We start from the raw sequence: 51,990 nt of genomic DNA, 5'->3' as shown, positions 1-51,990 counted from the left end.
CGTCACGCTCCGTGGCGACCGCATGTGGGAGTTCCTGGACCGCACCCTGTCGCTCGCGCTGCCGCGCATCCGCGACTTCCGTGGTCTGTCCCCCAAGCAGTTCGACGGCCGTGGCAACTACACCTTCGGTCTCACGGAGCAGGTCATGTTCCACGAGATCGACCAGGACAAGATCGACCGTACCCGGGGTATGGACATCACCGTGGTGACCACGGCGACCAACGACGCTGAGGGCCGCGCGCTCCTTCGTCACCTCGGCTTCCCGTTCAAGGAGGCGTGAGCGAGATGGCGAAGAAGGCTCTGATTGCCAAGGCTGCTCGCAAGCCCAAGTTCGGTGTGCGTGGCTACACCCGCTGCCAGCGCTGTGGCCGTCCGCACTCCGTGTACCGCAAGTTCGGCCTGTGCCGCGTCTGCCTTCGTGAGATGGCTCACCGTGGCGAGCTGCCGGGCGTGACCAAGAGCTCCTGGTAATCCCCGCATTTAGGGATTCCTGAAGCTCTCGGTAAGCATCTGGGTGGACAGATGCCCACCTCCGCATGGCTTAGGCTTGTGGGGTTGGGCGTCTGTCACGCCTTTACGACTTACTACGCCGTAGGTCCACCGCGCCGCACCCGCCCCGTCTCGGATCGGGGAGAGGGATGGCGCATCGGGAAACCCCGGCGAGAGAGGCCGAAGGCCAATTCATGACCATGACTGATCCGATCGCAGACATGCTCACGCGTCTGCGGAACGCGAACTCGGCGTACCACGACACCGTGGCGATGCCGCACTCGAAGATCAAGTCTCACATCGCGGAGATCCTCCAGCAGGAGGGCTTCATCACGGGCTGGAAGGTCGAGGACGCCGAGGTCGGCAAGTCCCTCGTCCTGGAGCTGAAGTTCGGCCCCAACCGTGAGCGCTCCATCGCGGGCATCAAGCGGATCTCCAAGCCCGGTCTCCGGGTTTACGCGAAGTCCACCAACCTGCCCAAGGTCCTCGGTGGCCTCGGCGTGGCGATCATCTCCACGTCGCACGGTCTCCTGACCGACAAGCAGGCCGGCAAGAAGGGCGTGGGTGGGGAAGTCCTCGCCTACGTCTGGTAGCGGAAGGGAACGGAGGAAACAGCTATGTCGCGTATTGGCAAGCTCCCCATCACGGTTCCCGCCGGCGTGGACGTCACCATCGACGGCCGTACGGTTTCGGTCAAGGGCCCCAAGGGCTCGCTGACCCACACCGTTGCCGCGCCGATCGACATCGCCAAGGGTGAGGACGGCGTTCTGAACGTCACCCGCCCCAACGACGAGCGTCAGAACAAGGCCCTGCACGGCCTGTCCCGCACGCTGGTGGCGAACATGATCACCGGCGTGACCCAGGGTTACGTGAAGAAGCTCGAGATCAGCGGTGTCGGTTACCGAGTGACCGCCAAGGGTTCGAACCTCGAGTTCGCACTCGGCTACAGCCACCCGATCGTCGTCGAGGCCCCCGAGGGCATCACCTTCAAGGTCGAGGCGCCCACGCGTTTCTCGGTCGAGGGCATCGACAAGCAGAAGGTCGGCGAGGTTGCGGCCAACATCCGCAAGCTGCGCAAGCCCGACCCGTACAAGGCCAAGGGCGTCAAGTACGAGGGCGAAGTCATCCGCCGCAAGGTCGGAAAGGCGGGTAAGTAAGCCATGGCATACGGACAGAAGATCCTGAAGGGCGACGCCTACAAGCGCGCCGCGATCAAGCGCCGTCACATCCGGATCCGCAAGCGGATCGCCGGTACGGCGGAGCGTCCCCGTCTGGTCGTTACCCGCTCGAACCGCCACATCGTGGCCCAGGTGATCGACGACATCAAGGGTCACACCCTGGCGTCGGCGTCCACCCTGGACACCTCGGTGCGTGGTGGCGAGGGCGACAAGTCCTCGCAGGCCAAGCAGGTCGGCGCCCTGGTCGCCGAGCGTGCCAAGGCCGCTGGTGTCGAGGCCGTCGTGTTCGACCGTGGTGGCAACCAGTACGCCGGGCGCATTGCCGCCCTGGCGGACGCCGCCCGCGAAGCCGGCTTGAAGTTCTGAGCCGTTCGTAGCTAGCGGAAAAGAGAGAGGTAAATCCAATGGCTGGACCCCAGCGCCGCGGTGGCGGTGCCGGTGGCGGCGAGCGGCGGGACCGGAAGGGCCGTGACGGCGGCGCAGCTGCCGCCGAGAAGACCGCGTACGTTGAGCGCGTTGTCGCGATCAACCGCGTCGCCAAGGTTGTGAAGGGTGGTCGTCGCTTCAGCTTCACCGCGCTGGTCGTGGTGGGCGACGGTGACGGCACCGTGGGTGTCGGTTACGGCAAGGCCAAGGAGGTGCCGGCCGCCATCGCCAAGGGTGTTGAGGAGGCCAAGAAGCACTTCTTCAAGGTCCCCCGTATCCAGGGCACCATCCCCCACCCCATCCAGGGTGAGAAGGCTGCCGGCGTCGTCCTGCTCAAGCCCGCGTCCCCCGGTACCGGCGTTATCGCCGGTGGCCCGGTGCGTGCCGTGCTCGAGTGCGCCGGTATCCACGACGTGCTGTCGAAGTCGCTCGGCTCCGACAACGCGATCAACATCGTGCACGCGACCGTGGAGGCCCTGAAGGGTCTGCAGCGTCCCGAGGAGATCGCGGCCCGCCGTGGTCTGCCGCTCGAGGACGTCGCCCCCGCGGCTCTTCTCCGTGCGCGTGCCGGGGCGGGTGCGTAATCATGGCGCAGCTCAAGATTACGCAGGTCAAGTCCTACATCGGCAGCAAGCAGAACCACCGTGACACCCTGCGTTCCCTTGGTCTCAAGGGCATCAACACGCAGGTCGTCAAGGAGGACCGCCCCGAGTTCCGCGGCATGGTGCACACCGTCCGCCACCTCGTGACGGTCGAGGAGGTCGACTGATCATGGCGGAGCAGAACCCGCTCAAGATCCACAACCTCCGTCCCGCCCCCGGCGCCAAGACCGCGAAGACCCGTGTCGGTCGTGGTGAGGCGTCGAAGGGTAAGACGGCCGGTCGTGGCACCAAGGGCACCAAGGCCCGTTACCAGGTTCCGGAGCGCTTCGAGGGTGGCCAGATGCCCCTCCACATGCGTCTCCCGAAGCTCAAGGGCTTCAAGAACCCGTTCAAGACCGAGTTCCAGGTCGTGAACCTCGACAAGCTGGCCGCGCTCTACCCCGAGGGTGGCGAGGTCACCGTCGAGGGTCTGGTGGCCAAGGGTGCCGTTCGCAAGAACAGCCTCGTCAAGGTCCTCGGCCAGGGCGAGATCACCGTGGCGCTGCAGGTGACGGTGGACGCCGTCTCCGGCTCCGCCAAGGAGAAGATCACCGCCGCCGGCGGTACCGTCACCGAGCTCGTCTGAACACATCAGGCGTCTCGATGACTTGAGCGATCCCGACCGGGGATACCCCACAAATGGGGTATCCCCGGTTGGTCGTTCCTAGGGTGGCAGTCTCGCGGGTAAGGTGGCCTGCACTGCCAACTTTTAACGTGTGCCTCACATGGGGCACTCGGAGCGGCAGTTGACCGTTACTTAATCGTCGAACCTCAAGACCGTCACCCTTGACGCAGTAGCGCGGGGGTCGCAGGAGGCACCGTGCTCACCGCGTTCGCCCGGGCGTTCAAGACGCCCGACCTGCGCAAGAAGCTGCTCTTCACGCTCGGCATCATCGTGGTCTACCGGGTCGGTACCCACGTACCGATCCCGGGCGTCGACTACACGTCCGTCCAGCAGTGCGTGGACGAGGCGTCCGGCAACCAGGGCCTCTTCGGTCTGGTCAACATGTTCAGCGGCGGCGCGCTGCTGCAGATCACGGTCTTCGCGCTGGGCATCATGCCGTACATCACGGCGAGCATCATTCTGCAGCTGCTGACCGTGGTGATCCCGCGTCTGGAGGCCCTCAAGAAGGAGGGTCAGTCCGGCACGGCGAAGATCACGCAGTACACCCGTTACCTGACGGTGGCGCTCGCCATCCTGCAGGGCACCGGCCTCGTCGCCACCGCCCGCAGCGGCGCCCTGTTCTCGGGCTGCACGGTCGCCGGACAGATCGTCCCGGACCGCTCGATCTTCGTGACCATCACCATGGTCATCACCATGACCGCCGGTACGGCCGTCGTCATGTGGCTCGGTGAGCTGATCACCGACCGCGGTGTCGGCAACGGCATGTCGATCCTGATGTTCATCTCGATCGCCGCGACCTTCCCGTCCGCGCTGTGGGCCATCAAGACGCAGGGCACCCTGGCCGACGGCTGGATCGAGTTCGGCACCGTGATGCTGGTCGGATTCGTCATGGTCGGCCTGGTGGTCTTCGTCGAGCAGGCCCAGCGCCGTATTCCGGTGCAGTACGCGAAGCGGATGATCGGTCGGCGTTCCTACGGCGGAACGTCCACTTACATCCCGTTGAAGGTGAACCAGGCAGGTGTGATTCCTGTCATCTTCGCCTCGTCGCTGCTCTACATCCCGGCTCTGATCGCGCAGTTCTCGAGCGGTAATTCCGGCTGGAAGTCCTGGATCGAGGCCAACCTCGTCAAGGGTGACCACCCGATTTACATCTCTATGTACTTCTTGCTCATCGTTTTCTTCGCGTTCTTCTACGTGGCGATCACCTTCAACCCCGAAGAAGTCGCCGACAACATGAAGAAGTATGGTGGCTTCATCCCGGGCATCCGGGCTGGCCGACCGACCGCTGAGTACCTGAGCTACGTGCTCAACCGGATCACCTGGCCGGGTTCGCTGTATCTGGGTCTGATCGCTCTCGTCCCGACGATCGCGTTGGCCGGTTTCGGCGCCAACCAGAACTTCCCGTTCGGTGGCACCAGCATCCTGATCATCGTGGGTGTCGGACTCGAGACCGTGAAGCAGATCGAGAGCCAGCTCCAGCAGCGCAATTACGAAGGGTTCCTCCGCTGATGCGAATCGTCCTCGTCGGGCCGCCTGGCGCCGGTAAGGGAACGCAAGCCACGCGCCTTGCCGAGAAGCTGAACATTCCGCACATCTCCACGGGCGACCTGTTCCGCGCCAACATCAGCCGGCAGACGGAGCTGGGCAAACTCGCGAAGTCCTACATGGACGCGGGCAACCTGGTTCCCGACGAGGTCACCATCGCCATGGCGAAGGACCGCATGGAGCAGCCCGACGCCGAGGGCGGCTTCCTGCTGGACGGCTTCCCGCGCAACGTCTCGCAGGCCGAGGCCCTGGACGAACTGCTGAAGACCGAGGCCATCAAGCTGGACGCGGTGCTGGACCTGGAGGCCCCGGAGGAGGAGGTCGTCAAGCGGATCGCCGGTCGGCGCATCTGCCGCAACGACTCCGCGCACGTCTTCCACGTCACGTACAAGAAGCCGGCCAAGGAAGGCGTCTGCGACGTCTGCGGCGGCGAGCTGTACCAGCGCGGTGACGACTCCGAGGACACCGTCCGTACGCGGCTGGAGGTCTACCACACGCAGACCGAGCCGATCATCGACTACTACAAGGCCCAGGGTCTGGTCGTCACGATCGAGGCCATGGGTCCGGTGGACGAGGTCACCACTCGTGCGCTGGCCGCGCTGAAGCGCGAGGGCGACGAGAAGTAGGTCCCGGTACGTCGCGGTAGCCGCGGTTCCTCTCCTGGAGCCGCGGCTGCTGTGTGCCGTGGGTCCGTCCCGACGGCACGACCACCCGCAGGCCGCGCACGTATGGTTGTGACGTAGCCCTTACCCCGGTCCCAGAAAGGCCCCCTCCGTCATGGTGCAGATCAAGAGCCCCGAGCAGATCGCCAAGATGCGCGAGGCGGGGCTGGTCGTCGCGGCCGTTCATGCGGCGACCCGGGAGGCCGCCGTACCGGGGGCCACCACCAAGGATCTGGACGAGGTCGCCCGCAAGGTGATCGCCGAGCACGGCGCGAAGTCGAACTTCCTGGGGTACGGCGGGTTCCCGGCCACCATCTGCACCTCCGTGAACGAGGTCGTCGTCCACGGCATCCCCTCCGACGAGGTCGTCCTCAAGGACGGGGACATCATCTCCATCGACGCCGGCGCGATCGTGGACGGCTGGCACGGCGACGCCGCCTTCACGGCCTTCGTGGGCTCCGGTCACGCACCGGAGCTGATCGAGCTCTCCCGGGTGACCGAGGAGTCGATGTGGGCCGGTATCGCGGCCATGAAGCCGGGCAACCGGCTCGTCGACGTCTCCCGCGCGATCGAGACGTACATCCGCCGCCAGCCCAAGGCCGGCGGCGGCCGCTACGGGATCATCGAGGACTACGGCGGCCACGGCATCGGCACCGAGATGCACATGGACCCGCACCTGCTGAACTACGTGGAGCGCCGCCGGGGCAAGGGCCCCAAGCTGGTGCCCGGGTTCTGCCTCGCCATCGAGCCGATGGTCTCGCTGGGCACCCCGAGGACCGAGGTCCTCCAGGACGACTGGACGGTCATCACCACCGACGGCACCTGGTCCTCGCACTGGGAGCACTCGGTCGCGCTGACCGAGCAGGGGCCGCTGGTGCTGACCGCGCCCGACGGCGGCAAGGCGAAGCTGGCCGAGCTGGGTGTCGTTGCCGCGCCCGACCCGCTTGCGTAATGATCTTCCGAGTGGGGCAGACTTCCCCGATTCGTCTTTCCGGGTGCGCTGACGTAGACTGACTCGTCGGCTCTTGTGTACCCGCATGTCTGCATGCGCTCACACTGAGTCGATCAAGGTAGTCGATTCGAAGGGCGAAGCGTGGCCAAGAAGCAAGGTGCCATCGAGATCGAGGGCACTGTCGTCGAGTCTCTGCCGAACGCCATGTTCAAGGTCGAGCTCCAGAACGGCCACCAGGTCCTGGCACACATCAGCGGCAAGATGCGTATGCACTACATCCGCATCCTCCCTGACGACCGGGTCGTGGTGGAGCTGTCTCCTTACGACCTGACGCGTGGCCGGATCGTCTACCGGTACAAGTAGATCTTGCCCGAGCCCCGGCACCGTCGGGGCTATGGCACTGACCCGGAGAACCTCAATCAATGAAGGTCAAGCCGAGCGTCAAGAAGATCTGCGACAAGTGCAGGGTGATCCGCCGTCACGGTCGGGTCATGGTCATTTGCGAGAACCCGCGCCACAAGCAGCGCCAGGGCTGACGCACGACCAATCCCTCTGCATCTCCATCGCAGAGTCTTCGCGCGACGCGAGCTGAGTTTGTTCATACGCAGGACCCAGACGCCCAGGCGTCTGACACCCCCGGTTCGGAGGCCGGGGACCCAGGCCGTACCAAGTCTTCGCAACAGAAGGCGCCGGCGGCTGGGAACCGGTTCTGCGGAAGACCTCCGAAGATCACCAGGAGCCATTGAATGGCACGCGTTTCCGGTGTTGACATCCCGCGCGACAAGCGCGTGGAGGTCGCCCTCACCTACGTGTTCGGCATTGGCCGGACCCTTTCGCAGGAGACGCTGGCTGCGACCGGCGTCGACCCGAACACCCGCGTTCGCGACCTCTCCGAGGAGCAGCTCGTCGCGATCCGCGAGTACGTGGACGCCAACATCAAGACCGAGGGTGACCTCCGTCGCGAGATCCAGGCCGACATCCGCCGCAAGGTCGAGATCGGCTGCTACCAGGGTCTCCGTCACCGTCGTGGTCTGCCCGTCCGCGGTCAGCGCACCAGCACGAACGCTCGTACCCGCAAGGGCCCGCGTCGCGCCATCGCCGGCAAGAAGAAGCCGGGCAAGAAGTAGTCCACAGCGGACTTCGCCGTCCAGCGGTCTTCGCTGTAGGACCGACCACCTCCCGTAGGAGTACAGATGCCCCCCAAGGGTCGTCAGGGCGCTGCCAAGAAGGTGCGCCGCAAGGAAAAGAAGAACGTCGCTCACGGCCACGCGCACATCAAGAGCACGTTCAACAACACGATCGTCTCCATCACGGACCCGTCCGGCAACGTGATCTCCTGGGCCTCCGCCGGCCACGTCGGCTTCAAGGGCTCCCGGAAGTCCACGCCGTTCGCCGCGCAGATGGCCGCCGAGTCGGCTGCCCGCCGCGCCCAGGAGCACGGCATGCGCAAGGTCGACGTGTTCGTGAAGGGTCCGGGTTCGGGTCGTGAGACCGCGATCCGTTCGCTCCAGGCCACGGGCCTCGAGGTCGGCTCCATCCAGGACGTCACCCCGACCCCGCACAACGGCTGCCGTCCGCCGAAGCGTCGTCGCGTCTGACCTCGCTTCGCAGGGCTTCTCGGGCGGTACGGCTCCTTCGGGGCGTACCGCCCGTACCCTTGTAGTACTCAAGGGCATCAAATAGTGGGTGCCCATGACTGAAGGATTCACTTCATGCTGATCGCTCAGCGTCCCTCGTTGACCGAAGAGGTCGTCGACGAGTTCCGCTCCCGGTTCGTGATCGAGCCGCTGGAGCCGGGCTTCGGCTACACCCTCGGCAACTCCCTGCGCCGTACGCTCCTGTCGTCGATCCCCGGCGCTGCTGTCACCAGCATCCGCATCGACGGCGTCCTGCACGAGTTCACCACCGTGCCGGGCGTCAAGGAGGACGTCACCGACCTGATCCTCAACATCAAGCAGCTGGTCGTCTCCTCGGAGCACGACGAGCCGGTCGTGATGTACCTGCGCAAGCAGGGTCCGGGTCTGGTCACCGCCGCCGACATCGCGCCCCCGGCCGGTGTCGAGGTGCACAACCCCGACCTGGTCCTCGCCACGCTCAACGGCAAGGGCAAGCTGGAGATGGAGCTGACCGTCGAGCGCGGTCGCGGCTACGTCTCCGCCGTGCAGAACAAGCAGGTGGGCCAGGAGATCGGCCGTATCCCGGTCGACTCCATCTACAGCCCCGTGCTGAAGGTCACGTACAAGGTCGAGGCGACCCGTGTCGAGCAGCGCACCGACTTCGACAAGCTGATCGTCGACGTCGAGACCAAGCAGGCGATGCGTCCGCGTGACGCCATGGCCTCCGCCGGCAAGACCCTGGTCGAGCTGTTCGGTCTCGCCCGCGAGCTGAACATCGACGCCGAGGGCATCGACATGGGCCCGTCCCCCACGGACGCCGCCCTTGCCGCGGATCTAGCGCTGCCGATCGAGGAGCTGGAGCTCACGGTCCGCTCCTACAACTGCCTCAAGCGCGAGGGCATCCACTCCGTGGGTGAGCTCGTGGCTCGTTCCGAGGCGGACCTGCTCGACATCCGCAACTTCGGTGCGAAGTCGATCGACGAGGTCAAGGCGAAGCTGGCCGGTATGGGCCTCGCGCTCAAGGACTCGCCTCCCGGGTTCGACCCGACCGCCGCGGCCGATGCCTTTGGCGCGGACGACGACGCGGACGCGGGCTTTGTGGAGACCGAGCAGTACTAAGAGCTCGGGCCTTCGGGTCCGTACTCGGGTGCGGGTGCGCTGTGGCTTGTCGCGCAGTTCCCCGCGCCCCCTCCGGGAGCGTCCCTTCGGGACTGCTCCCGGATCTCCGACAGGTAGCCGCCTGCTCGGATACTGACTTCGGTACCTCATACGGCCGGGGCAGACACACAGGAGATTGACATGCCGAAGCCCACCAAGGGTGCCCGTCTGGGCGGCAGCGCCGCGCACGAGAAGCTGCTCCTCGCCAACCTGGCGAAGAGCCTCTTCGAGCACGGCAAGATCACGACGACCGAGGCCAAGGCCCGTCGTCTGCGCCCGTACGCGGAGCGTCTGGTCACCAAGGCGAAGAAGGGCGACCTTCACAACCGCCGTCAGGTGCTCCAGGTGATCACGGACAAGAGCATCGTCCACACGCTCTTCACCGAGATCGGCCCGCGCTACGAGAACCGTCCGGGTGGCTACACCCGGATCACCAAGATCGGTAACCGCCGTGGCGACAACGCGCCCATGGCTGTCATCGAGCTGGTCGAGGCGCTGACGGTTGCGCAGGAGGCCACGGGTGAGGCCGAGGCCGCCACCAAGCGTGCCGCCAAGGACGCCGAGGTTGCCGAGACCAAGGTCGACACGGCCAAGGCCGACGACGCGGTTGAGGCCGACGAGGCTGCGGCCGAGGAGTCCAAGGACGCGTAAGCGTTCTGCCGGGGGCTGTTCGTCGGCGGGTGCGGCTTCGTCGTTGCTTGTCGCGCAGTTCCCCGCGCCCCTCAAGGGCGTTGCGGGTCCGTTCCTTTCGAGGGGCGGGCCCGCTTTTTTGTTGCTGAGAGGATCTACGGGTGAGTGACGAAGTGGAGCCCGGGTTCGTACGGGTACGGCTCGACCTGTCCTACGACGGGAGTGAGTTCTCCGGGTGGGCCAAGCAGGCCGGGGGGCGGCGGACCGTGCAGGGGGAGGTCGAGGAGGCGTTGCGGACCGTGACGCGGTCGGGGGCGACGACGTACGACCTGACCGTGGCCGGGCGGACCGACGCGGGTGTGCACGCGCGGGGGCAGGTGGCGCATGTGGATCTGCCCGCCGGGCTCTGGGAGGAGCACCGCGAGAAGCTGCTGAAGCGGCTCGCCGGCCGGTTGCCCAAGGACGTGCGGGTGTGGGCGATCGGTGAGGCGCCGGAGGGGTTCAACGCGCGGTTCGCCGCGCTGTGGCGGCGCTACATCTACCGGGTCGGTGACCGGCCGGGCGGGGTCGATCCGCTGTTGCGCAGTCATGTGCACTGGCACGACTGGGAGTTGGACGTCGCGGTGATGGACGCTGCCGCCAAGTCCCTCGTCGGGGAGCATGACTTCGCCGCCTACGCGAAGAAGCGCGAGGGGGCGTCCACGGTCCGGGAGATCTTCGACTTCGACGTGCGCCGCACGGCCGACGGGGTCGTCGAGATCGAGGTCCGCGCCGACGCCTTCTGCCACAACCAAGTGCGGTCCATGGTGGGCGCGTTGCTGTTCGTCGGGGACGGGCACCGCGGGGTGGAGTGGCCGCGCGCGGTACTCGACGCGGGGGTGCGCGACAGCGCCGTCCATGTCGTACGGCCGCACGGGCTGACGCTGGAGGAGGTCGCCTACCCGGCCGACGACCAGCTCGCGGAGCGGCAGCGGCAGGCCCGGCGGGTGCGCGGGCAGGTGCACTGAGCGCAGGTGCGCCGGGAGGGGTTCCGGAGTGCGGAGCCCCCTCTTCCAGGCCCTAGCCCGCCTGGGCCGCCGCGGACGCCTGGGCCTGGCCCCGGCGCTGGATCTGGCGGAAGGTGAACTCCTGGAGGTCGTCGCCGGTCGTGAAGACCTTGGTGTCCTTGGTCGTGACGTCCTTGCCGTCGGTGAAGCCGGCCACCGTGAAGTAGGCGTAGCGGCCGTAGGCGTTCCGGGTGGAGCGGCAGACGGCGGCGTTGCAGAAGGGCTTCACGCCCTTGCCGGACAGCGCCTTGACGATGCTCTTGTCGTCGGACTGGCCCTTGGCCTTGGTGGCCTGTGCCGCGGTGTCGAAGACGGCCACGCCGACCGTGACCGCGACGCCGTCCTTGACGTAGGTGACCCGCATCAGACGGGTGCAGCCGTTGGCGTCGAGGATCTTCGGCAGGGTCTTCAGGACGGCCGAGGAGCAGTCCTTGGTGTCGGCCGTCGGACCCTTCTTGTAGACGGTCTCGCCCATGGTCAGCTGGGTGCCCGGGAAGAGGGTCTCGGGGCCGAGCGGGGCGGTGTCCTTCTTCGCGCTGGCGACGAAGTCGTCCGGGTCCAGCGGGGGCGGCGCGCTCGTCGGCTCGAACGAGGGGGCCGGGCCGGTGGACCCGCTCGGTATGTCCGCGGTGGCGGGGAGCTGGGCGGTCGGCTTGTTGGACGCCTCGTTCCCGCTGTTCGCGGACACGACGGCCACGGCGACCGCGGCCGCCACGCCGACGGTGGCCAGCGCGCCGCCGCCGATGAACAGCAGCCTGCGCCGCTTGTTACGGGACTCGGACGCCTCGGCGAGCGCGGCCCAGTCCGGGGTCATGCCGTCGCTGCCGCTGGTCCACGGCTGCTGGGATTGAGGTTTCCAGGGGTCCCACTGAGGTTGGGATCCCCCCTGCTGCCCGAAGCTCATGGGGCGCATCTTAGACGGGGGCCGGGAGTGCCGTTCCGTGCCAAGAGGCCCTGGGGCGCCTGACGTTGCCCCGTCCGGTGAGCGCAAAAGCGACATCTCCGGGTGGTTGGTGCGAGCCGCCTTCCGGGCGCTCGCGGATCGCGTGTGCCAGTGGCATGAGCCTGACCAGGGGTCGTCACGCCGGGTGTGCCGGAGGTCACGGTCTTGGCGCTCTGTCGGGCGGGGGAGTGGTGCGGGGGGTAAAATCTGGTGCGGCAACGGCAGTGACCTCGTTTTGACCCGTCCGGGGAAGCCCAGGTATTCTGCCTGTTCGTTGTGTATTGGCTTGCTCATTCTCACGGGACGGGCCCTTACACCGGTCCACCGGGCCGATGACCAGCGACCAGCACGCGGTATGCGTCACCGCAGTGCGGTCAGGGCTGTCGTGATCGTTTCGGTGACCTGTTCAGGACCATTCACTCGAAGCGAAGGCTACGAACCGTGCGTACGTACAGCCCCAAGCCCGGCGATGTGACGCGCCAGTGGCACGTCATCGACGCCCAGGACATCGTCCTGGGGCGTCTCGCCACCACCGCAGCGACCCTTCTCCGGGGCAAGCACAAGCCGATCTACGCCCCCCACGTCGACACCGGTGACTTCGTCATCATCATCAACGCCGACAAGGTGCACCTGTCCGGCAACAAGCGGACCCAGAAGATGGCGTACCGCCACTCCGGCTACCCGGGTGGTCTGCGCTCCGTCCGCTACGACGAGCTGCTCGACAAGAACCCCGAGAAGGCCATCGAGAAGGCCGTCAAGGGCATGCTCCCCAAGAACTCCCTGGGCCGTCAGATGCTCTCGAAGCTGAAGGTCTACAAGGGTGACCAGCACCCGCACACGGCCCAGCAGCCGGTGCCGTTCGAGATCACCCAGGTCGCGCAGTAGTTCCGGCCACCCCCTAAGACTGAACAGAATCTGAGGAGCATCGTGGCCGAGACCACTGCCGAGCAGCCGCTCGAAGAGCTTGACATCGACAGCTACACCACCGAGTCCGAGGTTCCGGTGGAGGGTGAGTACACCTCCGAGTCCCTCGCCTCGCGCTTCGGTGAGCCCCAGCCGGCCGCCGGCCTGGGCCGTCGCAAGAACGCCATCGCCCGCGTCCGGATCGTCCCGGGCACCGGCAAGTGGAAGATCAACGGTCGCACCCTTGAGGACTACTTCCCCAACAAGGTGCACCAGCAGGAAGTCAACGAGCCCTTCAAGGTGCTCGAGCTCGAGGGCCGCTACGACGTCGTCGCCCGCATCGCCGGTGGCGGTGTCTCCGGTCAGGCCGGTGCGCTCCGTCTCGGTGTCGCCCGCGCGCTGAACGAGGCCGACGTGGACAACAACCGCGGCGCCCTCAAGAAGGCCGGCTTCCTCCGCCGCGACGACCGTGCGGTCGAGCGCAAGAAGGCCGGTCTGAAGAAGGCCCGCAAGGCTCCGCAGTACAGCAAGCGTTAAGCTTCGCTGCCTGCAGCTCGTAACGCCCCGGCGGCACGCCACAGTGCCGCCGGGGCGTTCGTTTATCACAGTCATGGGCGTATAACAGCACAAGACGTTCAAAGGCTTTTGTGATCGGGTGATCTGGGACGATCTCCCAAGGTGATCTCGAAAGTGACGCTTCATCAGGAGGACAAGTGGGACGACTCTTCGGCACGGACGGCGTGCGTGGTGTCGCCAACGCGGATCTGACCGCCGAGATGGCGCTCGGTCTGTCGGTCGCGGCGGCCCACGTGCTCGCCGAGGCGGGTACCTTCGAGGGCCACCGGGCGACAGCCGTGGTCGGACGGGACCCGCGTGCGTCCGGGGAGTTCCTGGAGGCCGCCGTGGTCGCCGGCCTGGCGAGCGCCGGGGTCGACGTGCTGCGGGTCGGCGTCCTGCCGACGCCCGCCGTGGCCCACCTCACCGGCGCGCTCGGCGCCGACCTGGGCGTCATGCTCTCCGCCAGCCACAACGCCATGCCGGACAACGGCATCAAGTTCTTCGCCCGGGGCGGTCACAAACTCGCCGACGAGCTGGAGGACCGGATCGAGTCCGTCTACGAGTCGCACCGGCACGGCGAGCCGTGGGAGCGGCCCACCGGCGCGGGCGTCGGCCGGGTGCGCGACTACGACGAGGGCCTCGACCAGTACGTCGCCCATCTCATCGGCGTGCTCCCCAACCGGCTCGACGGGTTGAGGATCGTCCTCGACGAGGCGCACGGCGCCGCCGCCCGGGTCTCGCCGGAGGCGTTCGCGCGGGCCGGCGCCGAAGTGATCACCATCGGTGCGGAGCCCGACGGGCTCAACATCAACGACGGCTGCGGCTCCACCCACCTCGGTCTGCTCAAGGCCGCCGTGGTCGAGCACGGCGCCGTCCTCGGCATCGCCCACGACGGCGACGCCGACCGCTGCCTCGCCGTCGACCACACCGGTGAGGAGGTGGACGGCGACCAGATCCTGGCCGTACTCGCGCTGGCGATGCGGGAGCGTTCCGCACTGCGCTCCGGCACCGTTGTCGCGACGGTCATGTCCAACCTCGGCTTCAAGCTGGCGATGGAGCGGGAAGGGCTGAACCTCGTCCAGACCGCCGTCGGCGACCGGTACGTGCTGGAGGAGATGAAGCGCCACGGCTACGCGCTCGGCGGCGAGCAGTCCGGGCACGTGATCGTCCTCGACCACGCCACCACCGGTGACGGCACGCTGACGGGCCTGCTGCTCGCGGCCCGGATCGCCGAGACCGGGCGGTCCCTCAAGGAGCTGGCCTCCGTGATGGAGCGGCTGCCGCAGGTGCTGGTCAACGTGCCCGACGTCGACAAGTCCCGGGTGCGGACCTCCGGGGAACTGGCCACCGCGGTCGCCGAGGCGGAGCGGGAGCTGGGCACCACCGGGCGGGTGCTGCTCAGGCCCTCCGGGACCGAGCCGCTGGTCCGGGTGATGGTCGAGGCCGCCGACATCGACCAGGCGCGCAGTGTCGCCGCGCGGCTGGCCGACGTGGTGAAGTCCGCGCTGGGCTAGGACCCTCCGTGGTCCGGGGGCCGGGGCCCCCGGACCTCTCAGGCGCGCTGTCGCCTGCGGTTCCAGAAGTACTTCTGGGCCAGCAGGGTCAGGGTGCCCGCGAGGACGATGCCCAGGAGGTTCAGCAGGAGCTGCTCCGAGGAGCCCACCGTCTGCTGGGTGTCGCCGTAGCTCAGGGCCACCGCCGCGTTCGCGGCCGCCGGGACGGTCGTGACGGAGATGGCGACGCCGACCAGGGCGCCCGACTTCGACGAGGTCAGCGAGAGGGTGCCGGCGGCGCCCGCCAGGACCGCGACGATGAACGAGAACCAGTCCGGCGCGTAGACGAAGCCGGTCTGCGGGCGGTCGCCCTCCAGCTGCTCCTCGCTGAACAGGTCGATCGCGTCCATGAAGAAGCTGAAGCCGACCGTGACGGCCATGGCCACCGCGAAGCCCACCAGCAGGGCGATCACGGAGCGCAGCGCGAGTCGCGGGGCGCGCTGTACCAGCGCCGTGCAGATGCCCGCCAGCGGGCCGAACTCCGGGCCGACGGCCATCGCGCCCACGATCAGGATCGCGTTGTCGAGCACCACACCGCAGGCCGCGATCATCGTGGCGAGGGTGAGGAACGCGAGGTAGGTGACGGAGAGCGTCGACTCCTCGTGCGTCGCCTCCGTCAGGTGCTCCCACAGGACCGCGTCCGCCCCCTCGCCCGGGGCGTCCTTCTCCGCCTTGTCGGCCCGCTCGGACAGCGAGAGGTCGATGTTCTCGACGGCGATGGAGCCGCTCTCCTCGATGTCCAGCTCCTGGAGCCCGCTGAGGAGTTCGTCGCCGGCCTCGCGGGCCACGTCGCACATGACCACGTCCCCGGCCGGGTTCCGGGCGGCCCCGGGCAGGACGACGAGGTGCGCGGTGCCGACCGTGTTCTCGATCAGCCGGACGGCCGCCTCGGTCCGGTCGGCCGGGGTGATCAGTCGCAGGTGCAGCATGGCGGCAGCGTAGCCGTCACAGCTTGCGCAGTCGCAGGCGCTGCACCTTGTGATCGGGGCCCTTGCGCAGGATCAGGGTGGCGCGGCCGCGGGTGGGGGCGACGTTCTCCACGAGGTTGGGCTTGTTGATGGTCCGCCAGGTGGTGCGCGCGTAGTCCAGCGCCTCCTCCTCGGAGACCTGGGTGTACTTGCGGAAGTACGAGGACGGGTTCTGGAAGGCCGTCGCGCGCAGCTTCTTGAAGCGGTTGAGGTACCAGTGCTCGATGTCCTCGGTGCGGGCGTCGACGTAGACGCTGAAGTCGAAGTAGTCGGCGAGGCCGACGCGGGTGCGGCCGTCCTTGCCGGGCAGCGCGGGCTGCAGGACGTTCAGGCCCTCGACGATCAGGATGTCCGGGCGGCGCACGGTGAGCTTGCGGTCCGGGACGATGTCGTAGATGAGGTGGGAGTAGACGGGGGCCGAGACCTCGTCCTTGCCCGCCTTGATGTCGGCGACGAACCGGGTCAGGGCACGGCGGTCGTACGACTCCGGGAAGCCCTTCCTCGACATCAGGCCGCGGTCCTGGAGCTCGCGCGTCGGCAGCAGGAACCCGTCCGTGGTGACCAGCTCCACCCGCGGGTGCTCCGGCCAGCGGGAGAGCAGGGCCTGGAGGAGCCGGGCGACCGTGGACTTGCCGACGGCGACCGAGCCGGCCACCCCTATGACGAAGGGGGTGCCCGACTGGGAGCCCTGCTCGCCGAGGAAGGTGTTGAGCGCGCCGCGCAGGCCGTCCGTGGCGCCGACGTAGAGGTTGAGCAGCCGGGAGAGCGGGAGGTAGATGTCCCGCACCTCGTCGAGGTCGATGACGTCGCCGAGACCGCGCAGCTTCTCGACCTCCTCGGCGGAGAGGGGCAGCGGCGTCTTGTCGCGCAGCGCGCTCCACTCGGCTCGGGTGAGGTCGACGTAGGGAGTCGCCTCCGGCTTGTGCCGGTGGGCGCTCCGGGGCATCGGGGAGACCGGAGAGATCACAGTCCATTGTTACGGGAGTACGAACGGACGGTGAGGTGGGATCCGTCACCCGGCTTCCCATTCCGGCCCTACGGGGACAAAGGGGGGAATGTCAGTGGCGTGCGTCACAGTTGTGGGAGAGGTGGGCCCAGCCCGGGCTCCACCGACCCCGAGGGGTGACCCATGACGTACGCGATCGAGGCGGAAGGCCTGGTCAAGCGGTTCAAGGAGACCGAGGCGCTGGCCGGGGTCGATCTGGGGGCCCGTCGTGGCACGGTGCTCGGCCTGCTGGGCCCCAACGGCGCGGGGAAGACCACCGCGGTGCGGATCTTCGCGACGCTGCTCCGGCCGGACGGCGGACGGGCCCGGGTGGCCGGGTACGACGTCGTGCGGGACGCGGCCGCGGTCCGCTCGCTGGTCGGGCTGACCGGGCAGTACGCCGCGGTGGACGAGAACCTGACCGGCACCGAGAACCTGCTGCTCATCGGCCGGCTGCTGGGTCTGCCCCGGCGGGAGGCCAGGGCGCGGGCGCGGGAGCTGCTGGAGCGCTTCCAGCTGACGTACGCGGCCGGGCGGGCGGTGAAGACGTACTCCGGCGGGATGCGGCGGCGGCTCGACCTCGCCGCGAGCCTGGTGGGGCGCCCCAGCATCCTCTTCCTCGACGAGCCGACGACCGGCCTCGACCCGCACAGTCGAGGGGAGCTGTGGGACCTGCTGAGGGGCCTGGTGGCGGACGGCGCGACGGCCCTGCTGACCACGCAGTACCTGAACGAGGCCGATGTGCTCGCCGACGACATCGTGGTGATCGACAAGGGCCGGGTGATCGCCGAGGGCACCCCGGACGAGCTGAAGTCGCAGGTCGGCGGGCAGGTGCTCCAGGTGCGGCCGCTGGTCGCGGGGGAGCTGGCGCGGGTGCACGCGGTGGTGGCCCGGGCGGCCGGCGCGCAGACCCAGATCGAGGGCGAGACGGTCACGGCGCCCGTGAAGGACCCCGAGCTGATGCCGGCCGTGGTGCGCTCCCTGGACCGGGAGGGGATAGCGGTGGGCGAGCTGGCGCTGCGCCGCTCCTCGCTGGACGAGGTGTTCCTCGCCCTGACCGGCCATCGGGCGGAGCCCGCCGGTGCCCCGGAGGAGCAGGGCGACGGGGAGGGGTCCGTCCGGGAGGACGGCGAGCTGCGCAAGGAGGTGAGCCGGACATGACCGCCACGACTCTCACCGCCCCCGGCACCCCCGGTGCCCGGTCCGGGCGGGTGCGGCCGCTCGCGGGACTCCAGCAGACCTTCACCATGGCCTGGCGGAGTCTGGTCGCGGTCAAGCACAACCCGTTGGAGCTGGTCGACTACAGCATCACGCCGATCATGTTCGTGTTCCTGTTCACCTACGTCCTGGGCGGCCAGATGGCCGGGTCCCCGGAGGCGTATCTGAAGTACGCGCTGCCCGGGATCATCGTGCAGAACACCCTGTTCATGACGATGTACACGGCGATGGCGCTCAACACCGACCTCACCAAGGGCGTCTTCGACCGGCTGCGGAGCCTGCCGATAGCCCGCTCGGCGCCGCTGATCGGCCGGATCACGGCGGACCTCGCCAAGCACCTGTGGGCGCTGCTGCTGATGATCGGTCTCGGGCTGCTGCTCGGCTTCCGGATCACGGGCGGGCTCGACGGCTTCCTGCTCGGCACCCTGCTGGTGATGGTGTTCGCGGCGGCCGTGTCGTGGACGGCGGTGCTGATCGGGATGCTCGCCGGGGACGCGGAGAAGGTGCAGGCGTTCGCGTTCACCCTGATCTTCCCGATCACCTTCACCAGCAGTGCCTTCGTGCAGGTCGACACGATGCCGGGCTGGCTCCAGGCGTGGAGCGACGTCAATCCGGTGACCCATCTCTCCGACGCCTTCCGCGGGCTGCTGCTCGGCGGGCCGGTGGCACAGCCGGTGCTCTGGTCGCTGGTGTGGGCGGCCGGGATAGCGGTCGTGTTCTATCCGCTGGCGATGCGGGCGTACCGGGCCAAGACCTGAGACCGGGCAAGACCTGAGACTGGGCCAGTACCTGAGCGCGGCCGGACGATCGGGCCCAGGAATTTCCGAAATCGGGCACGATGTGCCCGGTTCGGTGGCGAATTCGATCGTAGGCTGCCGCTCATGTGCGGAATCGTGGGATACGTGGGGTCGCAGTCGGCGCTCGATGTCGTGATGGCCGGGCTGAAGCGACTGGAGTACCGGGGATACGACTCGGCGGGCGTGGCCGTGCTCGCGGACGGCGGGCTCGCCGCCGCGAAGCGGGCCGGGAAGCTCGTCAATCTGGAGAAGCGACTGGTCGAGCGCCCGCTGCCGAGCGGCTCCACCGGGATCGGGCACACCCGCTGGGCCACCCACGGCGGGCCCACGGACGCCAACGCGCATCCGCACCTGGACAACGCGGGCCGGGTGGCCGTCGTGCACAACGGCATCATCGAGAACTTCGCGTCGCTGCGGGCCGAACTCGCCGAGCGCGGCCACGACCTCGCCTCGGAGACCGACACCGAGGTCGTCGCCCATCTGCTCGCCGAGGAGTTCTCCTCGTGCGCGGACCTCGCCGAGGCCATGCGCCAGGTGTGCCGACGGCTCCAGGGCGCGTTCACCCTGGTCGCGGTGCACGCGGACGAGCCCGGCGTGGTCGTCGGCGCGCGCCGCAACTCCCCGCTGGTGGTGGGCGTCGGCGAGGGCGAGGCGTTCCTCGCCTCGGACGTGGCCGCCTTCATCGCCCACACCCGTACCGCCATCGAACTGGGCCAGGACCAGGTGGTGGAGCTGCGCCGGGACGGGGTGACGGTGACCGGCTTCGACGGCAGCCCGGCCGAGGTCCGCACCTACCGCGTCGACTGGGACGCCTCGGCCGCCGAGAAGGGCGGCTACGACTACTTCATGCTCAAGGAGATCGCCGAGCAGCCCAAGGCGGTCGCCGACACCCTGCTGGGCCGGATCGACGCGGCCGGCTCGCTGACCCTGGACGAGGTGCGCATCCCGGCGGCGGAACTCCGCGAGATCCACAAGGTCGTCGTGGTGGCCTGCGGCACCGCCTTCCACGCCGGACTGATCGCCAAGTACGCCATCGAGCACTGGACGCGGATCCCCTGCGAGGTGGAGCTGGCGAGCGAGTTCCGCTACCGGGACCCCATCCTCGACGCGCGGACCCTGGTCATCGCGATCTCCCAGTCCGGGGAGACCATGGACACGCTGATGGCGGTGCGGCACGCCCGGGAGCAGGGCTCCAGGGTGCTGGCCGTCTGCAACACCAACGGCTCCACGATCCCGCGCGAGTCGGACGCGGTGCTCTACACGCACGCGGGCCCCGAGGTCGCCGTCGCCTCGACCAAGGCGTTCCTGACCCAGCTGGTCGCCTGCTATCTCGTGGCGCTCTACCTCGGCCAGGTCCGCGGCACCAAATGGGGCGACGAGATCCGGGCGGTCGTACGGGACCTCGCGGAGATCTCCGGCGCGGTGGAGCGCGTGCTGGAGACGATGGAACCGGTGCGGGAGCTGGCCCGTTCGCTCGCCGACAAGAAGACGGTGCTGTTCCTGGGCCGGCACGTCGGCTATCCGGTGGCGCTGGAGGGCGCGCTGAAGCTGAAGGAGCTGGCCTACATGCACGCCGAGGGGTTCGCGGCGGGCGAGCTGAAGCACGGGCCGATCGCGCTGATCGAGGACGACCTGCCGGTGGTGGTCGTCGTCCCGTCGCCCAAGGGGCGGTCCGTCCTCCACGACAAGATGGTCTCCAACATCCAGGAGATCCGGGCCCGCGGGGCGCGGACCGTCGTCATCGCGGAGGAGGGCGACGAGGAGGTGGCCCCGTACGCGGACCATCTGATCCGCATCCCTGCGACGCCGACCCTGCTGCAACCCCTGGTGGCCACCGTGCCGTTGCAGGTCTTCGCCTGCGAGCTGGCCACGGCCCGCGGCAACGAGGTCGACCAGCCGCGGAACCTGGCGAAGTCGGTGACGGTCGAGTAGCGGGGGTCGCTCGCCGGGTACGGGTGGCGGGCGTCGCTCGCCGGGTACGGGTGGCGGGGGCCGCTCACCAGGTCAGGGTGAGCGACCCTCCCACCGGGAGCGCGTGCCAGCGCTCGGCGTACTCGTCGAGCCGGGCCACGATCCGGTCGACCACCGGCGGCAGCTCCCGGACCGTCACATAGGCCGGGAGCTGTGCCGCGTGGCCGTTGCGGACCTCCCACACCGGTACGGCGATCCCCGCCAGCTCCTCCGACCTGGCCATGTCGGCGCGGGCGGCGGGGGAGGACCGGGGGCGCTTGGACCTGCGGTGCCGGGCGGCCCGGGTCCGCTCCGCCGGGTCGGCCGGCCAGAACAGGCCGTTGTCGCCGGCGGCGACCTGGCCGTAGACCCCGAGCGCGATGCCCGCCTCCGCCTCGACCAGGAAGTGCACGAGGTCGTGGGGGAGGTAGGGATGGCCGCCGGGGCCGTTGCGCGGCGCGAGCGCGGCGCCCTTCTCCCGGTGCACGGCGATGTCGTAGCTCGTTCCGGGACCCTTGGTGAAGACCACACGCATGTCCACGACGGTAGGCGGCCGTGGCGACGGCACGCACCCGGTTTTCAGTCCCCGACGTCCCGCCACGCCCGGGTGATGCCCTCCGCCAGGTCCTGCGCCCCCACCGGGGCGCCGTCCGCCGCGTACCGCCCCGCCAGGCCGTGCAGATAGGCCGCCACGCTGCCCGCGTCGCGCGCCCCCAGGCCCGAGGCCAGCAGGGAGCCGGCCAGTCCCGACAGCACGTCCCCGCTGCCGGCGGTGGCCAGCCAGGGCGTGCCCGTCGCGTTCACCCGCACCGGCGTGCCGGCCCCCGGGTCCGCGACCAGCGTCGTCGAGCCCTTCAGCAGCACCGTCGCCCGGTACCGGTCCGCCAGTTCGCGTACCGCCGTGAGCCGGGCGCCCTCGACCTCCGCGCGGTCCACGCCGAGCAGGGCCGCGGCCTCCCCGGCGTGCGGGGTCATCAGGGTGGGGGCCGTCCGGGCCCGTACCGTGTCCCGGTCCGCCAGGCGCAGCCCGTCCGCGTCGAGCAGCACCGGTACGTCCGCGGCGAGGGCCTCGGCGACCGGCGCCGCGTCGTCCCCGGCGCCCGGTCCGGTCACCCATGCCTGCACCCGGCCCGCCTTCGCCGGCCCGGTGTCCGACACCAGCGTCTCCGGGAAGCGGGCCAGCACCGCGTCCCCCGCCGGGCCGACGTACCGCACGGCCCCCGCGCCGCCCCGCAGCGCGCCCGCGACCGCCAGCACCGCCGCCCCCGGGTACCGTGCCGACCCGGCCGCGACTCCGACGACGCCCCGCCGGTACTTGTCGCTCTCCGCGCCCGGCACCGGCAGCAGCCGCGCCACGTCCGCGTGCTGCAGCGCCTCCAGCTCGGCGGTCTTTGGGAGTTCCAGGCCGATGTCGACGAGCCGGACGGTCCCGGCGTACTCCCGTGCCGGGTCGATCAGCAGCGCCGGCTTGTGGGTGCCGAAGGTGACCGTGAGGTCGGCCCGTACCGCGGCGCCCGGTACCCGGCCGGTGTCCGCGTCCACGCCGCTCGGCAGGTCCACCGCGACCACGGCGGCCCGGGACCGGGCGGCCAGTTCGGCGAGCCGTGCCGCGTCCGGGCGCAGGCCGCCTCGGCCGCCGATGCCGACGATGCCGTCGAGTACGAGGTCCGCTCGGCGGATCAGGTTCTCGGCCGCCTCGGCCCCCTTGGTCCCCTCGGGGTCCGTCTCCCGGCCGCCCGCGCGGCGCAGTGCCGCGAGCCCGCCCGCGTGTGCGCGCCCCGGGCTCAGGGTCACCGCGGTGACGCCGGCGCCTCTGCGGGCGAGGCGGGCGCCGGCGTGGAGCGCGTCGCCTCCGTTGTCGCCGCTGCCGATCAGGAGTACGACGCGGCTGCCGTACACCCGGCCGAGGAGGTCCGCGCAGGCCGCGGCGAGTCCGGCCGCCGCGCGCTGCATCAGGGTGCCCTCGGGCAGCCGCGCCATCAGTTCCTGTTCGGCCGCCCGGACCGTCTGAACGCTGTACGCACTCCGCATGGGGCCGAGTCTCTCGCGGTCCTCAGCCTTCCGCGACCACCACGGCGGAGGCCACGCCCGCGTCGTGACTGAGCGACACGTGCCAGGTTTGTACGCCGAGTTCGGCGGCCTTGGCGGCGACCGTGCCCGTCACCCGTAGGCGGGGGCGGCCGCTGTCCTCGACGTAGACCTCCGCGTCGGTCCAGTGCAGGCCCGCGGGGGCGCCGAGTGCCTTGGCCAGGGCTTCCTTCGCGGCGAAGCGGGCGGCCAGGGAGGCGATGCCTCGGCGCTCGCCGCTGGGCAGTTGCAACTCGCTGGGTAGGAACAGGCGTTGTGCCAGGCCTGGTGTGCGGTTCAGTGATGCGGCGAAGCGGTCGATCTCGGCCACGTCGATGCCGACCCCGATGATGCTCATGGCGAGCACCTTACGGGCGGCGACTGTTCGGTGGGGGTGGGGGCCTCGCCGCCGGGTGCGGGTTCGGCTGTGCCCACCCGTTCCGCCCTGCGGAACGACTGCCCACAGCCTGGTGGAGCGGCCGACTGCCCACAGCCTGGTGGAGCGGGGCGGCTCACAGCCTGCGGTGGTGGTCGGCTGCCCACAGCCTGTGGCGGCGGTCGGCTGCCCGCAGGCTGGCTGGGGTGGTCGGCTGCCCGCAGGCTGGCTGGAAGGGGTGGGGTGGGGGCTGGTGGGGTGCGTACGTCTGGGGGACCTCGTCGCGCGGCGGGTTCTCCGGGCGGGCGGGGCCGCGCTTCGCTGATCGCATGATCAGCTCGCGTATCGCCTGCCGGGGTGCCGTGGTCCTGATGGCGGCGGTTCTCGCGCTGCCGACCGGGGCCGCGGTCGCCGTGCCGGGGCCTTCGTCGGTGGCCGAGGAGGAGCTGGTGCCCGGCGCGGTGACCCGCTTCCGGGTGCTCGACACGCCTGATCAGGCGTTGGCGCCCCGGGTGTACGTGCCAGGTGCGCGGGAGGACGCCGTGGAGCCTCGGGGTGCTGTCGAGGGGGCCTACGAGCCGGTGGAGTACGTGCCGCTCGGGGACGCCGTCACGCGGGTCACCTGCACCAAGCAGACCGGGCCCTATCAGCGGCAGGTCGAGCGGTGGCTGAAGCTGAAGGTGGACGGCAGGCAGTCCGCCGCGGACTGCCGGGCGATCCGCGCCTTCCAGGTCAAGCGGAGGATCAAGCCGGCGATCGGCTTCGCGGGGCCCGTCACCTGGGCGACCATGCAGCTCATCGGCGCGCGGAAGAACCCCAACGCCGCCGGGAGGTGCCCGGTGCGGACGTACCGCGTGGCCTGCGTCGACCTCGACCGGCAGCTGACCTGGGTGCAGAAGGGGCGCAAGGTCCTCCTCGGCCCGATGCCCATGCGCAGCGGCCGCGCCGGGTACCGGACCCGTACCGGCACGCACAAGGTCTACTGGAAGCACAAGAACCACGTATCGACCCTGTACGGCCAGCCCATGCCGTACTCCCAGTTCTTCAGCGGCGGACAGGCCTTCCACGCCGTCTACGGGACGATCTACACGACCGTCGGCTCCATGGGCTGCGTCAACCTCCGCCTCGGCGACGCGCGCAAGCTCTGGGACGTCCTGAAGAACGGCGACCGCGTTCACGTCTGGGGCCGCCGTCCCGGCACCTAAGGCGCACTCGACCGGGGTCCGGAACCCCTCTGAGACACTGGGGGCGCCATGACTGAAACTGCAGCCCTGCGGACCGCGCCCCTGCGGGCCCGCGCCGAGATCGATCTGGCCGCCGTGCGCGCCAACGTGCGGGCCCTGCGCGCCCGGGCGCCGCACGCGGCCCTGATGGCCGTCGTGAAGTCCGACGCGTACGGGCACGGCGCGCTGCCGTGCGCCCGCGCGGCGGTCGAGGCGGGGGCGACCTGGCTGGGCACCGCCACCCCCGAGGAGGCGCTCGCGCTGCGCGCCGACGGGCGGCTGCCGGACGAGGTCCGGGTCATGTGCTGGCTGTGGACGCCGGGCGGGCCCTGGCGGGAGGCGATCGAGGCGCGGATCGACGTGTCGGTGAGCGACATGTGGGCCCTCGACGAGGTCACCGCCGCCGCCCGCGCGGCCGGACGTCCGGCGCGGGTGCAGCTCAAGGCCGACACCGGCCTCGGGCGCGGCGGCTGCCAGCCCGGGGACGACTGGGCCGCGATGGTCGGCGCGGCGCTGGCCGCCGAGCGGGCCGGACTGCTGCGGGTGACCGGGCTCTGGTCGCACTTCGCCTGCGCCGACGAGCCCGGCCACCCCTCCGTCGACGCCCAGCTCGACCGGTTCCGGGAGATGGTGGCGTACGCGGAGGGGCAGGGGGTGCGCCCCGAGGTGCGGCACATCGCCAACTCGCCGGCCACGCTGACCCGCCCCGACAGCCACTTCGACCTGGTGCGCACCGGGATCGCCGTCTACGGCGTCTCGCCCAGCCCCGAGCTGGGCTCGCCCGCCGACTTCGGGCTGCGGCCGGCGATGACCCTGTCGGCCTCGGTGGCCCTGGTCAAGCATGTGCCCGGCGGCCACGGCGTCAGCTACGGCCACCACTACGTCACCCCCGGTGAGACCACCCTGGGCCTCATCCCGGTCGGGTACGCGGACGGGGTGCCCCGGCACGCGTCCTCCGCCGGTCCGGTGCTGGTCGGCGGCAAGTGGCGGACCGTCGCGGGGCGGGTGGCGATGGACCAGTTCGTGGTGGACCTGGGCGGTGACGAGCCCGAACCGGGGGAGCGCGCGGTGCTCTTCGGGCCCGGTGACGGCGGTGAGCCGACCGCCGAGGACTGGGCGCAGGCCGCCGGCACCATCGCGTACGAGATCGTCACCCGGATCGGAACGCGTGTTCCCCGCGTCTATGTGAACGAGCGACAGACTGGGTGACCGCACGGCGGTGCGCGGCAGTCCGGCGAAGAGGAGCGGTACGTGAGCGAGAGCAGTGCGGAGGCCGTCGCGGCGGTCGCCTCCGCCGGCAACTGGCGCCGGGCGACCGGTCTCGCCGGTGCCGCGATAGGTGTCGTCGCCGCGGGCGCGGCGGCCGGTGTCGCCATCGAGCGGCTGACCGTCGGCCGGGGCATGCGGCAGAAGGCCCGCCTGGTGCTGGACTCGTCGGGCCCGTACGGCGCGCTGCGCGGGATGCCCGGCAAGGCGTACGCCGACGACGGGACCGAGCTGTACTACGAGGTCGACGACGTCGAGCCCGAGGGCGGGTCCGCCCCGCGCCGGCGCCGGCTCTTCGGGCGCAAGGCGCCGGCCCCGGTCACCGTCGTCTTCAGCCACGGCTACTGCCTCAGCCAGGACTCCTGGCACTTCCAGCGGGCGGCGCTGCGGGGCGTCGTACGGACCGTGCACTGGGACCAGCGCAGCCACGGGCGCTCGGCGCGGGGTGTGGCGCAGGCGCAGGACGGTGTGCCGGTCGACATCGACCAGTTGGGCCGGGACCTGAAGGCCGTCGTGGACGCCGCGGCGCCGGAGGGCCCGATCGTGCTCGTCGGGCACTCGATGGGCGGGATGACCGTGATGGCGCTCGCCGACCAGTTCCCCGAGCTGATCCGGGAACGGACCGTTGCCGTCGCGCTGGTGGGCACCTCCTCCGGGCGGCTCGGCGAGGTCAACTTCGGACTGCCCGTCGCGGGCGTCAACGCGGTACGGCGGGTCCTGCCGGGTGTGCTGAAGGCGCTCGGGCAGCGGGCCGAGCTGGTGGAGCGGGGGCGCCGGGCGACCGCCGACCTGTTCGCCGGGGTCATCAAGCGGTACTCCTTCGCCTCCCGGGACGTCGATCCGGCGGTGGTGCGGTTCGCCGAGCGGATGATCGAGGCGACGCCGATCGACGTGGTCGCCGAGTACTACCCGGCCTTCGCCGACCACGACAAGACCGAGGCGCTCGCCCACTTCACGGAGCTTCCGGTGCTGGTGCTGGCCGGGGTCAAGGACCTGGTCACGCCCAGCGAGCACAGCGAGGCCATCGCCGACCTGCTGCCGGGGGCCGAACTGGTGCTGGTCCCGGACGCCGGGCACCTGGTGATGCTGGAACACCCCGAGGTGGTCACCGACCGCCTCGCCGACCTGCTCACCCGCGCGGGCGCGGTCCCGGCAGGGGCTACCGTGGGTGGCTATGGAAGCAGCACCGCCCAACCAGGCTGAGACCGAGCTGACCGTCACCTCCCCCGAGCAGATGCGGGAGCTGGGCCGCCGTCTCGCCGAACTGCTGCGCGCGGGCGACCTCGTGATGCTCAACGGGGAGCTCGGCGCGGGCAAGACGACACTGACCCGGGGGCTCGGCGAGGGGCTCGGGGTGCGCGGCGCGGTCACCTCGCCGACCTTCGTCATCGCGCGCGTCCACCCGTCCCTCGTGGACGGCCCGCCGCTCGTCCACGTCGACGCCTACCGCCTGGGCGGCGGGCTCGACGAGATGGAGGACCTGGACCTCGACGTGTCGCTGACCGACTCGGTGATCGTCGTGGAGTGGGGCGAGGGCAAGGTCGAGGAGCTGACCGACGACCGGCTGCGGATCGTCATCCACCGGGCCGTGGGCGACACCACCGACGAGGTCAGGCATGTGACGGTGACGGGGCTCGGGGAGCGCTGGGCCGGGGCGGGTCTGTCGGCGCTGTCCGCCTGAGCGCCGGAGGGAGTCCCGCCTCGGGCGGGGCTCCAGGCGCGGATGAACATTCCGACAAGACGTCGGCAAGATATTGCGCAGGTCGTCCCGGGCGTGGTCACATGGTACCCAGCCCGTAGTTAGGTGTGCCTAACTTCGTCCGCCCCCGGATCCCAGGAGGCGTCCATGCCGGTCACGGAGAGCGACGCGCCGCAGCCGCGTCCGCGCCCCTTGTCCATGCGCGAGCTGCTGGCCTCGTGCGCCGCGGCGAGCGCCGTGTCGACACCGCCGCGCGCCCCCGAACCGAAAACCGAGCCGGCGCCCGGGCAGGACCGCAGAGCGGCCTGAGCGGGGCGACCGGAGCGGAGCGGCCGGAGCAGAGCGGCCCGAGCAGAGCGGCCCGAGCCGGGTGGCCCCGAGCCGAGCGGCCCGAGAGGGCCGGGCTCAGCGGATCACGACGACCTTGTGCCCGATCGTCGCGAACTTCCACATCGCGTCCCCGTCCGCCCGGGACTCCCGGATACCGCCGGTGGCGGCCGTCCGGGACGGGTCGGGCGGGGTGTCGTCCACGGCCGCGCTGAAGCCGACGGCGACTCCCGCGACGTTGGCGAAGCGGACCACGTGCTCGACGGGGACGCCATCTGATCCGGTGACCGTGTTCGAGCGGGAGGTGACGGCGTAGACGCCCGGCGCCGGGTCGACCGTGCCCGGGGTCACCGTGAAGGTGCGCCGCACCCCGCCGTCCTCGCCGACCAGCCACACCCGGTCGTCGTCCACCGAGTACACGACCCGTTCACCCCTGCCGGAGGCCGGGGGCAGGGCCGTGGGGTGCGCCTCGTCGCGCGGGGCCTTGGTGATCGCCGCCGCCGCGGCGCCCGCGTCGGAGCCGAGGCCGGACGGGACGTTCGCGGACGCCTGGTAGGCGAGAACGCCGACGGTCACCAGGGCCGCCGTGGTGAGCCCGGTCACCAGTCCGGAGCTGCTGATTGCCACCGTCACCCACCTCGTCGTCGTACGTCGCGCGTCCCGGCGACCGTAGCAGTCGGTGACGGCTCCTCCGGGGCGGCCGTGCTCCGGCGCGGGGAGCCGTAGGCTGTTTGCGTGCTCTTGCTCGCTCTGGATACCGCCACCCCCGCCGTCACCGTCGCCCTGCACGACGGAACCGACGTGATCGCCTCCTCCGGCCAGGTGGACGCCCGCCGTCACGGCGAGCTGCTGCTGCCGGCCGTCGACCGGGTCCTCGCCGAGGCCGGTCTCAAGCTCGACGCCGTCACCGGGATCGTCGTGGGGACCGGGCCGGGCCCGTACACCGGGCTGCGGGTCGGTCTGATGACCGCCGACACCTTCGGGCTGGCGCTCGGCGTCCCCGTGCACGGGGTCTGCACCCTCGACGGGCTCGCCTACGCCGCCGACATCGACCGCGGCCCCTTCGTCGTGGCGACCGACGCCCGGCGCAAGGAGGTCTACTGGGCCACCTACGCCGACTCCCGCACCCGCCTGACCGGCCCCGAGGTCGACCGGCCCGCCGACATCGCCGAGCGGGTCGCGGGGCTGCCCGCGGTCGGCGCGGGCGCGCTGCTCTACCCCGACACCTTCCCCAAGGCCCACGAGCCCGAGCACGTCTCCGCGGCGGCGCTGGCCTCCCTCGCCGCCGAACGGCTGGCCGCCGGGGAGGAACTGTCCGAGCCGCGGCCGCTGTACCTGCGCCGGCCCGACGCCCAGGTACCCAAGAACTACAAGGTGGTCACCCCCAAGTGACAGTGGTGCTGCGCGAGATGCGCTGGTGGGACATTGACGCCGTGCTGGAGCTGGAGAAGACGCTCTTCCCGGAGGACGCCTGGTCGCGGGGGATGTTCTGGTCCGAAATCGCCCACGCCCGCGGGCCCGGGGCGACCCGGCGGTACGTCGTCGCCGTCGACGGCACCCGGATCGTCGGGTACGCGGGGCTCGCGGCCGCCGGGGACCTGGCCGACATCCAGACCATCGCGGCCGCCCCCGACCACTGGGGCACCGGCCTCGGGAGCCGGCTGCTGACCGAACTGCTGCGCGCGGCCACCGCGTTCGAGTGCGCCGAAGTGATGCTGGAGTGCCGGATCGACAACGTCCGCGCCCAGAAGCTGTACGAGCGCCACGGCTTCGAGGCCATCGGGTTCCGCCGCGGCTACTACCAGCCGGGCAACGTGGACGCCCTCGTGATGCGCCTGACCACCGGTTCCGACGGCGGCACCGCCGCGGGTTCCACCTCCGAACAAGGAACAGAGATCCATGGCTGACGAACCCCTGGTCCTGGGGATCGAGACCTCCTGCGACGAGACCGGCGTCGGCATCGTGCGCGGTACGACCCTGCTGGCCGACGCCATCGCCTCCAGCGTCGACGAGCACGCCCGCTTCGGCGGGGTCGTTCCGGAGGTGGCCTCCAGGGCCCATCTGGAGGCGATGGTGCCGACCATCGACCGCGCGCTGAAGGAGGCCGGGATCACGGCCCGGGACCTGGACGGCATCGCGGTGACCGCCGGTCCGGGTCTGGCCGGCGCCCTGCTCGTCGGGGTCTCGGCGGCGAAGGCGTACGCCTACGCGCTCGGCAAGCCCCTCTACGGCGTCAACCACCTCGCCTCGCACATCTGCGTGGACCAGCTGGAGCACGGCGCGCTGCCGGAGCCGACCATGGCGCTGCTGGTGAGCGGCGGCCACTCCTCGCTGCTGCTCTCCACCGACATCACCTCCGACGTCCGTCCGATGGGCGCCACCATCGACGACGCGGCCGGCGAGGCCTTCGACAAGATCGCCCGGGTGCTCGACCTGGGCTTCCCCGGCGGTCCCGTCATCGACCGCTACGCGCGCGAGGGCGACCCCGCCGCGATCGCCTTCCCGCGCGGGCTCACCGGTCCCCGGGACGCGGCGTACGACTTCTCCTTCTCCGGTCTGAAGACGGCCGTGGCCCGCTGGATCGAGGCCAGGCGGGCCGCGGGGGAGGAGGTGCCGGTGCGGGACGTGGCGGCCTCCTTCCAGGAGGCGGTCGTGGACGTGCTGACCCGCAAGGCCGTGCGGGCCTGCAAGGACGAGGGCGTCGACCACCTGATGATCGGCGGCGGGGTGGCCGCCAACTCCCGGCTACGGGCGTTGGCCCAGGAGCGCTGCGAGGCGGCCGGCATCCGGCTGCGGGTGCCGCGTCCCAAGCTGTGCACGGACAACGGCGCCATGGTCGCGGCCCTGGGCGCGGAGATGGTCGCGCGCAACCGGCCCGCGTCGAGCTGGGACCTGTCGGCGGACTCCTCGCTGCCGGTGACCGAGCCGCACGTCCCCGGCCACGACCATGTGCACGAGGTCAGCAAGGAGAACCTGTACTCGTGACCGTCGCCCTGATGTGGGAGGCGCGGGCCGTGGCGGGCCGGGGCGAGGACCTGCTGGCCTGGGCCGCGCGGCAGCCGCTCGCCGGGACCCCGCTGCGCCGGGAGACCTTCCGGGCCCCGCAGGACCGGATCCTGGTGATCACCTGGTGGGACGCCGACTACGACGCCGAACTGCCGGAACTGCCCGAGCCCGACGGCGAGTTGGTCACCCGGGCCGTACACCGCTGGCGGTTCGAGTCGGTGGCCGGGGGCTGACGGACAACCGCCAGGGCTCCTCCCGGTCGTGCCCCCGCCACAGCACCTTGCCGTTGGCGCGCTCCCAGGTGGCGGCCGGCCCCGCCTCGCCCAGCCACATCGTCCCCAGCCACAGCGGGGTCAGCGCGACCAACGGCTCCCAGGCGAGCGCCACGCCGAGCGTCAGCGCAGTCATCACGGCGAACAGCCCGAGGTGGAGCGGGAGTCGGCGCAGGGACGCCCGGGGCGGCGGCCCTTCAAGGGGCTGTGCCGTCTCGAAGCCCAGCACCCGGCTCAGCCACTTGAACCGGGACAACTGCGTGGCCACCGCGGCGCAGGCGATCAGGCCGAGCGTGAAGAACGGCACCGCGCCCGGGGCGACCAGTTCTCCCCGGACGGCGAAGGTCACCGGCGCACTGACCGCGACCGCGGCGAACGCCGCGACGGCGGTGCGCGGTTCACGGTGGACGTACCTCTCCATCGCGCCCTCCCCCTGGGCTTCAGGACACCACCGCCTCGCACACGAGCCGGCGGTGCGGGCCGAGGACCCGGGCCGGGCCGGTGAGCTTCAGGTGGGCCGTGTGCAGTACTTCCGCGCTGGACGTTCCCAACCGTAGTTCCAGCAGGCCGGGTTCGACCACGCGTCGGCCCGAACGGTCGGTGAACGCCGAGAGGTCCGGGTGGAAGCGGAAGGCCACGCGGCGGCTCTCCCCGGGGGCCAGTTCCACCCGCTGGTAGCCGATCAGCCGGACGTCCGGCCGGGTCACCGAGGCCACCGGGTCGTGCAGGTACAGCTGCACCACCTCGGCGCCCGCGCGGTCCCCGTCGTTGCGGACGGTGACGGCCGTCTCGTGGGTGCCGTCCGTGTCGATCTCCGCCTCCGCCGAACCGGCCTCCGGCTCCCAGGTGAAGTCGGTGTACGAGCGCCCGTGTCCGAAGGGGTACAGCGGGGTGGGGTCCAGGTTGCTGACCTCGCCGGCCAGGCCCAGTGGGGGCTGGAGGTACGTCCACGGCTGGCCGCCGGGCTCCCTGGGCACGCTCACCGGGAGCCGTCCCGAGGGGTTGACCCGCCCCGACAGGACCCCCGCGAGCGCCGGGCCGCCCTCCTCGCCCGGGAAGAACGCCTGGACGACCGCGCCGAGGCGGCCGTGCCAGCGGCCGAGGGCGTAGGGGCGGCCGGTCAGCAGCACCAGCACCACCGGGACCCCCGTGGCCACCAGCGCGTCCAGCAGCTCGCCCTGTGCGCCGGGCAGCCGCAGGTCCGTCACGTCGCAGCCCTCGCCCGAGGTGCCGCGCCCGAACAGCCCCGCCCGGTCGCCCAGTACGGCCACGCACACATCGGCCTCGGCCGTCCGCGCCACCGCCTCCTCGAACCCCGAGGTGTCGGGGTCGGACACCCCGCAGCCCTCGGCGAACGTCACCTTGGCGTCCGGGAGTTCGGTGCGCAGCGCGTCGAGGACGGTCGGGATGTCGATGCCGGTCGGCACGCCGGGGTGGTGGGTGAGGACATGGGAGGGGAAGGAGTAGCAGCCCAGCATGGCCAGCGCGTCGGCGGCGCGCGGGCCGACGACCGCGACCCTGGCGTCCGGCGCCAGCGGCAGCACGCCGCCGGGGTTGTCGAGCAGTACCACCGACCGTTCCGCCAGCCGCCGGGCCAGGTCGCGGCCCGCGGGGGAGTCGAGGTCGACGGGGCCCGTCGGCTCGGGGTCCCAGTCCTCGTCCAGCAGGCCCAGTTCGCACTTCTGGAGCAGCACCCGGCGGGCCGCCCGGTCCACCAGCTCCTCGGGGACCTCGCCCGCCCGGACCGCCGCCAGCAGCGGTTCGCCGTAGCACTTGAGGGTCGGCAGCTCGACGTCGATCCCGGCCCGCAGGGCCGCGTGCGCGGCCTCGGCGTCGCTGCCCGCCACCCGGTGCAGGGTCTTCAGGAAGCCGATGCCGAAGTAGTCCGCGACGACCGTCCCGGTGAACCCCCATTCCTCCCGCAGGAGTTCGGTGAGCAGGCCGGGGTCCGCCGAGGCGGGGACGCCGTCGGTCTCGGTGTACGCGGCCATCACGCTGCGCGCCCCGCCCTCGCGCAGCGCCGTCTCGAACGGCGGCAGCGTCACATCGGCGAACTCGCGCACGCCCGCCCGCACCGGCGCGAGGTTGCGGGCGCCCGCCGAGGAGGCGTACCCGGCGAAGTGCTTGAGCGTCGCGATCACCCCGGCGGACTCCAGGCCCCGCACATAGGCGGCGCCGATCGTGCCGGTCAGGTACGGGTCCTCCCCGATGGTCTCCTCCACCCGCCCCCAGCGCGGATCGCGTACGACGTCCAGGACCGGCGCGAGCCCTTGGTGGACGCCGACCGAGCGCAGGTCCCGGCCGATGCGCCGGGCCATCTCCTCCACCAGCGGCGGGTCGAAGGCGGCTCCCCAGGCCAGCGGCACCGGGTAGGCGGTGGCCCGCCAGGTGGTGAAGCCGGCCAGGCACTCCTCGTGGGCGAGGGCGGGGATGCCGAAGCGTCCGGCCGCCGCGATCCGCCGCTGCGCCCGGGCCAGCGCCCGCGCGCCGACCTCCGGGTCGACGGGGGCGGTGCCGAAGGGGCGGGTGAGCTGGCCGAGGCCGTGGGTGACCAGCTCGTCCCAGTCGTGCTCCGCGGTCATCTCCCGTTGCAGGGGCGCGACTCCGTCGCCGTCCGCTCCGGCGCCCACCCACACGCCGTACAGCTGGGCGATCCGCTCCTTCAGGGTCATCCGGGAGAGCAGGTCGTCGACGCGGGCGGAGGCGGGCAGAGCGGGGTCGCGCCAGGGGGCGGTGGTCATGAAACTCCTGTCGGGGCGGATGCCACTCTCGAATGTTTCGTAATTCACCTCGAATGTTCCGGGAACCTAGGCGTCGGGCGAAGGGTTCGTCAAGAGGGGGCGCGGGGATACGATCGCCGCCATGACACCCTCCGAGCCCGCTGAAACCCCGACGCCGGCCCGCGCGACAGGGCGGTCCGCGCAGACCGCGACGCTCGCCGAGATCGCCCGCGAGGCCGGCGTCTCGGCCCCGACTGTTTCGAAGGTCCTCAACGGCAGAGCCGATGTCGCCCCCGCCACCCGCAGCCGCGTCGAGGGGCTGCTGCGGGACCACGGCTACCGGCGCCGGCGTGCCGAGGCGAGCCGCTCGCCCCTGATCGACCTGGTCTTCCACGAGTTGGAGAGCGCCTGGGCGATGGAGGTCATCCGGGGCGTGGAGAACGTCGCCCGGGACTCCGGTCTGAGCGTGGTGCTCAGCGAGAGCGCGGGACGGCTGACCCCGGGGCGGACCTGGGCGGACCAGGTGGCCGCCCGCCGCCCGCACGGAGTGATCCTGGTGCTGTCCGGCCTCGACGAGTCCCAGCGGGCGCTGCTCACCAGCCGGTCCGTCCCGTTCGTGGTGATGGACCCGGCGGGCGACCCGGGCGCGGACGTGCCGTCGATCGGGGCCACCAACTGGCAGGGCGGGCTCGCCGCCACCCGGCACCTGGTCGAACTCGGGCACACCCGGATCGGCGCGCTCACCGGCCCCTCGCGGATGATGTGCAGCCGTGCCCGGGTCGACGGCTACCGGGCCGCCCTGGAGACCGCCGGGCTGCCGGTCGACCCGGCGCTGATCCGGCCCGGCGACTTCCACCACGAGACCGGCTACCGCGAGGGCCTGAAGCTGCTGCGCGGCCCGGACCGGCCCACCGCCGTCTTTGCCGGCAACGACCTCCAGGCGCTCGGCCTGTACGAGGCCGCCCGTGAACTGGGCCTGCGGGTGCCGGAGGACCTGAGCGTGGTCGGTTTCGACGATCTGCCGGTCGCGCGCTGGGTGGGTCCGCCGCTGACCACCGTGCGCCAGCCGCTGACCGAGATGGCCGAGGCGGCGGCCCGGCTGGTGCTGGACCTCGCGCGGGACGGCGCGGACCCGGTGGCGACCAGGGTGGAACTGGCCACGAGTCTGGTGGTGCGCAGCAGTACGGCCGCGCCTGCCGGGGTGTGAGGGGCCCCTGTATTGACGGGCGATCGGGTGCGCCCCAGACTGCTCCGAAGTCAATCGGTTGCACCACCGAAACTTTCGAAACTTTCGGAGGCACCCGCAATGAGAGCACCGAGAGCACTCAAGGCACCGAGAGCACCGCAGGCACCGAGAGCACTGCGCACCGCCCTGTCCCTGACGTCCCTCGTCGCCGGCCTCGCGCTGCTCCTCGGCGCACCCCCGTCGCACGCCGCCGACCTCCCGCTGCGCGATCTCGCCGCCGCCGAGGGAAAGGTCATCGGAACCGCCGTCACCGGTTCCAAACTGACCGGCACCTACGGCGAGATCGCCGCCGGTGAGTTCAACGCGCTGACCCCCGGCAACGCGATGAAGTGGGGCTCGGTCGAACCCACCCGGGGCAGCTTCAACTGGGCCGAGGCCGACCAGATCGTGAACTTCGCCGAGGCCAACGGCCAGGAGGTGCGCGGCCACACCCTGGTCTGGCACAGCCAGAACCCGAGCTGGCTGACGAACGGCACCTGGACGACGGCCGAGCTGCGTCAGCTGATGACCGATCACATCGCCACCGAGGTCGGCCGCTACAAGGGGCGCCTGGCCACCTGGGACGTGGTGAACGAACCGTTCAACGAGGACGGCACCTACCGCCAGACCCTCTGGTACAACGGCCTCGGCGCCGACTACATCGCCGAGGCGCTCACCGCGGCCCGCGCCGCCGACCCGAGCGCCAAGCTGTACATCAACGACTACAACGTCGAGGGTGTCAACGCGAAGTCCACCGCCCTGTACAACCTGGTCCGGGACCTCAAGGCGCGCGGCGTCCCGATCGACGGCGTCGGACTCCAGGCCCACCTGATCCTCGGCCAGGTCCCCTCCACGCTCCAGCAGAACATCCAGCGCTTCGCCGACCTCGGTCTCGACGTGGCCGTCACCGAGCTGGACATCCGGATGAACCTGCCCTCGGACAGCGCCAAGCTGGCCCAGCAGGCCACCGAGTACCGGCAGGTCGTCAGCGCCTGCGTCGCCGTGGCCCGGTGCGTCGGCGTCACCGTCTGGGGGTTCACCGACTCCGACTCCTGGATCCCGTCCACGTTCCCCGGGCAGGGCGCGGCGACGCCGTACGACGAGAACTTCGCGCCGAAACCGGCGTACGGCGCCATCGCGGAGGCGCTCGGCGGGACGTCCACGCCGCCGACGGGGGCCTGCACGGCGACGTACAGCGTCGTCAACCAGTGGAACTCCGGGTTCACCGGGCAGGTGCGGATCGCCTGCGACGGGGCCTCGCTGTCCTCCTGGAAGGCGACCTGGGCCTACGGTGCCGGGCAGCGGATCACGCAGTCCTGGAACGCGACCTGCACCCAGTCCGGGACGGCGGTCGGTTGCGTCAACGCCTCCTACAACGGGACCGTGCCGGACGGGGGTTCGGTGACCTTCGGGTTCAACGCGTCCTGGAGCGGCGGCAACCCGGTGCCGACGGTGACCCTGGGCTGAGAAATCTGAGAAATCCCCAAGAAAGCGGTCCCGCGTAGGCTCGTTGTAATAATTCGGACTTATGTTCCTGTCTTGTGAGCGGAGACGGGACGAACGGGGACGAGAGCAGAAGAGTGGGCCGGCGGTCGCGAGCGCTGAAGGCCGTCGGCCTCACTCTCGCGGGGACGCTGGTCCTGGCCGCCGCGGCGGCGGGCTGGGCGTACTGGCGCCTCAACGACAACATCACGAGCGTCGACATCGACAGCGCGCTCGGCGACAACCGGCCGGCGAAGGCGACCCCGTCGCCCACGGCCACCGCCCCGGCGGAGGAACTGCCCACCGAGGCCCTGAACATCCTGGTGCTGGGCTCCGACTCGCGCAGCGGCGCGGAGAACCGGGCGCTCGGCGGCGGGGAGAGCGGGGGAGCGCGCTCGGACACGGCGATGGTGGTGCACCTGGACCCGGGCCGGTCCGCGGCGACGGTCGTGAGCATCCCCCGGGACACCCTCGTCACCCGCCCGTCCTGCCCGTTGGAGGACGGGGAGAACACCTCGGTCGCCCACGGGGCGATGTTCAACAGCGCCTACGCGGTGGGCGGTCCGGTCTGCGCGGTGAAGACGGCCGAGTCGCTCACCGACGTCCGCATGGACCACTACGTCGAGATCGACTTCGCGGGCTTCGCGCGGCTGGTGGACGCGCTCGGCGGGGTCACCGTCACCACCGAGGAGGACATCGACGACGAGGACAGCCACCTCACCCTGGACGCGGGCACCCACCACCTCGACGGCGAGCAGGCCCTCGCCCTCGCCCGCACCCGGCACGGCATAGGCGACGGCAGCGACCTGGGCCGGATAGGGCTCCAGCAACTGCTGGTGAAGGCGCTGCTGGAGCAGATCTCCTCGGCCGGCCTGCTCACCGACCCCGCCAAGCTGTACCGGGTCGCCGACGCCGTCACCGGCAGCCTCACCACGGACACCGGGCTGGACTCCCTGACCGAGCTGACGCGCCTGGGCCGCAGCCTCCGGGGCCTGTCGGCGGACGCCGTACGGACGGTCACGATGCCCGTCGTGCCGGCGCCGTCGGATGCCAACCGGGTGGTCGCGGACGAGCCGGAGGCCGGCGAGCTGTGGGAGTCGCTGCGCTGAAGAATTATTTCCGGGGGTGTGTCGATCAGGGCGGCCGCCGTTCGACGCAGGGGTGAGAGGCGGGGAGGGACCCCGCCGCACCGCACCCGAGGAGTCACCATGCCCCGCTACCTGTCGCTCGTGCAGATCGACGAGAAGACCGCCCCCGCCGAGGGCCCCAGCGAGGACCTGATGCGGCGTATGGGCGAGCTGATCGAGGAGATGACCAAGGCCGGGGTGCTGCTCGACACCGCCGGGCTCACCCCCACCGCCCAGGGCGCCAGGGTGCGCTACGAGGGCGGCGAGACCTCCGTCACCGACGGGCCGTTCACCGAGGCCAAGGAGGTCGTCGGCGGGTACGCGCTGATGCAGTGCAAGGACCGGCCCGAGGCGATCGAGTGGACCAAGCGCTTCCTGCGGGTCCACGAGGCGCACTGGACCGTCACCTGCGAGGTGCGGGAGATCGCCGAGGGCTGAGCCCCCTCTTCCGCTTGGACCCGGCCGCGCGGGGGTGTTGCATGGTGGGCTGTGACCTCACAGCCCGCCGCGGACCCCCGCGGTGCCGTAGAGACCGCCGCGGACCCCCGCGGTGCCGTAGAGACCGTCTTCCGCATCGAGTCCCCGAGGATCGTCGCCGCCGTCGCCCGGATCGTCCGGGACGTCGGCCTCGCCGAGGAACTCGCGCAGGACGCCCTGGTGGCCGCGCTGGAGCAGTGGCCGCGCGACGGGGTCCCGGACAACCCCGGCGCCTGGCTGACGGCCACGGCCCGGCACCGCGCCGTCGACCTGGTCCGGCGCCGCGAGAACTACGCCCGCAAACTCGCCGAGGTCGGCCGCTCGCTGGACACCACCGTGGCCCCCGAGGAGCCCTCGGGGCCGGACGACATCGACGACGACCTGCTCCGCCTCGTCTTCACCACCTGCCACCCGGTGCTGTCGACCCAGGCCCGCACCGCCCTCACCCTGCGCCTGCTCGGCGGCCTCACCACGCCCGAGATCGCCCGCGCCTTCCTGGTGCCCGAGCCGACGGTCGCCCAGCGCATCGTCCGCGCCAAACGCACCCTCGCCACCCGGAACATCGCCTTCGAGGTCCCCTACGGCCCCGACCGCGCGGCCCGCCTCGGCTCGGTGCTGGACGTCATCTACCTGATCTTCAACGAGGGGTACGCCGCCACCGCCGGCGACGACTGGCTGCGCCCCGCCCTGTGCGAGGACGCCCTGCGCCTGGCCCGGGTGCTGTCGGGACTGATGCCGAAGGAGCCCGAGGTGCACGGCCTGACCTCGCTGCTGGAGTTCCAGACGTCCCGCGCCGCCGCCCGCACCGCACCGGACGGCGCCCCGGTGCTCCTGAAGGACCAGCAGCGCGGCCGCTGGAACCGCATGCTGATCGCCCGCGGCATCCAGGCCCTGGGCCGCGCCGAGGCCACCGCGGACGGTCCCCCCGGCCCGTACGCCCTCCAGGCGGCCATCGCCGCCTGCCACGCCCGCGCCCACACCTACGAGGAGACCGACTGGCGCTCCATCGCCACGCTGTACGCCCTGCTCGCCGTCCGCGCGCCCTCCCCGGTGGTCGAGCTGAACCGGGCCGTGGCGGTGTCGATGGCGGACGGCCCGGCCCCCGCGCTGGAGATCGTCGACGCCCTGGCCGGCGAACCCGCCCTGCGCGACTACCACCTGCTGCCCAGCGTCCGCGGCGACCTGCTCCGGCGCCTGGGCCGTGCGGCGGAGGCCCGCACGGAGTTCGAACGGGCGGCCGCCCTGACCCACAACGAACGCGAACGCGTCCTGCTCAAGCAACGGGCCGAGGACTGCGGCTAGTTCAGCCCCCGACCGGGTGGCCGACGAGCATCGTCGGTGCTCCGGCGACCCGGGTCAGGAACACCGTCGCCGCGTTCGGGCCCTGCGGCTTGACCTTCCGGCGCAGTTCCTCCGGCTCGACGGCCGAGCCGCGCTTCTTGACGGTGAGGATCCCGACCCCGCGCTCCCGCAGCAGCGCCTTCAGCCGCTTGACGTTGAAGGGCAGTCGATCGGTGATCTCGTAGGCGGTGGCGTACGGCGTGGGCCGGTGCTCGTCGGCGGTGACGTAGGCGATGGTCGGGTCGATCAGGCCGCCGTCCAGTTCCTCGGCCACCTCGGCGACCAGGTGGGAGCGGATGACGGCGCCGTCCGGCTCGTACAGGAACCGGCCGACCGGGCGGACCGCCGGGTCGGGCAGGGAGCGGGACAGGAGCGTGCGGGGGCCCGGGAGGAGGGTCGCCCGGATCGCCCCCGGCGCGGTGCCGAACCACAGCATGGCCTCCTTCACGTCCCCGCCGTCCGAGATCCATTCCGCCTCGGCCCCGGCCGGCACGGCCTCGTGCGGGATGCCGGGAGCGACCTTCAGGGCCGCGTGCGGGGCCTTCGCGGCGGCCTGTACGGCCCAGGAGAGCGGCGGCGAGTACGCCTCGGGGTCGAAGATCCGACCCCGGCCGCCGCGCCGCGCGGGGTCCACGAACACGGCGTCCCAGCCGTCGGTGGCGACCTCCGTCACGTCCGCCTCGCGCACCTCGATCAGCTCGGCGAGCCCGAGGGCCTCGGCGTTGGCGCGGGCCACGGCGGCGGTCAGCGGGTCCCGGTCCACGGCCAGCACCCGGACACCGGCCCGGGCCAGCGCGATCGCGTCCCCGCCGATCCCGCAGCACAGGTCGGCGACCGAGGTGACGCCCAGCTCCCGCAGCCGCCCGGCCCGGTACTCCGCCACGCTCGACCGGGTCGACTGCTCCACGCCGTTGGGGGTGAAGAACATCCGCCGCGCGTCCTCGGCCCCGAACTTCGCCTCCGCCCGGGTGCGCAGCCGGGCCTGTCCGAGCGCCGCCGACACCAGCTCGGCGGGGTGGTCCCGGCGCAGCCTGGTGGCCACGGCGAGTTCGTCGGCCGGGGCGGTGCCGCGCACCGCGTCGAGGAGGGCGCGGCCCTCGGGGGTGAGGAGGGGAGCGAGGTCGTTCACCGGGTCATTGTGGGCCAGTCGGTGGACGGCGCGCCCGCGGTGGCGGTGTCGGCCCGGTGCGGGGGCGGGGGCCTGGGAGGATCCGGCCCCATGCGAGCAGTCGTACAAAACGATAAAAATCGTGCACTTCGGGGGGTGTGGGTGCGCGGCGGGCTCGCCGCGCTGACCGCCGCCGCCCTCGTCTCGGGCTGTGCGCAGAGCGACGCCCCCTCCGCCGAGGCCCGCCCCGCCCCCGGCCGGCAGCAGCCCCTCCAGGCGCCGCCCGCCCGCGCCCTGGACGCCTACGCCGCCAAGCTGCGCGCCTCCGCCGCGGCCCGGGCCGCCACCGCCAAGCGCTGGAAGCTGGCCCGGGTCCCGCTCGTCGCCCCCGCGCCCCCCGCGAAGAAGCCGAGGATCGCCACCCGCAAGGGCTTCGAGGTCGACGACCACACCGCGGACAAGCTCCCGCCGGTCTTCACCACGATCCCCACCGAGGAGAAGATCGTCTTCCTCACCATCGACGACGGCGCCGAGAAGGACCCCGCCTTCCTGCGCATGATGAGCGAGCTGAGGATCCCCTACACGGCCTTCCTCAGCGACTACCTGGTCAAGGAGGACTACGGCTACTTCGCGCGGATGCAGCGCGCGGGCGTCGGCCTGCACAACCACACCCTCCACCACCCCTATCTGCCGGGCCTGTCCTACGCCCGCCAGAAGCGCGAGATCTGCGGCATGCAGGACGTGATCGAGAAGCGCTACGGCAAGCGCCCGGTCCTCTTCCGCCCGCCCTTCGGCAACTACAACCGCGACACCCTGCGCGCCGCCAAGTCCTGCGGCATCACCCACGCGCCCCTGTGGAACGAGGAGGTCTTCGTCGACCGCTGGGAGTACCGCGAGTGGGACCGGGAGATCCACGCCGGCGACATCGTGCTCAGCCACTTCCGCGGCAAGCAGCACTGGAAGGGCACGATGACCGACATGATCCGCCGGTTCCTCGACCGGATCACCGCCGAGGGGTACGCGGTGGCCAGGCTGGAGGACTACCTGTGAGGCCCCGGGGTCCGCTCGCCGCGATGGTCGCGGCCGTGCTCCTGGCGGCCGGCTGCGCCCGGGCCGCGGGCCCCTCCGACCGCCCCGGCGGCCGGTCCGCCCACGCCTCGGCGCAGGCGTCCCGGCCGTACCCGCGCCCGCCGGTCGTGGACCGGGTCGCCACCCGCGACCCGGTCGTCTTCCTCACCTACGACGACGGCGCCGAACGGGACCCCCGCTTCGTCGACCTGGTGCGCGAACGGCGGCTCCCCGTCGGCATGTTCCTCACCGACAGCGTCGCCGGACCGGGCTACGCGCACTTCGCCCGGCTGCGCGCGGTGGGCGCCACGATCCAGAACCACACCCTCGACCACACCGCCCTGCGCGGTCTGCCCTATCCCGGGCAGCGCGCCGAGATCTGCGGCCAGCAGGACAAGCTCGGCGCCCGCTTCGGCATCCGTCCCCGCCTCTTCCGCCCGCCGCACGGCACGTACGACACCACCACGCTCCGCGCGGCGGCCGACTGCGGCATCGCGGCGGTGGTGCTGTGGCGGGCGACGATGACCCCCTCCGGCCGCCTGGCCTTCACCGAGGCCCCCCGCCGCCTGCGCCCCGGCGACATCGTCGCCCTGCCCTCCATGGATCCGACGGGCCTGCCCCTGGTCGAACGGACCGAACGCCTGCTGGCGGAGATCCGAGAGGCGGGTCTGCGCCCGGGCCGCCTGGAGGACTACCTCTGATCCGGGGCCGGCCGCTCAGTACGCGATCCACCCCAGCGCGGTGAGGGACAGGACGAGGAGCGCTGCCGCTGTCTGCGCCGCGCCGAGACCGAGGTGACCGCGCCGGAGCAGCCACGCTCCGGCACCGAGCGCCAGCAGCCCGCCGGTGAGCATCCAGCCCGCCAGGGCCGCCGGATGCGCGCCGAAGACCAGGACGGCGGCGCCCAGGTAGACGAGGAGAAGCTCCAGAGGAACCAGGAGCACCGCGAGGCAGCACCCGGCGCCGAGGGTGGAAGCGGATCTCATGGGGGGACGGTACGAAGATCCGACCGCTGGGCGCTCGAAAACATGTTCAATCGTGATCCGGGGCCGAGTGCGCTCCGGGCTCGCGGGGGCTGCGCGTCCGCGCGTCATTGGCACTCCGCTTGACCGAGTGCTAATCGCGGTCATAGTCTCGGGTCTGGCACTCCCCCCTGGAGAGTGCCAACTACGCGACGGGCAGGTCCGGCACCCGCGACGACGGATCCACCTGGTCGCCACCTCAGACAGTTAACCCCGTGAGATCTCCGAAGGGGGAGGTCGGATCGTGACGACCACCAGCTCCAAGGTTGCCATCAAGCCGCTTGAGGACCGCATTGTGGTCCAGCCGCTCGACGCCGAGCAGACCACCGCCTCTGGCCTGGTCATCCCGGACACCGCGAAGGAGAAGCCCCAGGAGGGCGTCATCCTCGCCGTCGGTCCGGGTCGCTTCGAGAACGGCGAGCGCCTGCCGCTCGACGTCAAGGTCGGCGACATCGTGCTGTACAGCAAGTACGGCGGCACCGAGGTGAAGTACAACGGCGAGGAGTACCTCGTCCTCTCGTCCCGCGACGTGCTCGCGGTCATCGAGAAGTAAGACCACCTCAGAAGTTTTTCCACTGCGCCCCTGGCCCCGCGACCATTTATGAAGCCGGGAGCCCGGGGCGCAGTGTCTTTTTGAGAAACCCACAGATTCGAGAGGGCTCCCAGCTGTCATGGCGAAGATCCTGAAGTTCGACGAGGACGCCCGTCGCGCCCTCGAGCGCGGCGTCAACAAGCTGGCCGACACGGTCAAGGTGACGATCGGCCCCAAGGGCCGCAACGTCGTCATCGACAAGAAGTTCGGCGCCCCCACCATCACCAACGACGGTGTCACGATCGCCCGTGAGGTCGAGATCGACGACCCGTACGAGAACCTCGGTGCCCAGCTGGTGAAGGAGGTGGCGACCAAGACCAACGACATCGCGGGTGACGGCACCACCACCGCCACCGTGCTCGCCCAGGCGCTGGTCCGCGAGGGCCTGAAGAACGTCGCCGCGGGTGCCTCCCCGGCCGCCCTGAAGAAGGGCATCGACGCCGCGGTCAAGGCCGTCTCCGACGAGCTCCTCGCCACCGCCCGTCCGATCGACGACAAGGCCGACATCGCGGCCGTCGCCGCGCTGTCCGCCCAGGACCAGCAGGTCGGCGAGCTCATCGCCGAGGCGATGGACAAGGTCGGCAAGGACGGTGTCATCACCGTCGAGGAGTCCAACACCTTCGGTCTGGAGCTGGACTTCACCGAGGGCATGGCCTTCGACAAGGGCTACCTGTCGCCGTACTTCGTGACGGACCAGGAGCGCATGGAGGCCGTCCTGGAGGACCCCTACATCCTCATCAACCAGGGCAAGATCTCCTCCATCCAGGACCTGCTGCCGCTGCTGGAGAAGGTCATCCAGGCCGGTGCCTCCAAGCCGCTGCTGATCATCGCCGAGGACGTCGAGGGCGAGGCCCTGTCGACCCTGGTCGTGAACAAGATCCGCGGCACCTTCAACGCGGTCGCGGTCAAGGCCCCCGGCTTCGGTGACCGCCGCAAGGCGATGCTCCAGGACATGGCGGTCCTCACCGGCGCCACGGTCATCTCCGAGGAGGTCGGCCTCAAGCTCGACCAGGCCGGTCTGGACGTGCTGGGCTCCGCCCGCCGCGTGACCATCTCCAAGGACGACACCACGATCGTCGACGGCGCCGGCAACTCCGAGGACGTCGTCGGCCGCATCGGCCAGATCAAGGCCGAGATCGAGAACACGGACTCCGACTGGGACCGCGAGAAGCTCCAGGAGCGCCTCGCGAAGCTGGCCGGCGGCGTGTGCGTGATCAAGGTCGGCGCCGCCACCGAGGTGGAGCTGAAGGAGAAGAAGCACCGTCTGGAGGACGCCATCTCCGCGACCCGCGCCGCGGTCGAGGAGGGCATCGTCTCCGGTGGTGGCTCCGCTCTGGTCCACGCCGTCAAGGTTCTCGAGGGCAACCTCGACAAGACCGGCGACGAGGCCACCGGTGTCGCGGTCGTCCGCAAGGCCGCCGTCGAGCCGCTGCGCTGGATCGCCGAGAACGCCGGCCTGGAGGGTTACGTCATCACCTCCAAGGTCGCCGAGCTCGACAAGGGCCAGGGCTTCAACGCCGCCACCGGCGAGTACGGCGACCTGGTCAAGGCCGGCGTCATCGACCCGGTCAAGGTCACCCGCTCCGCCCTGGAGAACGCGGCCTCCATCGCCTCCCTCCTCCTGACGACCGAGACCCTGGTCGTCGAGAAGAAGGAAGAGGAGGAGCCCGCCGCGGCCGGTCACGGCCACGGTCACTCCCACTGACCCAGGTCAGCACCGAGGCCCGGCACCCCGCTCGTACGGGGGGTGCCGGGCCTCCGGTTTTCCCGGGCGTCCCGGCCCGAGCGCTCGCGGCAGTCGGCGCAGAGCGTCTCCTCGCCGCGCGGCCGGATCAGGGTGGCCTGGGTGTGCTCGCCCTTGCACTCCCGCAGTCCGGAGAACCTGACGGAGAGACGACCGGGCGCACTTGTCACGACGGGCGGGGGCGCGGTGCCGCCGGGCGGGGCTCCACCTCGCGGAGCAGGTGGCGCACCAGGCTGCCGGGGCGGTGGATCGGGGTCCCGTCGTCCGGCAGGCCGCGCAGGATGTGCGCGGCCTGCCTCGTCGACAACCCCCCGAGCAGCCGGAGCGGCCCAAGCGGACACCAGAGCCGTGCGGGACGTGCACAGGAAGAGGCCCCCTCCGCCAGGCGGACGGGGCCTCGCTCCCCTCGCGGGCTCCTGCTCCTCCCCGTGCCTACATCTTCATGTCGTCCAGCGCGCCCAGCTGTTCCATCAGCCCCAGCCGGTCGTACTGCCACCAGCCCTCGGCGATCTTGCCGTCCGGGGTGCAGCGGTGCACCGTGCAGCCGGTCATGGACACCTGCCTGCCGGTCGCCGGGATTCCCATGAAGTCGCCCGTGTGCGTGCCGTTCCAGGTCCAGCGCGTGCACACCCGGTCGCCCTGCGCCATCTGGTCCTCGACGACGAACTCGAAGTCGAAGCCGCTGCGCCACATCTCCACCTCGCGGCGGACGTTGTCGAGCCCGATGTAGTCCTGCGGGTTGCCGGGATCGTGGTCGTGGTAGTCCTCGATGAGCACGTCGTTGAAGGTCGGCATGTCGCCCTTCGCGGCCAGCCGCTCGAAGAGCCGCCGCGCGGTCGCCGCGTACAGCTGCTCGTCCCGCACGACGTCCAGATCGGTGAACGTCGGCATCTCGTCGCAGAGCGCGACCATGTCCTGGAAGACCTTGTCGGTCTCCGGCAGCTTCGAGTTCCGCATCGCCTCCTCGTACGACGGGAACTCCACGATCTCGATGAAGTGCGACGCGTCGGACCGGTCCTTGCCGATCACGCTGTGCGTCGCGGTCCGCTTCCCCTTGGTCTGCTCGACCCATGTGTCCATCAGCCGGTTCATCTCGTCGAACCGGCTCGTCCTGCAGTCGATGAGCTGTACGAACGTCATGGCGCCGCCTCCGTCCCCCGAGGGTCCGGTCGAACAGTCCCATTCTCCCCCTGTTCGCCCGGGACGCCCTACTGCGGGCCGTACTTGCGCCCCGTACGCGAGCTGAGCCCGCCGAGCATCCCGCGCGGCACCACCTTCGTGACCCCCATCAGCACCTTGTACCGGGCGTCCGGGATCGACACCGCCTTGCCCCGCGCCAGATCGGCCAGCGCCGACGCGACCAGCTTGTCGGCGTCCAGCCACATCCAGCCCGGGATGTTGTCCGTGCCCATCCCCGCCCGCTCGTGGAACTCCGTCCGCACGAAACCGGGGCACAGGGCCATCAGCCGCACCCCGCTCCCCGCCAGGTCCTTGGCCGCGCCCTGGGTGAACTGCACGACCCACGCCTTCGACGCGCCGTACGTCCCGCGCGGCACGAACGCGGCGACCGAGGCCACGTTCACGACCCCGCCCCGGCCCCGCTCCCGCATCGCCCCGGTCGCCGCCGACGTCAGCCGGAGCACCGCCTCGCAGTGCACCTTGAGCATCCTCAGCTCGTCCGCCATGGAGACGTCGAGGAAACGGCCCTTGTTGCCGAAGCCCGCGTTGTTGATCAGCAGGTCGACCGGGTTGCGGCGGTCGGCGAGCCGAGCGGCCACCGTCTCGATGCCCTCGTCCGTCGCCAGGTCCGCGGTCAGCACCTCCGCCTCGATGCCGTGCCGGTCGTGCAGCTCGGTGGCCTGTTCGCGCAGCCGCCTGGTGTCCCGGGCGACCAGGACCAGGTCGTGGCCGTCAGCGGCCAGGCGACGGGCGAACGCGGCACCGATGCCCGCGGTGGATCCGGTGATGAGAGCCGTTGTCATGGCGCAAGGTTAGGGCCCGTCCGACGGCCGGACCCGGACGGTCCGCTCCTGATCCGGCACCTGGCCCAGCAGGTCAGCCCCCGTGCTCGGCCACATAGGCGCGGGCGTCCTCCAGCGCCTCCGGGTGCAGGGCCTCGCCCGCCGCCAGCACGCGGGGGAGCAGGTCCCGCCGCGTGGTCCCCGCCCGGAACTGAAGGGCCACCGTCACCTCGTGGTCCGGCCGGTGCACGATCTCCACGGCGTCGCCGGCCCGTACCTCACCCGGCTCGATCACCCGCAGGTACGCACCCGGCGCCCCCTTCGCCGTGAACCGCTTCACCCACCGCTCCTCGCCCAGATGCCCCTGGAAGGTACGGCACGGAATCCGCCCGCACGTCACCTCCAGCACCACCTCGGACCCGATCCGCCAGCGCTCCCCGATCAGGGCGCCGGAGACATCGATGCCGAGGGTGGTGAGGTTCTCGCCGAAGGAGCCGTTCGGCAGCGTCCGCCCCAGCTCCTTCTCCCACTCGTCCAGGTCCTCGCGCGCCATCGCGTACACGGCCTGGTCGTCCCCGCCGTGATGGCGGGTGTGACAGACGTCGTCCCCGGCCAGACCGCTCGCCCCGACCCCCTTCGGACCCGGCGCGAACACCCGCACCGCCGCGTCCGTGGGCCGCTTGTCGATCCCGGTCACCCCCTCCGGATGGTCCGAGTACGGCACATGCGTCCGGCGGCCCAGGTTCACAGAGAGAAGCTTCATGACAGAAAGGTAGGCGAAGCCGGGTCAAAGCCTCGAACGATTATTCGGCACCTTTCCAAAGGCCCGCTTATCCTTGAGGAGTGATCGAGGCCCGACATCTCCGCGTGCTGCGCGCCGTCGCCACCACCGGATCCTTTTCCGCGGCGGGACGCGAACTCGGCTGCACCCAGCCCGCCGTCAGCCAGCAGATGAAGGCGTTGGAGGCGTCCGTCGGCACGCCCCTGCTCGTCCGCAGCGGACGCGAGATGCGGCTGACCCAGGCCGGCGAGGCCCTCGTCCGGCACGCCGCCGGCATCCTCGCCGGACTCACCGCGGCCGAGGAGGAGGTCGCCGCCATCGCGGGCCTGCGCGCCGGACGCGTACGCCTGGTCTCCTTCCCCAGCGGCAGCTCCACCCTCGTCCCGACCGCCCTCGCCGCCCTGCGCGCCGCCCACCCCGGCACCCGGGTCTCCCTGGAGGAGGCCGAGCCGCCGAAGTCCGTGGCCCTGCTCCGCGACGGCGACTGCGACCTCGCCCTCGCCTTCCGCTACGAGGGCGCGGCCCAGGAGGACGAGTGGGCCGACCTCGTCGTACGGCCCCTGCTCACCGACCGGCTGGTGGCACTGGTGCCGGAGCGGCACCGGCTGGCGCGGGCCGGGACCGTGTCCATAGGCGAACTCGCCGCCGAACCCTGGATCGCCGGATGCCCGCGCTGCCGCGGCCAGTTGATCGAAGTCTGCGAGGGCGCCGGCTTCACCCCGCGCATCGACTTCGCCACCGACGACTATCCGGCGGTGGTCGGACTCGTCGGCGCGGGCCTCGGCGTGGCGGTCCTGCCCCAGCTCGCGGTCGAGTCGGTACGGCCGCGCGGGGCCCGCACGGTGACGCTGGAACCCGCGGTGCGCCGGGAGATCGTCGCCCTCACCCTGCCCGACCTCGCCCAGGTGCCCGCGGTGACGGCCACGCTGGAACAGCTGGCCCGCGCCGCGGACCGGCAGACGCGGGGCGGGGAACCGGGCGCCACGTAATAAGGGCACGTCTGAACGTGCCCCGAGCGGAAAAACGTTCCTTCAGTTGTTCGAAACAGCCTGACTGTGTCCGGCCGACGCCGACGCCGTCACCAGTCGGTGACGCGCCCGCCCCATGAGTTCCTCGCGCTCGTCCTCGGTGAGCCCGCCCCACACGCCGTACGGCTCGCGCACCGCCAGCGCGTGTGCCGCGCACTGCGCGCGGACCGGGCACCTCATGCAGACCTCCTTGGCCGAGTTCTCACGAGCGCTCCGCGCCGCACCGCGCTCGCCCTCCGGATGGAAGAAGAGCGAGCTGTCGACCCCGCGGCAGGCAGCCAGCAGCTGCCAGTCCCACAGGTCAGCGTTCGGTCCGGGAAGGCGGGAGAAATCTGCCATTGCGTGACCCCTTGTAGCCGTTCTGGGCGGATACGGTGTCCACGACCGTACATCTACGATCTAAGGAGATGAAAATATGACTCATTGCGAATCTAGCCTCAGACACCAGCAAAAGGGAAGAAAAAGGGCTGAATGGGGCATGGGTTGTGATGAAAGGTTGAGGGTCCGCACGTCATGTCTCCACCGTGTCCGCCCCCTCACGTAGAGTGCCGAAGACGACGCATGGCCCCGTAACTCTTTCGAGTGACCGTCGTTGAGAGTGCGGAGGCGGTTGAAAGAACAAGCGCTCGGGCAGGCGTCCGAGACGGTCGACCGCTCAGGTGACGATTTCGTACCAGCCTGGAGGCTCAAGGTGACGTGCATCAGCTGCGGAGGACGGCCATGACTTCCGTCCTCGTCTGCGACGACTCCCCGCTTGCCCGAGAGGCGCTCCGCCGCGCGGTCGCGACCGTGCCCGGCGTCGAGCGCGTGACGACGGCTGCCAACGGCGAGGAAGTCCTCCGCCGCTGGGGCGCCGACCGTTCGGATCTGATTCTGATGGACGTACGCATGCCCGGACTGGGCGGCGTCGAGACGGTTCGGCGGTTGCTGTCCGCGGATCCCGGGGCGCGGATCATCATGCTGACCGTGGCGGAGGATCTGGACGGTGTCGCTCTCGCCGTCGCCGCCGGGGCGCGGGGGTATCTGCACAAGGACGCTTCGCGGGCGGAGCTTCGGGCGACCGTGACGCAGGCTCTGGCCGACCCTACGTGGCGGCTCGCGCCGCGGCGGTTGCGGTCTGCGGAGATGGGGGCGGCTCCTACGCTCACGGCTCGGGAGATCCAGGTGCTCGAGGGGATGAGCCATGGGCGGTCCAACGCGGAGATCGGGCGGGAGCTTTTCCTCTCCGAGGACACCGTGAAGACGCATGCTCGGCGGTTGTTCAAGAAGCTCGGGGCGTCCGATCGGGCGCATGCGGTTGCGCTGGGGTTCCGGTGGGGGCTGGTCCGCTGACGTTGCCCTCCGGGCGGCGGCGGTTTCATGGGTGCGGGTGCGTTGTGGTTTTGCGCAGTTCCCCGCGCCCCTGAAGGGGTCGTCGGCTTGGTGCGGGTGCGGTGTGGGTTTTCGCGCGGTTCCCCGCGCCCCTTGAGGGGTCGTTGGGTTGGTGCGGGTCGGTTGTGGGTTTTCGCGCAGTTCCCCGCGCCCCTTTAAGAGGTTGTTGGGTCTGTGCGGGTTCGTTGTGGCTGGTCGCGCAGTTCCCCGCGCCCCTTGGGGGGCTGGTCGTGTCGTTTCCCGCGCTCCTTGGGGGCTGGTCGTGCCGTTCCTTGTGTGCCTGTAGGGGGGCGGCGGCTCGCGCCCCTGCAGGGTGCGGGGTGGCTGGCGGTGCTTGTTTTGGTGGGGATGACGCATGCTTGAGATGTGGAGTCTTCCGGGGACAAGTCGGTCGAGCGGGAGGGGAGGGCGCAGGAGATGAGTTCCGGCGCACCTGCTCATAACGCTTCGGTGCACAACAACGCACGCGGTGCCACGGACCGCGACGACGCAGGGCACCATGGACCGATGCGCGACGACGAGGCGGCGACCGCCGCAGGGGCGATCGGTGCACTCGTCCACCGCGCCGTGGACGGGGACGAGCAGGCCACGCACGACCTGCTCGCCCATGTCCACCCCCTCGCGCTCCGCTACTGCCGCACCAGGCTCTCCCGGCTGCCCGGCGACGCCCGGCACTTCGTGGAGGACCTCGCGCAGGAGGTCTGCGTGGCCGTCCTGCTCGCCCTGCCCCGCTACAAGGACACCGGCCGCCCCTTCGAGGCGTTCGTCTTCGCCATCGCCGCCCACAAGGTCGCCGACCTCCAGCGGGCCGCGATGCGGCACCCCGGCTCCACCGCCGTGCCCTCCGACGAGATGCCCGAGCGCCCCGACGACTCCCTCGGCCCCGAGGAGCGCGCCCTGCTCAACAGCGACGCCGCCTGGGCCAAGAAACTCCTCGCCAACCTCCCCGAGAACCAGCGCGAGCTGCTGCTGCTGCGGATCGCCGTGGGCCTCACCGCGGAGGAGACGGGACAGATGTTGGGAATGTCACCCGGAGCCGTCCGGGTCGCCCAGCACCGGGCACTGAGCAGGCTGCGGGCGCTCGCCGAGCAGTGACCCGCCCCGGCCTGAACGGGCGCCGCCCCGACTCCGTACGAACATACGAGGCCGCGGAGTGCCCGGAACCGTGGAATTTGCCACCCCCGCTTCCCGTTAGCATGGACATCCGCACCGATCAAGGCCATTTGGGGAAGGTGTCATGACTGCCAACGTCGACGGAGTGCCCGCCAAATTCGCGACACTCGGGCTGACCTACGACGACGTGCTGCTGCTGCCGGGCGCGTCCGACATGGCGCCCGACGACATCGACACCGCCTCGTACGTCTCCAAGAACGTCCGGGTCAACATCCCGCTGCTGTCCGCCGCCATGGACAAGGTCACCGAGTCGCGCATGGCGATCGCGATGGCCCGCCAGGGCGGCGTCGGCGTACTGCACCGCAATCTCTCCATCGAGGACCAGGCCAACCAGGTCGACCTGGTCAAGCGCTCCGAGTCCGGCATGGTGGCCGACCCGATCACCGTCCACCCGGACGCCACGCTCGCCGAGGCCGACGCGCTCTGCGCCAAGTTCCGCATCAGCGGCGTGCCGGTCACCGACCCCGAGAAGAAGCTCCTCGGCATCGTCACCAACCGTGACATGGCCTTCGAGTCGGACCGCTCGCGCCGGGTCCGCGAGGTCATGACCCCGATGCCGCTGGTCACCGGCAAGGTGGGCATCTCCGGCGTCGAGGCCATGGAGCTGCTGCGCAAGCACAAGATCGAGAAGCTGCCGCTGGTCGACGACTCGGGCATCCTCAAGGGCCTGATCACGGTCAAGGACTTCGTG

At 70.9% G+C, this 51,990-nt stretch carries 63 protein-coding genes (2 of these 63 running past the window's edge); 46 read left to right on the top strand and 17 right to left on the bottom strand.

The window, feature by feature from the left end:
- The 18 genes from rplE to truA form a co-directional block, all read left to right on the top strand.
- A protein-coding gene (gene rplE / locus ABT296_RS25710) for a 50S ribosomal protein L5 (protein ID WP_189958138.1) crosses the window boundary here: on the top strand, positions 1-280 show its 3' portion. Its footprint begins 278 nt before the window's first position; 280 of the gene's 558 nt are visible here — the last part of the coding sequence; its start codon lies beyond the left edge, outside the window; it ends in the stop codon at positions 278-280.
- 5 nt (positions 281-285) lie between these two features.
- Positions 286-471, top strand: coding sequence for a type Z 30S ribosomal protein S14 (locus ABT296_RS25705; RefSeq protein WP_003948630.1), 186 nt, complete (start codon positions 286-288; stop codon positions 469-471).
- A gap of 212 nt (positions 472-683) precedes the next feature.
- The gene (rpsH, locus tag ABT296_RS25700; protein WP_053759511.1) at positions 684-1,082 is read left to right on the top strand and encodes a 30S ribosomal protein S8; all 399 of its coding nucleotides are present in this window, start codon (positions 684-686) and stop codon (positions 1,080-1,082) included.
- A 24-nt stretch (positions 1,083-1,106) separates the two neighbouring features.
- Positions 1,107-1,646 (top strand): 50S ribosomal protein L6, encoded by a 540-nt coding sequence (gene rplF / locus ABT296_RS25695; RefSeq protein WP_351930999.1) that lies wholly within the window; start codon positions 1,107-1,109, stop codon positions 1,644-1,646.
- 3 nt (positions 1,647-1,649) lie between these two features.
- Positions 1,650-2,033 (top strand): 50S ribosomal protein L18, encoded by a 384-nt coding sequence (gene rplR / locus ABT296_RS25690; protein ID WP_351930998.1) that lies wholly within the window; start codon positions 1,650-1,652, stop codon positions 2,031-2,033.
- Positions 2,034-2,071: 38 nt separating this feature from the next.
- Positions 2,072-2,677, top strand: coding sequence for a 30S ribosomal protein S5 (gene rpsE / locus ABT296_RS25685; protein ID WP_009190144.1), 606 nt, complete (start codon positions 2,072-2,074; stop codon positions 2,675-2,677).
- A 2-nt stretch (positions 2,678-2,679) separates the two neighbouring features.
- On the top strand, positions 2,680-2,862 hold the full coding sequence (rpmD, locus tag ABT296_RS25680) for a 50S ribosomal protein L30 (RefSeq protein WP_003974250.1): 183 nt from the start codon (positions 2,680-2,682) through the stop codon (positions 2,860-2,862).
- Between the two features lie 2 nt (positions 2,863-2,864).
- Entirely contained in the window at positions 2,865-3,320 is a 456-nt protein-coding gene (gene rplO / locus ABT296_RS25675; RefSeq protein ID WP_351930997.1) for a 50S ribosomal protein L15, read from the top strand.
- Between the two features lie 234 nt (positions 3,321-3,554).
- A complete protein-coding gene (gene secY / locus ABT296_RS25670) occupies positions 3,555-4,868 on the top strand; it encodes a preprotein translocase subunit SecY (protein ID WP_351930996.1) in 1,314 nt (437 codons plus the stop codon).
- Positions 4,868-5,530, top strand: a complete 663-nt coding sequence (locus ABT296_RS25665) for an adenylate kinase (protein WP_351930995.1) — start codon at positions 4,868-4,870, stop codon at positions 5,528-5,530. The genes secY and ABT296_RS25665 overlap by 1 nt, the downstream gene beginning before the upstream one ends.
- A 151-nt stretch (positions 5,531-5,681) precedes the next feature.
- Positions 5,682-6,518 carry a type I methionyl aminopeptidase gene (gene map / locus ABT296_RS25660; protein ID WP_351930994.1) on the top strand — a complete coding sequence of 279 codons (837 nt, stop codon included), beginning with the start codon at positions 5,682-5,684 and terminating at the stop codon, positions 6,516-6,518.
- 141 nt (positions 6,519-6,659) lie between these two features.
- Positions 6,660-6,881 carry a translation initiation factor IF-1 gene (infA, locus tag ABT296_RS25655; protein WP_003948620.1) on the top strand — a complete coding sequence of 74 codons (222 nt, stop codon included), beginning with the start codon at positions 6,660-6,662 and terminating at the stop codon, positions 6,879-6,881.
- A gap of 59 nt (positions 6,882-6,940) precedes the next feature.
- Positions 6,941-7,054, top strand: a complete 114-nt coding sequence (gene rpmJ / locus ABT296_RS25650; protein WP_003998809.1) for a 50S ribosomal protein L36 — start codon at positions 6,941-6,943, stop codon at positions 7,052-7,054.
- A gap of 210 nt (positions 7,055-7,264) precedes the next feature.
- On the top strand, positions 7,265-7,645 hold the full coding sequence (rpsM, locus tag ABT296_RS25645) for a 30S ribosomal protein S13 (protein WP_189712333.1): 381 nt from the start codon (positions 7,265-7,267) through the stop codon (positions 7,643-7,645).
- A 66-nt stretch (positions 7,646-7,711) separates the two neighbouring features.
- Positions 7,712-8,116, top strand: coding sequence for a 30S ribosomal protein S11 (gene rpsK, locus ABT296_RS25640; protein WP_003956432.1), 405 nt, complete (start codon positions 7,712-7,714; stop codon positions 8,114-8,116).
- Positions 8,117-8,230: 114 nt separating this feature from the next.
- Entirely contained in the window at positions 8,231-9,253 is a 1,023-nt protein-coding gene (locus ABT296_RS25635; RefSeq protein ID WP_003966937.1) for a DNA-directed RNA polymerase subunit alpha, read from the top strand.
- A 180-nt stretch (positions 9,254-9,433) separates the two neighbouring features.
- Positions 9,434-9,943, top strand: a complete 510-nt coding sequence (gene rplQ / locus ABT296_RS25630) for a 50S ribosomal protein L17 (protein WP_351930993.1) — start codon at positions 9,434-9,436, stop codon at positions 9,941-9,943.
- Between the two features lie 140 nt (positions 9,944-10,083).
- Positions 10,084-10,929 carry a tRNA pseudouridine(38-40) synthase TruA gene (gene truA / locus ABT296_RS25625; protein ID WP_351930992.1) on the top strand — a complete coding sequence of 282 codons (846 nt, stop codon included), beginning with the start codon at positions 10,084-10,086 and terminating at the stop codon, positions 10,927-10,929.
- Positions 10,930-10,981: 52 nt separating this feature from the next.
- On the opposite strand, the gene ABT296_RS25620 is transcribed toward truA, so the two are convergent.
- The gene (locus tag ABT296_RS25620) at positions 10,982-11,872 is read right to left on the bottom strand and encodes a hypothetical protein (RefSeq protein ID WP_351930991.1); all 891 of its coding nucleotides are present in this window, start codon (positions 11,870-11,872) and stop codon (positions 10,982-10,984) included.
- A gap of 480 nt (positions 11,873-12,352) precedes the next feature.
- Between ABT296_RS25620 and rplM the strand changes: the two genes are divergently transcribed.
- The 3 genes from rplM to glmM all read left to right on the top strand — a co-directional run bounded on the left by rplM (position 12,353) and on the right by glmM (position 14,886).
- Entirely contained in the window at positions 12,353-12,796 is a 444-nt protein-coding gene (gene rplM / locus ABT296_RS25615; protein WP_351930990.1) for a 50S ribosomal protein L13, read from the top strand.
- Positions 12,797-12,838: 42 nt separating this feature from the next.
- Positions 12,839-13,351: a 30S ribosomal protein S9 gene (gene rpsI / locus ABT296_RS25610; RefSeq protein ID WP_351930989.1), complete on the top strand. Its 513-nt coding sequence runs from the start codon at positions 12,839-12,841 to the stop codon at positions 13,349-13,351.
- 176 nt (positions 13,352-13,527) lie between these two features.
- Entirely contained in the window at positions 13,528-14,886 is a 1,359-nt protein-coding gene (gene glmM / locus ABT296_RS25605; RefSeq protein ID WP_351930988.1) for a phosphoglucosamine mutase, read from the top strand.
- Between the two features lie 38 nt (positions 14,887-14,924).
- On the opposite strand, the gene ABT296_RS25600 is transcribed toward glmM, so the two are convergent.
- Entirely contained in the window at positions 14,925-15,854 is a 930-nt protein-coding gene (locus tag ABT296_RS25600) for a DUF389 domain-containing protein (RefSeq protein WP_351930987.1), read from the bottom strand.
- 16 nt (positions 15,855-15,870) lie between these two features.
- A complete protein-coding gene (coaA, locus tag ABT296_RS25595) occupies positions 15,871-16,839 on the bottom strand; it encodes a type I pantothenate kinase (protein ID WP_351930986.1) in 969 nt (322 codons plus the stop codon).
- Between the two features lie 183 nt (positions 16,840-17,022).
- Between coaA and ABT296_RS25590 the strand changes: the two genes are divergently transcribed.
- The 3 genes from ABT296_RS25590 to glmS all read left to right on the top strand — a co-directional run bounded on the left by ABT296_RS25590 (position 17,023) and on the right by glmS (position 20,825).
- Positions 17,023-18,039 carry an ATP-binding cassette domain-containing protein gene (locus ABT296_RS25590; protein ID WP_351930985.1) on the top strand — a complete coding sequence of 339 codons (1,017 nt, stop codon included), beginning with the start codon at positions 17,023-17,025 and terminating at the stop codon, positions 18,037-18,039.
- Entirely contained in the window at positions 18,036-18,854 is an 819-nt protein-coding gene (locus ABT296_RS25585; protein ID WP_351930984.1) for an ABC transporter permease, read from the top strand. Before ABT296_RS25590 ends, ABT296_RS25585 begins: the two co-directional genes overlap by 4 nt.
- A 123-nt stretch (positions 18,855-18,977) precedes the next feature.
- Positions 18,978-20,825: a glutamine--fructose-6-phosphate transaminase (isomerizing) gene (gene glmS, locus ABT296_RS25580; RefSeq protein ID WP_351930983.1), complete on the top strand. Its 1,848-nt coding sequence runs from the start codon at positions 18,978-18,980 to the stop codon at positions 20,823-20,825.
- 64 nt (positions 20,826-20,889) lie between these two features.
- On the opposite strand, the gene ABT296_RS25575 is transcribed toward glmS, so the two are convergent.
- From ABT296_RS25575 to ABT296_RS25565, 3 genes are read right to left on the bottom strand one after another with little or no spacing between them, the layout of a single operon-like run.
- Positions 20,890-21,378, bottom strand: a complete 489-nt coding sequence (locus tag ABT296_RS25575) for a hypothetical protein (protein WP_351930982.1) — start codon at positions 21,376-21,378, stop codon at positions 20,890-20,892.
- A gap of 44 nt (positions 21,379-21,422) precedes the next feature.
- Positions 21,423-22,874, bottom strand: a complete 1,452-nt coding sequence (locus ABT296_RS25570; protein WP_351930981.1) for an NAD(P)H-hydrate dehydratase — start codon at positions 22,872-22,874, stop codon at positions 21,423-21,425.
- A 22-nt stretch (positions 22,875-22,896) separates the two neighbouring features.
- On the bottom strand, positions 22,897-23,268 hold the full coding sequence (locus tag ABT296_RS25565; RefSeq protein WP_351930980.1) for a holo-ACP synthase: 372 nt from the start codon (positions 23,266-23,268) through the stop codon (positions 22,897-22,899).
- A gap of 347 nt (positions 23,269-23,615) precedes the next feature.
- Between ABT296_RS25565 and ABT296_RS25560 the strand changes: the two genes are divergently transcribed.
- From ABT296_RS25560 to ABT296_RS25540, 5 genes are all read left to right on the top strand, one after another.
- Positions 23,616-24,491, top strand: a complete 876-nt coding sequence (locus ABT296_RS25560; protein WP_351930979.1) for a L,D-transpeptidase family protein — start codon at positions 23,616-23,618, stop codon at positions 24,489-24,491.
- 48 nt (positions 24,492-24,539) lie between these two features.
- The gene (gene alr, locus ABT296_RS25555; protein ID WP_351930978.1) at positions 24,540-25,718 is read left to right on the top strand and encodes an alanine racemase; all 1,179 of its coding nucleotides are present in this window, start codon (positions 24,540-24,542) and stop codon (positions 25,716-25,718) included.
- A 42-nt stretch (positions 25,719-25,760) separates the two neighbouring features.
- On the top strand, positions 25,761-26,978 hold the full coding sequence (locus ABT296_RS25550) for an alpha/beta fold hydrolase (RefSeq protein ID WP_351930977.1): 1,218 nt from the start codon (positions 25,761-25,763) through the stop codon (positions 26,976-26,978).
- Positions 26,950-27,456, top strand: a complete 507-nt coding sequence (gene tsaE / locus ABT296_RS25545; protein WP_351930976.1) for a tRNA (adenosine(37)-N6)-threonylcarbamoyltransferase complex ATPase subunit type 1 TsaE — start codon at positions 26,950-26,952, stop codon at positions 27,454-27,456. Before ABT296_RS25550 ends, tsaE begins: the two co-directional genes overlap by 29 nt.
- 165 nt (positions 27,457-27,621) lie before the next feature.
- The gene (locus ABT296_RS25540) at positions 27,622-27,783 is read left to right on the top strand and encodes a hypothetical protein (protein WP_351930975.1); all 162 of its coding nucleotides are present in this window, start codon (positions 27,622-27,624) and stop codon (positions 27,781-27,783) included.
- Between the two features lie 96 nt (positions 27,784-27,879).
- On the opposite strand, the gene ABT296_RS25535 is transcribed toward ABT296_RS25540, so the two are convergent.
- Positions 27,880-28,428 (bottom strand): hypothetical protein, encoded by a 549-nt coding sequence (locus ABT296_RS25535; protein WP_351930974.1) that lies wholly within the window; start codon positions 28,426-28,428, stop codon positions 27,880-27,882.
- A 108-nt stretch (positions 28,429-28,536) separates the two neighbouring features.
- Between ABT296_RS25535 and tsaB the strand changes: the two genes are divergently transcribed.
- From tsaB to ABT296_RS25515, 4 genes are read left to right on the top strand one after another with little or no spacing between them, the layout of a single operon-like run.
- Positions 28,537-29,193 carry a tRNA (adenosine(37)-N6)-threonylcarbamoyltransferase complex dimerization subunit type 1 TsaB gene (gene tsaB / locus ABT296_RS25530; protein WP_351930973.1) on the top strand — a complete coding sequence of 219 codons (657 nt, stop codon included), beginning with the start codon at positions 28,537-28,539 and terminating at the stop codon, positions 29,191-29,193.
- Positions 29,194-29,210: 17 nt separating this feature from the next.
- Positions 29,211-29,708 carry a ribosomal protein S18-alanine N-acetyltransferase gene (gene rimI, locus ABT296_RS25525; protein WP_351931008.1) on the top strand — a complete coding sequence of 166 codons (498 nt, stop codon included), beginning with the start codon at positions 29,211-29,213 and terminating at the stop codon, positions 29,706-29,708.
- Positions 29,701-30,786, top strand: coding sequence for a tRNA (adenosine(37)-N6)-threonylcarbamoyltransferase complex transferase subunit TsaD (tsaD, locus tag ABT296_RS25520; RefSeq protein WP_351930972.1), 1,086 nt, complete (start codon positions 29,701-29,703; stop codon positions 30,784-30,786). The genes rimI and tsaD overlap by 8 nt, the downstream gene beginning before the upstream one ends.
- A complete protein-coding gene (locus ABT296_RS25515; protein ID WP_351930971.1) occupies positions 30,783-31,040 on the top strand; it encodes a hypothetical protein in 258 nt (85 codons plus the stop codon). The genes tsaD and ABT296_RS25515 overlap by 4 nt, the downstream gene beginning before the upstream one ends.
- Here ABT296_RS25515 and ABT296_RS25510 read toward each other — a convergent pair.
- Together ABT296_RS25510 and ABT296_RS25505 are read right to left on the bottom strand one after the other, a co-directional pair.
- On the bottom strand, positions 30,991-31,500 hold the full coding sequence (locus ABT296_RS25510; RefSeq protein WP_351930970.1) for a hypothetical protein: 510 nt from the start codon (positions 31,498-31,500) through the stop codon (positions 30,991-30,993). The two genes, ABT296_RS25515 and ABT296_RS25510, sit on opposite strands and share 50 nt — an antisense overlap.
- A 19-nt stretch (positions 31,501-31,519) precedes the next feature.
- Positions 31,520-33,820, bottom strand: coding sequence for a beta-xylosidase/alpha-l-arabinosidase (locus ABT296_RS25505; protein ID WP_351930969.1), 2,301 nt, complete (start codon positions 33,818-33,820; stop codon positions 31,520-31,522).
- A gap of 121 nt (positions 33,821-33,941) precedes the next feature.
- Between ABT296_RS25505 and ABT296_RS25500 the strand changes: the two genes are divergently transcribed.
- The 5 genes from ABT296_RS25500 (at position 33,942) to ABT296_RS25480 (ending at position 39,412) form a co-directional block, all read left to right on the top strand.
- Entirely contained in the window at positions 33,942-35,006 is a 1,065-nt protein-coding gene (locus tag ABT296_RS25500) for a LacI family DNA-binding transcriptional regulator (protein WP_351930968.1), read from the top strand.
- 99 nt (positions 35,007-35,105) lie between these two features.
- Entirely contained in the window at positions 35,106-36,491 is a 1,386-nt protein-coding gene (locus tag ABT296_RS25495; RefSeq protein WP_351930967.1) for a glycoside hydrolase family 10 protein, read from the top strand.
- Between the two features lie 74 nt (positions 36,492-36,565).
- A complete protein-coding gene (locus ABT296_RS25490) occupies positions 36,566-37,615 on the top strand; it encodes an LCP family protein (protein WP_351930966.1) in 1,050 nt (349 codons plus the stop codon).
- Between the two features lie 99 nt (positions 37,616-37,714).
- Positions 37,715-38,071, top strand: a complete 357-nt coding sequence (locus ABT296_RS25485; RefSeq protein ID WP_351930965.1) for a YciI family protein — start codon at positions 37,715-37,717, stop codon at positions 38,069-38,071.
- A 51-nt stretch (positions 38,072-38,122) separates the two neighbouring features.
- Positions 38,123-39,412 carry an RNA polymerase sigma factor gene (locus ABT296_RS25480; RefSeq protein ID WP_351930964.1) on the top strand — a complete coding sequence of 430 codons (1,290 nt, stop codon included), beginning with the start codon at positions 38,123-38,125 and terminating at the stop codon, positions 39,410-39,412.
- 1 nt (position 39,413) lies between these two features.
- On the opposite strand, the gene ABT296_RS25475 is transcribed toward ABT296_RS25480, so the two are convergent.
- Positions 39,414-40,580 carry a THUMP-like domain-containing protein gene (locus tag ABT296_RS25475; protein ID WP_351930963.1) on the bottom strand — a complete coding sequence of 389 codons (1,167 nt, stop codon included), beginning with the start codon at positions 40,578-40,580 and terminating at the stop codon, positions 39,414-39,416.
- Positions 40,581-40,670: 90 nt separating this feature from the next.
- On the opposite strand from ABT296_RS25475, the gene ABT296_RS25470 reads away from it, so the two are divergent.
- Both ABT296_RS25470 and ABT296_RS25465 read left to right on the top strand, forming a co-directional pair.
- Positions 40,671-41,609, top strand: a complete 939-nt coding sequence (locus tag ABT296_RS25470) for a polysaccharide deacetylase family protein (RefSeq protein WP_351930962.1) — start codon at positions 40,671-40,673, stop codon at positions 41,607-41,609.
- A gap of 23 nt (positions 41,610-41,632) precedes the next feature.
- The gene (locus ABT296_RS25465; RefSeq protein WP_502977319.1) at positions 41,633-42,328 is read left to right on the top strand and encodes a polysaccharide deacetylase family protein; all 696 of its coding nucleotides are present in this window, start codon (positions 41,633-41,635) and stop codon (positions 42,326-42,328) included.
- A 15-nt stretch (positions 42,329-42,343) separates the two neighbouring features.
- On the opposite strand, the gene ABT296_RS25460 is transcribed toward ABT296_RS25465, so the two are convergent.
- Entirely contained in the window at positions 42,344-42,613 is a 270-nt protein-coding gene (locus tag ABT296_RS25460; RefSeq protein WP_351930960.1) for a hypothetical protein, read from the bottom strand.
- 280 nt (positions 42,614-42,893) lie between these two features.
- Here ABT296_RS25460 and groES point away from each other — a divergent pair, with 280 nt between their 5' ends.
- Both groES and groL read left to right on the top strand, forming a co-directional pair.
- Positions 42,894-43,202 carry a co-chaperone GroES gene (gene groES, locus ABT296_RS25455; RefSeq protein ID WP_013001368.1) on the top strand — a complete coding sequence of 103 codons (309 nt, stop codon included), beginning with the start codon at positions 42,894-42,896 and terminating at the stop codon, positions 43,200-43,202.
- A 118-nt stretch (positions 43,203-43,320) separates the two neighbouring features.
- Positions 43,321-44,946, top strand: coding sequence for a chaperonin GroEL (gene groL / locus ABT296_RS25450; RefSeq protein ID WP_351930959.1), 1,626 nt, complete (start codon positions 43,321-43,323; stop codon positions 44,944-44,946).
- On the opposite strand, the gene ABT296_RS25445 is transcribed toward groL, so the two are convergent.
- The 5 genes from ABT296_RS25445 to ABT296_RS25425 form a co-directional block, all read right to left on the bottom strand.
- Positions 44,934-45,155 (bottom strand): hypothetical protein, encoded by a 222-nt coding sequence (locus tag ABT296_RS25445; protein WP_351930958.1) that lies wholly within the window; start codon positions 45,153-45,155, stop codon positions 44,934-44,936. The genes groL and ABT296_RS25445 overlap by 13 nt on opposite strands.
- Entirely contained in the window at positions 45,152-45,292 is a 141-nt protein-coding gene (locus ABT296_RS25440; RefSeq protein ID WP_351930957.1) for a hypothetical protein, read from the bottom strand. The genes ABT296_RS25445 and ABT296_RS25440 overlap by 4 nt, the downstream gene beginning before the upstream one ends.
- Positions 45,293-45,417: 125 nt before the next feature.
- A complete protein-coding gene (locus ABT296_RS25435) occupies positions 45,418-46,125 on the bottom strand; it encodes an ester cyclase (protein WP_351930956.1) in 708 nt (235 codons plus the stop codon).
- 68 nt (positions 46,126-46,193) lie between these two features.
- Entirely contained in the window at positions 46,194-46,967 is a 774-nt protein-coding gene (locus ABT296_RS25430; RefSeq protein WP_351930955.1) for an SDR family NAD(P)-dependent oxidoreductase, read from the bottom strand.
- A 73-nt stretch (positions 46,968-47,040) separates the two neighbouring features.
- Positions 47,041-47,709 (bottom strand): MOSC domain-containing protein, encoded by a 669-nt coding sequence (locus tag ABT296_RS25425; RefSeq protein WP_351930954.1) that lies wholly within the window; start codon positions 47,707-47,709, stop codon positions 47,041-47,043.
- Between the two features lie 80 nt (positions 47,710-47,789).
- Here ABT296_RS25425 and ABT296_RS25420 point away from each other — a divergent pair, with 80 nt between their 5' ends.
- Positions 47,790-48,716, top strand: a complete 927-nt coding sequence (locus ABT296_RS25420) for a LysR family transcriptional regulator (RefSeq protein ID WP_351930953.1) — start codon at positions 47,790-47,792, stop codon at positions 48,714-48,716.
- 42 nt (positions 48,717-48,758) lie between these two features.
- Here the strand turns inward: ABT296_RS25420 and ABT296_RS25415 are convergent, their stop codons facing one another.
- Positions 48,759-49,094, bottom strand: a complete 336-nt coding sequence (locus ABT296_RS25415) for a WhiB family transcriptional regulator (protein ID WP_351930952.1) — start codon at positions 49,092-49,094, stop codon at positions 48,759-48,761.
- 381 nt (positions 49,095-49,475) lie between these two features.
- On the opposite strand from ABT296_RS25415, the gene ABT296_RS25410 reads away from it, so the two are divergent.
- The 3 genes from ABT296_RS25410 to guaB all read left to right on the top strand — a co-directional run.
- Complete coding sequence (locus ABT296_RS25410; RefSeq protein ID WP_003948568.1) at positions 49,476-50,087, top strand: response regulator transcription factor; 612 nt, start codon at positions 49,476-49,478, stop codon at positions 50,085-50,087.
- A gap of 546 nt (positions 50,088-50,633) precedes the next feature.
- Entirely contained in the window at positions 50,634-51,221 is a 588-nt protein-coding gene (locus ABT296_RS25405) for a sigma-70 family RNA polymerase sigma factor (protein ID WP_351930951.1), read from the top strand.
- Positions 51,222-51,363: 142 nt separating this feature from the next.
- Positions 51,364-51,990: the start of an IMP dehydrogenase gene (gene guaB / locus ABT296_RS25400; protein WP_351930950.1), read on the top strand. It continues 882 nt past the right edge of the window; only the first 627 of its 1,509 coding nucleotides appear in the window; the start codon lies at positions 51,364-51,366; its stop codon lies beyond the right edge, outside the window.

Source organism: Streptomyces sp. NPDC000983 (assembly GCF_040299205.1).
Lineage (GTDB): Bacteria > Actinomycetota > Actinomycetes > Streptomycetales > Streptomycetaceae > Streptomyces.
This window is presented reverse-complemented; position numbering and strand designations above follow the sequence as displayed.

Excerpts from the sequence above, each read along its gene's own strand:
- ABT296_RS25465 (WP_502977319.1), top strand. The coding sequence starts at position 41,633 with ATGGTCGCGGCCGTGCTCCTGGCGGCCGGCTGCGCCCGGGCCGCGGGC.
- rpsH (WP_053759511.1), top strand. The coding sequence starts at position 684 with ATGACCATGACTGATCCGATCGCAGACATGCTCACGCGTCTGCGGAAC.
- ABT296_RS25425 (WP_351930954.1), bottom strand. The coding sequence starts at position 47,709 with ATGAAGCTTCTCTCTGTGAACCTGGGCCGCCGGACGCATGTGCCGTAC.
- ABT296_RS25620 (WP_351930991.1), bottom strand. The coding sequence starts at position 11,872 with ATGAGCTTCGGGCAGCAGGGGGGATCCCAACCTCAGTGGGACCCCTGG.
- ABT296_RS25430 (WP_351930955.1), bottom strand. The coding sequence starts at position 46,967 with ATGACAACGGCTCTCATCACCGGATCCACCGCGGGCATCGGTGCCGCG.
- ABT296_RS25600 (WP_351930987.1), bottom strand. The coding sequence starts at position 15,854 with ATGCTGCACCTGCGACTGATCACCCCGGCCGACCGGACCGAGGCGGCC.
- ABT296_RS25500 (WP_351930968.1), top strand. The coding sequence starts at position 33,942 with ATGACACCCTCCGAGCCCGCTGAAACCCCGACGCCGGCCCGCGCGACA.
- ABT296_RS25435 (WP_351930956.1), bottom strand. The coding sequence starts at position 46,125 with ATGACGTTCGTACAGCTCATCGACTGCAGGACGAGCCGGTTCGACGAG.
- alr (WP_351930978.1), top strand. The coding sequence starts at position 24,540 with ATGACTGAAACTGCAGCCCTGCGGACCGCGCCCCTGCGGGCCCGCGCC.
- rpsK (WP_003956432.1), top strand. The coding sequence starts at position 7,712 with ATGCCCCCCAAGGGTCGTCAGGGCGCTGCCAAGAAGGTGCGCCGCAAG.
- ABT296_RS25575 (WP_351930982.1), bottom strand. The coding sequence starts at position 21,378 with ATGCGTGTGGTCTTCACCAAGGGTCCCGGAACGAGCTACGACATCGCC.
- map (WP_351930994.1), top strand. The coding sequence starts at position 5,682 with ATGGTGCAGATCAAGAGCCCCGAGCAGATCGCCAAGATGCGCGAGGCG.
- rplR (WP_351930998.1), top strand. The coding sequence starts at position 1,650 with ATGGCATACGGACAGAAGATCCTGAAGGGCGACGCCTACAAGCGCGCC.
- rpmJ (WP_003998809.1), top strand. The coding sequence starts at position 6,941 with ATGAAGGTCAAGCCGAGCGTCAAGAAGATCTGCGACAAGTGCAGGGTG.
- ABT296_RS25570 (WP_351930981.1), bottom strand. The coding sequence starts at position 22,874 with ATGCGGAGTGCGTACAGCGTTCAGACGGTCCGGGCGGCCGAACAGGAA.
- ABT296_RS25460 (WP_351930960.1), bottom strand. The coding sequence starts at position 42,613 with ATGAGATCCGCTTCCACCCTCGGCGCCGGGTGCTGCCTCGCGGTGCTC.
- tsaE (WP_351930976.1), top strand. The coding sequence starts at position 26,950 with ATGGAAGCAGCACCGCCCAACCAGGCTGAGACCGAGCTGACCGTCACC.
- ABT296_RS25635 (WP_003966937.1), top strand. The coding sequence starts at position 8,231 with ATGCTGATCGCTCAGCGTCCCTCGTTGACCGAAGAGGTCGTCGACGAG.
- ABT296_RS25405 (WP_351930951.1), top strand. The coding sequence starts at position 50,634 with ATGCGCGACGACGAGGCGGCGACCGCCGCAGGGGCGATCGGTGCACTC.
- ABT296_RS25470 (WP_351930962.1), top strand. The coding sequence starts at position 40,671 with ATGCGAGCAGTCGTACAAAACGATAAAAATCGTGCACTTCGGGGGGTG.
- ABT296_RS25485 (WP_351930965.1), top strand. The coding sequence starts at position 37,715 with ATGCCCCGCTACCTGTCGCTCGTGCAGATCGACGAGAAGACCGCCCCC.
- rpmD (WP_003974250.1), top strand. The coding sequence starts at position 2,680 with ATGGCGCAGCTCAAGATTACGCAGGTCAAGTCCTACATCGGCAGCAAG.
- groL (WP_351930959.1), top strand. The coding sequence starts at position 43,321 with ATGGCGAAGATCCTGAAGTTCGACGAGGACGCCCGTCGCGCCCTCGAG.
- ABT296_RS25540 (WP_351930975.1), top strand. The coding sequence starts at position 27,622 with ATGCCGGTCACGGAGAGCGACGCGCCGCAGCCGCGTCCGCGCCCCTTG.
- ABT296_RS25510 (WP_351930970.1), bottom strand. The coding sequence starts at position 31,500 with ATGGAGAGGTACGTCCACCGTGAACCGCGCACCGCCGTCGCGGCGTTC.
- ABT296_RS25665 (WP_351930995.1), top strand. The coding sequence starts at position 4,868 with ATGCGAATCGTCCTCGTCGGGCCGCCTGGCGCCGGTAAGGGAACGCAA.
- ABT296_RS25590 (WP_351930985.1), top strand. The coding sequence starts at position 17,023 with ATGACGTACGCGATCGAGGCGGAAGGCCTGGTCAAGCGGTTCAAGGAG.
- rpsE (WP_009190144.1), top strand. The coding sequence starts at position 2,072 with ATGGCTGGACCCCAGCGCCGCGGTGGCGGTGCCGGTGGCGGCGAGCGG.
- ABT296_RS25505 (WP_351930969.1), bottom strand. The coding sequence starts at position 33,820 with ATGACCACCGCCCCCTGGCGCGACCCCGCTCTGCCCGCCTCCGCCCGC.
- rplQ (WP_351930993.1), top strand. The coding sequence starts at position 9,434 with ATGCCGAAGCCCACCAAGGGTGCCCGTCTGGGCGGCAGCGCCGCGCAC.
- rplO (WP_351930997.1), top strand. The coding sequence starts at position 2,865 with ATGGCGGAGCAGAACCCGCTCAAGATCCACAACCTCCGTCCCGCCCCC.
- ABT296_RS25495 (WP_351930967.1), top strand. The coding sequence starts at position 35,106 with ATGAGAGCACCGAGAGCACTCAAGGCACCGAGAGCACCGCAGGCACCG.
- rimI (WP_351931008.1), top strand. The coding sequence starts at position 29,211 with ATGCGCTGGTGGGACATTGACGCCGTGCTGGAGCTGGAGAAGACGCTC.
- ABT296_RS25415 (WP_351930952.1), bottom strand. The coding sequence starts at position 49,094 with ATGGCAGATTTCTCCCGCCTTCCCGGACCGAACGCTGACCTGTGGGAC.
- tsaD (WP_351930972.1), top strand. The coding sequence starts at position 29,701 with ATGGCTGACGAACCCCTGGTCCTGGGGATCGAGACCTCCTGCGACGAG.
- rpsM (WP_189712333.1), top strand. The coding sequence starts at position 7,265 with ATGGCACGCGTTTCCGGTGTTGACATCCCGCGCGACAAGCGCGTGGAG.
- coaA (WP_351930986.1), bottom strand. The coding sequence starts at position 16,839 with ATGCCCCGGAGCGCCCACCGGCACAAGCCGGAGGCGACTCCCTACGTC.
- ABT296_RS25560 (WP_351930979.1), top strand. The coding sequence starts at position 23,616 with ATGATCAGCTCGCGTATCGCCTGCCGGGGTGCCGTGGTCCTGATGGCG.
- glmS (WP_351930983.1), top strand. The coding sequence starts at position 18,978 with ATGTGCGGAATCGTGGGATACGTGGGGTCGCAGTCGGCGCTCGATGTC.
- ABT296_RS25565 (WP_351930980.1), bottom strand. The coding sequence starts at position 23,268 with ATGAGCATCATCGGGGTCGGCATCGACGTGGCCGAGATCGACCGCTTC.
- rplF (WP_351930999.1), top strand. The coding sequence starts at position 1,107 with ATGTCGCGTATTGGCAAGCTCCCCATCACGGTTCCCGCCGGCGTGGAC.
- ABT296_RS25705 (WP_003948630.1), top strand. The coding sequence starts at position 286 with ATGGCGAAGAAGGCTCTGATTGCCAAGGCTGCTCGCAAGCCCAAGTTC.
- ABT296_RS25410 (WP_003948568.1), top strand. The coding sequence starts at position 49,476 with ATGACTTCCGTCCTCGTCTGCGACGACTCCCCGCTTGCCCGAGAGGCG.
- ABT296_RS25585 (WP_351930984.1), top strand. The coding sequence starts at position 18,036 with ATGACCGCCACGACTCTCACCGCCCCCGGCACCCCCGGTGCCCGGTCC.